Origin of the sequence: Andreesenia angusta, from assembly GCF_001855385.1 — a bacterium.
GTDB lineage: Bacteria > Bacillota > Clostridia > Tissierellales > Gottschalkiaceae > Andreesenia > Andreesenia angusta.
Genome location: NZ_MKIE01000010.1, coordinates 1 through 53,569 on the forward strand (window position 1 = coordinate 1; position 53,569 = coordinate 53,569).

The 53,569-nt window shown below is 44.6% G+C and carries 53 protein-coding genes, 1 pseudogene and 1 riboswitch; of the genes and pseudogenes, 50 read left to right on the forward strand and 4 right to left on the reverse strand.

The window, feature by feature from the left end; translation table 11 throughout:
* Positions 1–216: 216 nt before the first annotated feature.
* Complete coding sequence (locus EUAN_RS09830) at positions 217–1,053, reverse strand: hypothetical protein (RefSeq protein WP_071064161.1); 837 nt, start codon at positions 1,051–1,053, stop codon at positions 217–219.
* Between the two features lie 177 nt (positions 1,054–1,230).
* Between EUAN_RS09830 and EUAN_RS09835 the strand changes: the two genes are divergently transcribed.
* The 27 genes from EUAN_RS09835 (at position 1,231) to EUAN_RS09955 (ending at position 25,466) form a co-directional block, all read left to right on the forward strand.
* Positions 1,231–1,566 carry a hypothetical protein gene (locus tag EUAN_RS09835; protein ID WP_071064162.1) on the forward strand — a complete coding sequence of 112 codons (336 nt, stop codon included), beginning with the start codon at positions 1,231–1,233 and terminating at the stop codon, positions 1,564–1,566.
* A gap of 3 nt (positions 1,567–1,569) precedes the next feature.
* Entirely contained in the window at positions 1,570–2,976 is a 1,407-nt protein-coding gene (locus tag EUAN_RS09840) for an RNA-binding domain-containing protein (RefSeq protein WP_071064163.1), read from the forward strand.
* A gap of 196 nt (positions 2,977–3,172) precedes the next feature.
* Complete coding sequence (locus EUAN_RS09845; RefSeq protein WP_071064164.1) at positions 3,173–3,412, forward strand: hypothetical protein; 240 nt, start codon at positions 3,173–3,175, stop codon at positions 3,410–3,412.
* Between the two features lie 15 nt (positions 3,413–3,427).
* Positions 3,428–3,604, forward strand: a complete 177-nt coding sequence (locus EUAN_RS12275; protein ID WP_084655891.1) for a YjfB family protein — start codon at positions 3,428–3,430, stop codon at positions 3,602–3,604.
* Between the two features lie 43 nt (positions 3,605–3,647).
* Entirely contained in the window at positions 3,648–4,076 is a 429-nt protein-coding gene (locus EUAN_RS09850; protein ID WP_071064165.1) for a nucleotidyltransferase substrate binding protein, read from the forward strand.
* A complete protein-coding gene (locus EUAN_RS09855) occupies positions 4,073–4,387 on the forward strand; it encodes a nucleotidyltransferase domain-containing protein (RefSeq protein ID WP_071064166.1) in 315 nt (104 codons plus the stop codon). Before EUAN_RS09850 ends, EUAN_RS09855 begins: the two co-directional genes overlap by 4 nt.
* A gap of 141 nt (positions 4,388–4,528) precedes the next feature.
* The gene (locus tag EUAN_RS09860; protein ID WP_071064168.1) at positions 4,529–4,882 is read left to right on the forward strand and encodes a hypothetical protein; all 354 of its coding nucleotides are present in this window, start codon (positions 4,529–4,531) and stop codon (positions 4,880–4,882) included.
* A 64-nt stretch (positions 4,883–4,946) separates the two neighbouring features.
* A complete protein-coding gene (locus EUAN_RS09865) occupies positions 4,947–5,564 on the forward strand; it encodes a hypothetical protein (protein ID WP_071064170.1) in 618 nt (205 codons plus the stop codon).
* 86 nt (positions 5,565–5,650) lie between these two features.
* On the forward strand, positions 5,651–6,256 hold the full coding sequence (locus EUAN_RS09870; protein ID WP_071064172.1) for a hypothetical protein: 606 nt from the start codon (positions 5,651–5,653) through the stop codon (positions 6,254–6,256).
* 15 nt (positions 6,257–6,271) lie between these two features.
* Positions 6,272–6,421 carry a rubredoxin-like domain-containing protein gene (locus EUAN_RS12700; RefSeq protein WP_169817378.1) on the forward strand — a complete coding sequence of 50 codons (150 nt, stop codon included), beginning with the start codon at positions 6,272–6,274 and terminating at the stop codon, positions 6,419–6,421.
* Positions 6,422–6,501: 80 nt separating this feature from the next.
* Entirely contained in the window at positions 6,502–7,935 is a 1,434-nt protein-coding gene (locus tag EUAN_RS09875) for a nicotinate phosphoribosyltransferase (RefSeq protein ID WP_071064174.1), read from the forward strand.
* Positions 7,936–8,025: 90 nt separating this feature from the next.
* On the forward strand, positions 8,026–8,388 hold the full coding sequence (locus EUAN_RS09880; protein ID WP_097678078.1) for a CBS domain-containing protein: 363 nt from the start codon (positions 8,026–8,028) through the stop codon (positions 8,386–8,388).
* Positions 8,389–8,411: 23 nt separating this feature from the next.
* On the forward strand, positions 8,412–8,783 hold the full coding sequence (locus EUAN_RS09885) for a flagellar protein FlaG (protein ID WP_084655893.1): 372 nt from the start codon (positions 8,412–8,414) through the stop codon (positions 8,781–8,783).
* 15 nt (positions 8,784–8,798) lie between these two features.
* On the forward strand, positions 8,799–11,384 hold the full coding sequence (gene fliD, locus EUAN_RS09890; RefSeq protein ID WP_071064178.1) for a flagellar filament capping protein FliD: 2,586 nt from the start codon (positions 8,799–8,801) through the stop codon (positions 11,382–11,384).
* Positions 11,385–11,415: 31 nt separating this feature from the next.
* Positions 11,416–11,835, forward strand: coding sequence for a flagellar export chaperone FliS (gene fliS / locus EUAN_RS09895; protein ID WP_071064180.1), 420 nt, complete (start codon positions 11,416–11,418; stop codon positions 11,833–11,835).
* Positions 11,822–12,235, forward strand: coding sequence for a hypothetical protein (locus tag EUAN_RS09900; RefSeq protein WP_071064182.1), 414 nt, complete (start codon positions 11,822–11,824; stop codon positions 12,233–12,235). The genes fliS and EUAN_RS09900 overlap by 14 nt, the downstream gene beginning before the upstream one ends.
* A 127-nt stretch (positions 12,236–12,362) precedes the next feature.
* Positions 12,363–12,896, forward strand: coding sequence for a ribosome hibernation-promoting factor, HPF/YfiA family (gene hpf / locus EUAN_RS09905; RefSeq protein WP_071064184.1), 534 nt, complete (start codon positions 12,363–12,365; stop codon positions 12,894–12,896).
* A gap of 194 nt (positions 12,897–13,090) precedes the next feature.
* Entirely contained in the window at positions 13,091–15,838 is a 2,748-nt protein-coding gene (secA, locus tag EUAN_RS09910; protein ID WP_071064186.1) for a preprotein translocase subunit SecA, read from the forward strand.
* Positions 15,839–15,873: 35 nt separating this feature from the next.
* A protein-coding gene (gene prfB, locus EUAN_RS09915; protein WP_245674487.1) for a peptide chain release factor 2 occupies positions 15,874–16,993 on the forward strand; the annotation gives its coding sequence in 2 pieces (ribosomal slippage) (positions 15,874–15,948 and positions 15,950–16,993; 1,119 coding nt in all).
* A gap of 37 nt (positions 16,994–17,030) precedes the next feature.
* Entirely contained in the window at positions 17,031–19,202 is a 2,172-nt protein-coding gene (locus EUAN_RS09920; protein ID WP_071064188.1) for a Tex family protein, read from the forward strand.
* Positions 19,203–19,222: 20 nt separating this feature from the next.
* Complete coding sequence (locus EUAN_RS09925) at positions 19,223–20,431, forward strand: amidohydrolase (RefSeq protein WP_245674485.1); 1,209 nt, start codon at positions 19,223–19,225, stop codon at positions 20,429–20,431.
* Entirely contained in the window at positions 20,409–21,014 is a 606-nt protein-coding gene (locus tag EUAN_RS09930) for an ECF transporter S component (RefSeq protein ID WP_071064190.1), read from the forward strand. Before EUAN_RS09925 ends, EUAN_RS09930 begins: the two co-directional genes overlap by 23 nt.
* A gap of 4 nt (positions 21,015–21,018) precedes the next feature.
* Positions 21,019–21,477: a tRNA (adenosine(37)-N6)-threonylcarbamoyltransferase complex ATPase subunit type 1 TsaE gene (gene tsaE / locus EUAN_RS09935; RefSeq protein WP_071064191.1), complete on the forward strand. Its 459-nt coding sequence runs from the start codon at positions 21,019–21,021 to the stop codon at positions 21,475–21,477.
* Entirely contained in the window at positions 21,474–22,181 is a 708-nt protein-coding gene (gene tsaB, locus EUAN_RS09940) for a tRNA (adenosine(37)-N6)-threonylcarbamoyltransferase complex dimerization subunit type 1 TsaB (protein ID WP_071064193.1), read from the forward strand. Before tsaE ends, tsaB begins: the two co-directional genes overlap by 4 nt.
* Entirely contained in the window at positions 22,174–22,617 is a 444-nt protein-coding gene (rimI, locus tag EUAN_RS09945) for a ribosomal protein S18-alanine N-acetyltransferase (RefSeq protein ID WP_071064195.1), read from the forward strand. Before tsaB ends, rimI begins: the two co-directional genes overlap by 8 nt.
* Before the next feature lie 383 nt (positions 22,618–23,000).
* The gene (locus EUAN_RS09950) at positions 23,001–24,353 is read left to right on the forward strand and encodes an alanine/glycine:cation symporter family protein (RefSeq protein ID WP_071064197.1); all 1,353 of its coding nucleotides are present in this window, start codon (positions 23,001–23,003) and stop codon (positions 24,351–24,353) included.
* Between the two features lie 162 nt (positions 24,354–24,515).
* Positions 24,516–25,466, forward strand: coding sequence for an oxamate carbamoyltransferase subunit AllH family protein (locus EUAN_RS09955; protein ID WP_071064199.1), 951 nt, complete (start codon positions 24,516–24,518; stop codon positions 25,464–25,466).
* Positions 25,467–25,489: 23 nt separating this feature from the next.
* Here EUAN_RS09955 and rpoN read toward each other — a convergent pair whose 3' ends face one another.
* Entirely contained in the window at positions 25,490–26,821 is a 1,332-nt protein-coding gene (gene rpoN, locus EUAN_RS09960) for an RNA polymerase factor sigma-54 (RefSeq protein ID WP_071064201.1), read from the reverse strand.
* 96 nt (positions 26,822–26,917) lie between these two features.
* Between rpoN and tsaD the strand changes: the two genes are divergently transcribed.
* Both tsaD and EUAN_RS09970 read left to right on the forward strand, forming a co-directional pair.
* Positions 26,918–27,928, forward strand: a complete 1,011-nt coding sequence (tsaD, locus tag EUAN_RS09965) for a tRNA (adenosine(37)-N6)-threonylcarbamoyltransferase complex transferase subunit TsaD (protein ID WP_071064203.1) — start codon at positions 26,918–26,920, stop codon at positions 27,926–27,928.
* An 82-nt stretch (positions 27,929–28,010) separates the two neighbouring features.
* Positions 28,011–29,306 (forward strand): hypothetical protein, encoded by a 1,296-nt coding sequence (locus EUAN_RS09970; RefSeq protein WP_071064204.1) that lies wholly within the window; start codon positions 28,011–28,013, stop codon positions 29,304–29,306.
* Here the strand turns inward: EUAN_RS09970 and EUAN_RS09975 are convergent.
* Positions 29,303–31,213 (reverse strand): ABC-F family ATP-binding cassette domain-containing protein, encoded by a 1,911-nt coding sequence (locus EUAN_RS09975; RefSeq protein WP_071064206.1) that lies wholly within the window; start codon positions 31,211–31,213, stop codon positions 29,303–29,305. The two genes, EUAN_RS09970 and EUAN_RS09975, sit on opposite strands and share 4 nt — an antisense overlap.
* 168 nt (positions 31,214–31,381) lie before the next feature.
* On the opposite strand from EUAN_RS09975, the gene EUAN_RS09980 reads away from it, so the two are divergent.
* The 13 genes from EUAN_RS09980 to guaA all read left to right on the forward strand — a co-directional run bounded on the left by EUAN_RS09980 (position 31,382) and on the right by guaA (position 44,977).
* On the forward strand, positions 31,382–32,032 hold the full coding sequence (locus EUAN_RS09980; RefSeq protein ID WP_071064208.1) for a redox-sensing transcriptional repressor Rex: 651 nt from the start codon (positions 31,382–31,384) through the stop codon (positions 32,030–32,032).
* A 62-nt stretch (positions 32,033–32,094) separates the two neighbouring features.
* The gene (locus tag EUAN_RS09985; RefSeq protein WP_071064210.1) at positions 32,095–34,131 is read left to right on the forward strand and encodes a methyl-accepting chemotaxis protein; all 2,037 of its coding nucleotides are present in this window, start codon (positions 32,095–32,097) and stop codon (positions 34,129–34,131) included.
* A gap of 86 nt (positions 34,132–34,217) precedes the next feature.
* Complete coding sequence (locus EUAN_RS09990; protein ID WP_071064212.1) at positions 34,218–35,036, forward strand: Asp23/Gls24 family envelope stress response protein; 819 nt, start codon at positions 34,218–34,220, stop codon at positions 35,034–35,036.
* Positions 35,037–35,228: 192 nt separating this feature from the next.
* Complete coding sequence (gene gdhA / locus EUAN_RS09995) at positions 35,229–36,581, forward strand: NADP-specific glutamate dehydrogenase (RefSeq protein ID WP_071064214.1); 1,353 nt, start codon at positions 35,229–35,231, stop codon at positions 36,579–36,581.
* A gap of 55 nt (positions 36,582–36,636) precedes the next feature.
* The gene (locus EUAN_RS10000; protein WP_084655895.1) at positions 36,637–37,518 is read left to right on the forward strand and encodes a DNA-3-methyladenine glycosylase family protein; all 882 of its coding nucleotides are present in this window, start codon (positions 36,637–36,639) and stop codon (positions 37,516–37,518) included.
* Positions 37,519–37,530: 12 nt separating this feature from the next.
* On the forward strand, positions 37,531–37,947 hold the full coding sequence (locus EUAN_RS10005; RefSeq protein WP_071064218.1) for a HutP family protein: 417 nt from the start codon (positions 37,531–37,533) through the stop codon (positions 37,945–37,947).
* 144 nt (positions 37,948–38,091) lie between these two features.
* Positions 38,092–39,114 carry an ABC transporter substrate-binding protein gene (locus EUAN_RS10010; RefSeq protein ID WP_071064220.1) on the forward strand — a complete coding sequence of 341 codons (1,023 nt, stop codon included), beginning with the start codon at positions 38,092–38,094 and terminating at the stop codon, positions 39,112–39,114.
* The gene (locus tag EUAN_RS10015; RefSeq protein WP_084655896.1) at positions 39,107–40,006 is read left to right on the forward strand and encodes an ABC transporter permease; all 900 of its coding nucleotides are present in this window, start codon (positions 39,107–39,109) and stop codon (positions 40,004–40,006) included. The genes EUAN_RS10010 and EUAN_RS10015 overlap by 8 nt, the downstream gene beginning before the upstream one ends.
* On the forward strand, positions 40,007–40,798 hold the full coding sequence (locus EUAN_RS10020) for an ABC transporter ATP-binding protein (RefSeq protein WP_071064222.1): 792 nt from the start codon (positions 40,007–40,009) through the stop codon (positions 40,796–40,798).
* Between the two features lie 52 nt (positions 40,799–40,850).
* On the forward strand, positions 40,851–41,549 hold the full coding sequence (locus tag EUAN_RS10025) for a DUF554 domain-containing protein (RefSeq protein ID WP_245674486.1): 699 nt from the start codon (positions 40,851–40,853) through the stop codon (positions 41,547–41,549).
* Between the two features lie 196 nt (positions 41,550–41,745).
* Positions 41,746–42,027 (forward strand): co-chaperone GroES, encoded by a 282-nt coding sequence (locus EUAN_RS10030; RefSeq protein ID WP_071064224.1) that lies wholly within the window; start codon positions 41,746–41,748, stop codon positions 42,025–42,027.
* A 25-nt stretch (positions 42,028–42,052) separates the two neighbouring features.
* Positions 42,053–43,687: a chaperonin GroEL gene (gene groL / locus EUAN_RS10035; protein ID WP_071064226.1), complete on the forward strand. Its 1,635-nt coding sequence runs from the start codon at positions 42,053–42,055 to the stop codon at positions 43,685–43,687.
* A 106-nt stretch (positions 43,688–43,793) separates the two neighbouring features.
* Positions 43,794–43,895: riboswitch (purine riboswitch) on the forward strand.
* A 98-nt stretch (positions 43,896–43,993) separates the two neighbouring features.
* Positions 43,994–44,977, forward strand: coding sequence for a glutamine-hydrolyzing GMP synthase (gene guaA / locus EUAN_RS10040; protein ID WP_483756998.1), 984 nt, complete (start codon positions 43,994–43,996; stop codon positions 44,975–44,977).
* 70 nt (positions 44,978–45,047) lie between these two features.
* On the opposite strand, the gene EUAN_RS10045 is transcribed toward guaA, so the two are convergent.
* Positions 45,048–45,683, reverse strand: a complete 636-nt coding sequence (locus EUAN_RS10045; RefSeq protein ID WP_071064228.1) for a hypothetical protein — start codon at positions 45,681–45,683, stop codon at positions 45,048–45,050.
* Positions 45,684–45,817: 134 nt separating this feature from the next.
* Here EUAN_RS10045 and ndk point away from each other — a divergent pair, with 134 nt between their 5' ends.
* The 8 genes and pseudogenes from ndk to EUAN_RS12445 all read left to right on the forward strand — a co-directional run.
* Positions 45,818–46,240, forward strand: coding sequence for a nucleoside-diphosphate kinase (gene ndk / locus EUAN_RS10050; protein ID WP_071064230.1), 423 nt, complete (start codon positions 45,818–45,820; stop codon positions 46,238–46,240).
* The gene (purC, locus tag EUAN_RS10055; protein ID WP_071064232.1) at positions 46,241–46,957 is read left to right on the forward strand and encodes a phosphoribosylaminoimidazolesuccinocarboxamide synthase; all 717 of its coding nucleotides are present in this window, start codon (positions 46,241–46,243) and stop codon (positions 46,955–46,957) included.
* A gap of 25 nt (positions 46,958–46,982) precedes the next feature.
* The gene (gene purH / locus EUAN_RS10060) at positions 46,983–48,515 is read left to right on the forward strand and encodes a bifunctional phosphoribosylaminoimidazolecarboxamide formyltransferase/IMP cyclohydrolase (protein ID WP_071064234.1); all 1,533 of its coding nucleotides are present in this window, start codon (positions 46,983–46,985) and stop codon (positions 48,513–48,515) included.
* A gap of 40 nt (positions 48,516–48,555) precedes the next feature.
* Entirely contained in the window at positions 48,556–49,251 is a 696-nt protein-coding gene (locus EUAN_RS10065) for a response regulator transcription factor (protein ID WP_071064236.1), read from the forward strand.
* 20 nt (positions 49,252–49,271) lie between these two features.
* A complete protein-coding gene (locus EUAN_RS10070) occupies positions 49,272–50,615 on the forward strand; it encodes a sensor histidine kinase (RefSeq protein WP_169817379.1) in 1,344 nt (447 codons plus the stop codon).
* Between the two features lie 78 nt (positions 50,616–50,693).
* On the forward strand, positions 50,694–51,122 hold the full coding sequence (locus tag EUAN_RS10075; RefSeq protein WP_071064239.1) for a hypothetical protein: 429 nt from the start codon (positions 50,694–50,696) through the stop codon (positions 51,120–51,122).
* Positions 51,123–51,279: 157 nt separating this feature from the next.
* Complete coding sequence (locus EUAN_RS10080; RefSeq protein ID WP_071064241.1) at positions 51,280–53,298, forward strand: methyl-accepting chemotaxis protein; 2,019 nt, start codon at positions 51,280–51,282, stop codon at positions 53,296–53,298.
* 149 nt (positions 53,299–53,447) lie between these two features.
* Positions 53,448–53,569 (forward strand): annotated as a pseudogene (locus EUAN_RS12445) (glutamate formimidoyltransferase); the annotation flags it as partial.

Genomic DNA, 53,569 nt, shown 5'->3' on the forward strand with positions numbered 1-53,569 from the left:
GGGTAGAGATATCCTGATTCTTGAAAGAAGATCGGCTATCAAGAAAGCCACTTATGAAAAAAGAAGACTATATAATGTCGGATAATTAAGCATAAAATTTGCGACATTTATTGACTAACTGAACGATCCATCATGACTCTTCTTAGGACTTTGAATAGCCTTGAAAAGAAGAGTATTAAAGAGAATTATTAAGATTAGATAGGGGGGGATGAGAAACTAAGGCATTTTGCCCTCTTTTTTCATCCTCCTGATTTTGTCCACAAGCCCCCAGTAGCTTCGGCCAAGAGCGTAGGCTATTTCCTTGTCTGTGCAGCCAGATTGCTTCATCGAGATTATAAGCTCTTCATCTTCAGCTGAGTAGGTTTTATCAATAGGGCTGAGAGAAGACTTTGTGATGGATTTGTCTGGGTGCGAGCGCTTAAGGTCTAAAAGCTTAGCCTCTAGTCTGGCTTCTAGGGTTACTTTGTATTTCATGCAGTCGACTTCGTTTACATACGGCTTGACTATTTCTATAAATTTCACGACTTCGCGGGCTTTATTTAGTTCCAAAAGATAGTTTTTTCCGTCAGGATGTTTTTTTAGCTTGAAATCTACTTTGAAGACTTTTTCTATATGGTCAGCTAATAGCTGGTTTTCGTGCTTTGAAAAGCAGAGAGTATATATAGATATCCTGGGGAAAGTGTATATGCTGCTCTTTTTTCTAGAGGTATCCATAACTAGAGTACCATCATCCATATAGAGGCAAGCGAGGCCTACTGGATGGTCTAGAAGGGAGATGTTTTCATCTGTAAGGGTTTTAACTCCATCTACATAGAAAAGATTGTATAGATCTGTAAACTCTTCTCTTGAAGGTGAGTAGACATTTCCATACTTTCCTCTGTCGCTAAATTGAAACCCAAGATTTTTAAGCATTTTGGCTTTCCACTTCCTGTAGCCGTCTTGCTTTTCACATCCATGCTCTCGATATCTTGCGTTTATACTTCGTCCATGTATGGACAGACAGCCGTCGCCTAGCAAGCTTCCAACTAATATGTTTCTCTCGATCTGATTCATATAAAAAACCTCCAAACATATGTTCTGTAATTATTATAACATAAATAGGTGTTAAGTATGTTAATGATATGATTTGGAATGCACACAATTGATTTATATAGAGATTGGAGGATAATTGGAAGTTAGATTCAATGAGTGATATAATACTGTATAGTTTAATTTTTAGGAGGATTCGATATGGGAATAGGAGGACATTCAATTTGCAAGCGATGTGAAAGATTTTTCAAGCAAAACGGACGGGATTTTTGCGACAGATGCCACGGCGTTATGGATGGCGAAGGCAAGTACATAAGAGATTATATAGAGCATAATCCTGGAGCCTCGATTATGGATATGTCGCTGGACTTGAATATATCCATGAAAAACATAAATCTTTTTTTGGAGAACCAGGGGTCGTTTCTGACTATTGTGGGAGAGGAAAAAGAGTTGGCTGAAGAGCTTAAGTCGCCTGTAAACAGCGAAAAAAGCTATAAGTCTGTGGGTATGTACATGACTAGGAGAAGGCGGAGGTAGAAAATGGAACTGACAAAAGAAATCTTAAAAGGTGAGAGTAAAGTTCTAGAGTTTAAAGAAAATATGCCAAATAATGAGTCTATAGCTAAAACTATTATTGCATTCTCTAATACTAGTGGTGGAAAACTCTTGATAGGTGTAAGTGATAAGAGGGAGATTATCGGGATTGATAAGAATTTAGATATATTTGATATTCAAGATAAAGTAGCCTCGATAATATACGATAATTGCTATCCAACTATTATCCCGGAGATATATACATCAAATATTGATGGGAAAATAATAATGGTTATAGAGGTGTTTAGGGGAAACTTGATCCCATATTTTATGAAGAAATATGGGGAAAACGAAGGAGTTTACATAAGAGTCGGAGCAACGAATAGAAAGGCGAGCTTTGAAAATATATTAGACTTAGAAAGACAGAGTAGAAGAATAAGTTTTGATGAGGAAATAAACTATGATGAAGATTTTGGCGATATGGACATAACCCCGGTTGAAAAGAGATTTAGAGATATGGGGAAGACTTTGGATTTAGAAAAGTTAAAGAACTTAAAATTAATTAAAGTAGAGAATGGCAGAGTTTATGCTACAAATGGGCTATCGATAATATTAGGGACGTTTGAGAACTGTATGGTAAAATGCAGTAGGTTTAAGGGAACTAGCATGGATGTATTTTTAGACAAAAAAGAATATATCGGAGACTTGTTTTCTCAAATTGATAAAATCGAGGGATTTATAAAGAGTCATATTAAGCTGAAATCTGAGATTAAAGGGCTTCAAAGAAAGGATATACTTGAAATACCAATTGAAGCTATAAGAGAGGCAATAGTGAATGCTATTGTACATAGAGACTATGCTAATAAGGGTAGGGATGTAAAAGTTGGAATATATGATGATATTTTAAATATAGTTTCTCCAGGAGGATTCCCGAGTACAATAACAGAGGAAGATATAATTAGTGGAAGATCTGAGGTCAGAAATAAAGTTATTGCTAGGGTTTTTAAGGAGTTAAACTATATAGAGCAGTGGGGAAGTGGTATAAATAGGATAAAATCTTCGTGTATAAAGCATGGCTTAAAGGAACCTTTAATTAAGGAGACTGGAGATTTTGTGAGCGTAGAAATATATAGAGAGCTGCCGGGAAGTGCCGATAAAGTGCCGGGAAGTGCCGATAAAGTGCCGGGAAGTGCCGATAAAAATATAGACTTATCAGATCAAGAAGTAAAAGTTTTAAATTATTTGAAAGATAATGCCAAAGTTACGACAAGTCAGACTATGAAACTGTGTAGTGTAAAGGAAAGAAGAGCTAGGATTATATTAAAAGGTATGGTTGAAAAGAGATTACTAAGAGTGGTCGGCAAAGGAAGGGCGACATGTTATACTGTAAATAATTTGGATGGACAAAAATAAAATATATACTGAGTATAAGATGCGGATTAACTACAGTAAGAAGTGGATAAATTGCTAGGTAGTGTATCTAATCTGCCTTAGTCGGTCTGCTAAGTTGAAAGCCATGGTAAATACGGCTGAGGTTTTGGATTGGATATCTAGGATATGTTATAATATAGATATACTGGACGTTGTGTTTCTGAAAGAGGTGGAAGGTATGGATAAGCAGATATTGGAATTATTGCAAAAGATGGATAGTAGGCTAGAAGAACATAGTCAGATACTAAGGGCATTGGATGAAAGAACGGAGCTCATATCAGCGGAAGTAGAGAATTTAAAACATGAAGTGGCTGAAACAAAAGGCGAAGTGAAGTCATTGAGGAAAGATTTAAACGCAGTGGAGCTTATAACTGCAAACAATTGGTCGGATATTGTAAGATTGAAAGCACTAAAATAGAAAGGTGGTGAAAATATGGATATAGCAGCGTTGTCAATGGGACTCAGTCAGATGAAGCTTGCAAACGAAGTTGGCGCTTCTGTAATGAAGTTGGCTATGGATACGGCAAAAGATCAGTCGGCTGAACTTACGAAGATGATGGAAATGTCGGTAAATCCACATATAGGCGGAAGCATAGACATAAAGCTCTAGAGGAAACTCTGGGGCTTTTTTCAAAGGAAAGTAGGTGAAATTTATGGATAAAAGCGATGTTCGCTGGATTCAACGCTTCAGCAACTACCAAAAAGCGCTAAGACAGCTTCAAAGTGCAATGGAGCTAAAGAAGGAAAGAAGTCTTTCGAACTTGGAAAAGCAAGGTGTTATACAGGCATTTGAATATGTTCACGAGCTGGGCTGGAAGACGCTGAAGGACTTTTTGGAGAGTAGAGGAAATACGGATATATATGGCTCCAGGGACGCTGCAAGAGCTGCTTTTTCACTTGGAATAGTGGAGGATGGAGAAGCTTGGATGCAGATGATAAAGAGTTGGAATCTCACAAGCCATACATACGACGAAAGCACTGCGGATGAAATTCTCTCCATGATATCGGATATATACTTCAAAGCTTTTATGGAGCTTGAAGATAAGCTTGAAGAGCTTAAACACGAGGAGCGCGTGCTATGAAGTATGGGTTGTCAGACAGAGTCTTAGAACAAATACTATCCGTACTTCGTAGATATGACAAAGTAGAAAAAGCGGTGATTTACGGGTCGAGAGCCAAAGGAAACTACAGACCAGGGTCTGATATAGATATTACGTTATTTGGAAAGGGCTTGACGATTCTAGACCTGCACAATCTAGAGATAATGCTCGACGAACTGTATTTGCCATATAGCTTTGACTTGTCTATATTTGAAAAGCTTCAGAACGAGGACTTGATTGACCATATAAACAGAGTCGGCAAGGTTATCTTCGATAGAGAAAAGCGAGTTTAAATTAGGTTAATCGTAAATTAGTTAATCATGATTAAGTTAATCGTGATTAACTAATTTTTAAACTTTTAGGTCAAAAGTACTAAAAACTTCCCCCACACCTGCCGATTAAAAGAGTAGATATATTTTGAACGGGGGATTGTGATGAGCTACAGTATATGCAAGAAATGCGAGAGGTTCTTCCCGAAAAACGGAAAGAACTACTGCGACAAATGCTATGACGGCATGAAGTCAGATGGAGATAAGATAAAGGAGTACCTAGAGTTACATCCCCAGGCCTCTATAATGGAGCTTGTGACAGAGCTCAAGGTATCTATGAAGAATATAAACCTGTTTTTGGCGGAAGGCGGGGCTGTAATTTCCACCCAGAAGACTCCAGACCAGTGGTTGAGCCCTAGACAGCAGGAGATGAAGGAAGAGGAAGAGCGGGAGCAAAAACTGTCCAGAAGAAGCTCGGGACGTTCCAGCATGAGAAGCACCAGAAGATCGTGGAGATAATTAAAGATAAGCAACTTGTATGTCGATATAATGGTTAACAGAAAAACATATGGAGGGGATTATTTTGAAAATACAGGGAGCAGGAAACCAATACAGAAACGACCAGGTGGAAATGAAGAAAAAGCTTGAAGAGCAGAAGCAGGCGAAAGGCTTGAATGGGGAAAAAGCTGAGAAATCGCAAGAGGTACTGGTTAAGGATAAGTTTGAAAAATCTGAAGCAGTAGCGGATGTGACTTACAAGAAACCTGAGTACAAGCCGGATGAAAACACAATAGCCAGAATAAAGGCAGAGACGGAGCAGATACACAGTAGCTTAAGAGAGATGGTAAAGCAGCTTCTAGAGCGCCAGGGGCTTACTTTCAAGGATATTGAAACGGCAGAGGCAAACGGAGAAGAGCTTAAGATAGAGATAGACGACGAGACTAGAGTCAAAGCCCAAGAGATGATAGACGAAGGTGGAGCGCTTAGCATAGAGAGCGTGAGCGACAGGCTTGTGGACTTTGCAAAGGCCATATCAGGCGGAGACAAGTCTAAGATAGGCTTGCTTAGAGACGCTATAAACGAAGGCTTCAAGCAGGCGGAAGAGATTTTCGGAGGAACGCTTCCTGAGATTTCACACAAGACGCTTGCAAGGACTATGGAGAAGCTAGATGCTTGGGAGAACGAGCAGGCTGAAGCATAGCTAGCATAAACTCTATTGACGTTTAAACCTCGTTGCGATAATATTGTTTAGAGTAGAAAACAAGATTGCGAGGAACGTGTAAATATATGAAGATCTATATTTTAGATAGAGAGTATGAATTTGAAAACGAAGAGCAGGAGCTAGACGATATACTGAAGACTATATACAGCGAATCCAACAAGAGCGGCAGGCACCTGGCCTATGCTGTCATAGATGGAAGAGATGTATACACAGACTTCAGAGAGTATATAGAGAAGCGGATAGATTCAATAAAGAGCATAAAAGTTGTGACAATGACTTTTCGGGAAATGATCAGGAACAGCATAATCAGCATAAGAGACTATATAGAAGAGGAGAAGGGTAATATTCTCTTTATAGCCAGGCAGTTTGAAGAGGGACCGGATGAAGATGTGATAAAGGACCTTGATGAACTGCTGGAGGGAATGGGCTGGATAATAGAGTATTTCCAGAGAGTGGATTCAACTCAGAACTTGGCCCATGTCATACCGGACTACTATATATGGAACGAGTATGCGCTGGATGTCTACAGACTCGGACAGGTGATAAACGACCTTGAGGAAGTGGTAATGAACGACGACGAAAAAGAGATTGGAGCCAAGATAGTGGACATACTGCCTGTGTTTGAAGATATGCAGGAAAAGCTAGACAGGCTTTATGCAGCTGGAGAATAAGCAAGGGGTGATTAGATGGAAAAACTTAAAAAAGATGAAGTTTGGTACTGTGTTCCATGTGGATATACTACAAAAGAGGAACAGCCACCGATGACTTGTCCGATATGCTATGCATCTTCAGATCAGTTTGTGATAAAGCATCAAGACGAGATAACAGGATATTAAGAGTATGGAGATTTCCATGCTCTTATTTTTTTTGTGCGATTGGGGTATAATGAAAAAAACGATACATAAGGAGATTCAAGATGAAAATAAAGAGAAATTTAAGCATGCTTACAGACTTTTACGAGCTCACCATGGGCAACGGATATTTGAAGAGTGGAATGGCGGACACAGTGGCTTATTTCGACATGTTTTTCAGGAAAATTCCGGACGCTGGAGGCTTTGTGATAAATGCAGGGCTTGAGCAGCTTGTGGAGTACTTTCAAAATCTTTGTTTTGAAGACGAAGACATAGAGTTCTTGAGGTCCAAGGGGATTTTCTCGGAGGAGTTTCTGGACTATCTTAAAAACTTCAAGTTCTCATGCGACGTATGGGCTATACCTGAGGGCACACCTGTATTTCCTCACGAGCCACTGCTTACGATAAGGGGACCTATAATACAGTGCCAGCTTGTGGAGACGATGGTGCTTTTGACTATAAATCACCAGAGCCTTATAGCTACAAAGTCGAACAGGGTTGTAAGGGCAGCGAACGGCCGTGGCGTTATGGAGTTTGGATCTAGAAGGGCGCAGGGCTATGATGGGGCACTTCTTGGGGCCAGAGCTGCCTATATAGGTGGATGCATCGGAACAGCATGTACACTTGCAGAAAAGGAGTACGGGGTGCCTGCTCTTGGAACTATGGCGCACAGCTGGGTGCAGAGTTTTGACACGGAGTACGAGGCCTTCAAGGCTTATGCAGAGACATATCCAGACGGTACGCTTCTACTTGTGGATACATACAACACGCTGAAATCGGGAGTTCCAAACGCCATAAAGATACACAACGAGGTTTTGAAGCCTATGGGGAAGAGCTTGTCTGGAATAAGGATAGACTCTGGGGACCTTGCATATCTCTCAAAGGAGGCCAGAAAGATGCTGGACTCTGCCGGGCTTTTCGACTGCAAGATAGTGGCTTCGAGCTCGCTTGACGAATACCTCATAAGGGACATAATAAGTCAAGGGGCGGAGGTGGATCTTTTCGGGGTGGGAGAAAACCTTATAACTTCCAAGTCATCCCCTGTATTTGGAGGGGTATACAAGATAGTGGCTGTTGAAAAAGAGGGCGAGATAGTGCCTAGAATAAAGCTGAGCGACAACCCGGAAAAGGTGACTACACCTGGATACAAGAGGGTTTACAGGTTCTACGATACAAATTCGGACAAGGCAAGGGGAGACCTTCTTACAATGCCAAATGAGACTATAGATACAAGTAGGGAGTATGTGCTTTTCGACCCTGTTCACACTTGGAAAAAGACTGTGCTTAAGGACTACTACGTGAAAGAACTTCAGGTTCAGGTTTTCAAGGACGGAGAGCTTGTGTACAAGCTGCCGACGCTTCCAGAGATAAAGGAGTACTCTGAAAGGGAAGTTTCAAAGCTCTGGGATGAGATGATGAGATTCGAGTTTCCGCAGAAATACCATGTGGACCTTTCCGAGCAACTTTGGGAACTCAAGATGAATATGCTTCAAAAATAGTTTTTGGGCTATAGAAATACTGGAAAAAAGCCGATAGATATGGCATAAGATATGCGGAGAGGGGAGATAATTTTGAAAGTCAGAGATATTATGAGTTCGCCGGCTATTACGGTGACTTTAGAGGATGCGGCCAAGTATGCGCTTGACCTTATGAAGGAAAAAGACGTGAATGGAACGCCTGTGGTGGATTCAAACGGAAAGCTTGAGGGGATGGTTGTAAAGGCTGACATATACAGGTTTCTTATAGAGCCCGGGCATATAGGCGACTGCCCTATAGACTGGGTTATGAGCAACGATGTAGTGAGCATAGCTCCAGATGAAACTGTCTACTCAGCCAACAGAAAGCTGAGAGACAAGAAGGTGACTTCTGTTCCTGTGGTTGAAGATGGAGTTGTTGTCGGAGTGGTTTCGTTCGAGGATCTACTGGATTATTACTTAGATAGAGAGTGCTAGAATTTAACTTAGGGAGAGTGAGGATGATGAACATAGCTGGTGGAGTGTCTTCAAGTCTTGATACGCCTGGAATAAGACCGATGGAGGCAAAAGAAAGGCCGTTGACTACTCAGGTTGAACAGAGTAAGAGCAGCCAAGAGAGCGAGAATAATCCGAAAGAGGAAAAAGTTGACTTAGAAAGTCTTCAGAGTCTTTTAGGCGGTGTCAACGATAAACTTGAGCCTTATGACACCCAAGTTCAGTTCTCCGTACATGAAAAGACAAAGCAGGTTATGATAAAGGTTGTAAATACAGCTACAAATGAGACTGTCAGGGAGATTCCTTCGGAAAAGCTTATGGATATAATGGCGAACTTGTTAGAAGTAGCAGGTATTTTAGTGGATGTTAAAGCGTAAAGGAGTTGATATATTATGGTAACTAGAATAAGCGGACTTGCGTCCGGTATGGATATAGATTCAATGGTAAAGCAGATGCTAAGTGTAGACAGAATAAAGGTAGACAAGGTTTCACAGAGCAAGCAAAAACTTGAATGGAAGCAGCAGCTTTACAATGATTTGAACAAAGAGATGGCTAATTTTCTTATAAACGCTAGAAAGAATTTGGGGCTTTCGAAAAATACTTCTACAGGAATTACTATAAATACTGGCCTGTCGAGTATAGGCTGGCATAAAACAGCTACAAGCTCGGATGACACGAAAGTCACGGCAACTGTTTTGGGGACAAACTCTTTCTCGGGGACGCATAGCTTGGAAGTTAAGAGCCTTGCTGAGGGAGTTACAGCTACAAGTACAGGTGCTATAGGAAATATAGATAAGAATGCAGCGACAGAGGGCTTGGGTTACTCTGGGACCTTTAAAATAAACGGGAAAGAAGTTACTGTAGAGACAAAAGATACGCTTTCTACGTTGGCCAAAAAGATAAACTCATCTGGTGCTGGAGTAAAGGCCAGCTATGACTCAACTCTGGATAGATTTTTTTTGCAGACGGATGCAGTTGGAGCTAGTGCAGAGCTGAAGATCGAAAGTGATAGCTCTGGTATAATAGCAGACCTTAAACTTGGAGTACAGTCAACTGATCAGACTTCTGTGACTCTGGATGCAAGCAAAGTGTACTCTACAGAAGGAAAAATAAGTGCTACAGGGACAGTAACGAGTGGAGCTATTAGGGGCAGTCAGTCTTATGGTCCAGGATATTCAGGTGAAATAAAAATAGGTGGAGCATCAGTCATACTCGCTAAGAGCGACAGTATGGCAGAGATAGTGCAAAAGATAAACAATGCTGGAGCGAATGTTAAAGCAAGTTATGACTATTCGACAGGGAATTTTTCACTTGAGAACACTAGTGGAGTTGATGTAGATATTGAAGGAAGCACTGCTTATGGAAGTTTTCTTTCTACAATGGGTGGGGTAGATGGAAAGCTGACTATTGGTGCTGCTACTACTAAAACAGAGAGTATATTAAACCCTACGGGATTAGGGTACTCAGGCACAATAAATATAGGTGGTAAAGATATTGTATTGAAAGAGCAGTACAATATGGAGGACATAGTGGACTTGATAAATGTGGAGTCAGGAACTACAAAAGTGACAGCTAGCTATGATTATGTTACTGGGAAGCTATCTTTTAATAACAGCAGTGGGGGGGATATAAGTATCTCTGGAGATGTTCCGAGTGGAGGAGATATTTCTCTTAAGAATATTTTAGGTATAGATTTAGTAGACGCTTTACCAGATAATATAGCTAACGGGACGACTGTCTATAGTGCTACAACTAATCCAGCGGGACTGGGTCATTCAGGAGAGATACAGATAAATGGTAAATTGCCTAAAATTACGATAGAATCGACAGATAGTTTGGATGATATTATTGGCAAAATAAATGGAGTTGATGGAATAACAGCTAACGTAACTGCAGGTGTGGTTTCCATTACCACAGATACAAACGGAATTGGACTGAATTTTACTGGCACCAATATCGGAGGAGCTGCTTTTATAAACTCGCTAGGACTCACTGTGGAAAGCGCATCCGTAGCTGGTACACTATCTGCAAATGGTAGCACTTACACTGGAGTTGACGGACAAGTCGAATACAACGGAATAGCTACCTCTGTAACAAGCAATAACTTCACATTCAACGGAGTAAACTTCACAGCAAAGGACGTAACCGAAGCAGGCAAGCCTGTAACTGTAACAGTAGCTACAGACACTCAAGTCGCTATGGACAAGATAAAGGACTTTGTGGAAGAGTACAATAAGATAGTTGAGAAGATGGGAAGTGTCATAGGAGAGAAGGCAAACAGAAACTACCAGCCACTTACTGAGGAACAAAAAGAAGTAATGACTGAAAAAGAAGTTGAGCTTTGGGAAGAGAGAGCCAAGAAAGGGCTTTTAAGCAGGGATGAAACTATAAACAGGACTCTTTCTAGCCTAAGAGGAAGTTTATATGACAAGCTTAAGAATGCGACTGGAACTTTCAGTCATATTTCAGAGATGGGTATAACTACGGAAAAATACACTTCGGGTTCGGTTGGTGGAAAACTTGCCATAGATGAAGAAAAACTTAGAGCAGCACTTAATTCAGATGCAGATTCTGTGCTTGAGATGCTTTTCAAAGATGGGGAAGCTTCTGATGTGACTTCATCAGGGACTACAAAAGAGGACCCTAGAGGGATATTTACAAGAATAAGCGACAACCTTATAGATGGAATGAAGAACATCATAGATAGATCTGGAACAGGTGATTCAGCTGACCTTTTCAGAAACGTAAAGTCCAATATGCTTATAGATTTTATAACTGGAAACAATATGTCGAAGCAGGGATCTATATCTATGCTGGACAAGGATATGCTGGATATGAGCAAGCAGATTGATAGCTTAAACACTTGGCTATTTAACAGGGAAAACGCCTACTATGCCAGATTTACTGCTATGGAAAAGGCGATGCAACAGGCTTCTGCTCAGAGTGGATGGCTTATGCAACAGACCGGAGGAAACTAAAAAAGTTTTGATTGAAAGGATGAATTTATAGATGGCAATAAACAATCCATATCAGCAGTACAAACAGAACTCCATAAACACAGCTACACCTGCGGAGCTTACTCTTATGCTCTACAATGGAGCTATAAAGTTCTCGCTTATGGCGAAGATGGCTATGGAGGAAAAGAACATTGAAAAGACAAATGAGGCCATACTCAGAGCTCAAGCTATAGTGCAGGAGCTCAACATGACACTCAATATGGACTATGAGATTTCGAAGGAATTTAGGGCGCTCTACACTTTTGTGCTTGAAAAACTATTGGATGCTAATATACAGAAAAAGACTTCAATAATAGACGACGAAGTTATGCCTATACTAGAGGGCATGAGGGACAACTGGAAGCTGGCTATAGAAGAGGCCAAAAAACCGGCCGGGGTCCAGAATGTAGGTAGTGCAAATGCCGGAGTCTAGAGCGCTAGAGCTGCTTGGTGAGAAGTACAAGCACCTTGAGGAGCTGAAGCGGCTTACCGAGCAGGAGCGAGAGCTTGCAGCAAGTGAAAGCGACGAGGATATATTTAAAATAGAGGCTGTTCTTAATCAGAAGAGCCTCTATATCTCTAAGATAGACGATATAGACGATGAGTACAGAGCGCTTGTACCTAGAAAGACAGACGAGATAAAGATGAAGGAAGCGGAGATAAAGTCGATACTTCAGGAGATTCTCTATATAGACCGCGAGAAGACTAGCATAATGGAGCGGAAATTCGTAGAGCTAAAGGGCAGCCTTAAAGGCGTGCGCCAGAATATCCGTGCCAACAAGGCCTACGGATACGAGGAAATCGGCACTATGTTTATAAATGAAAAGAAGTAGCATTTAAATACTTATTAAAAATATGTTTCTAGTGCGTATGGGCTGGGTATCATTCTACTAAGAAAAGTTATTAAGACTTTGAATAAAAAATAGAGATCAGAGAGAGAACTGAAGGGAGTTGTTTTTTATGTTAAATACAATCACAGGTAGAAATATCGAAATAACAGACGCGCTAAGGGACACAATAGACAAGAAGATGTCGAGGCTTGATAAGTATTTCCAAAAGGAGATGGATGCTACAGTAACACTTAATGTAGAGAAGCTTAGACAAATTGTGGAGGTTACAATTCCTTTCTCAGGAAGCATAGTTAGAGCAGAAGAGACAAGTGAGGATATGTACGCATCTATAGACAAGGCTATAGACGTGCTTGAAAGACAGATCAGAAAGCATAAAGAGAAGCTTAAGAACAAGAAGCACACTGACGAGACTATAAGGTTTGAAAATATAACATCTCTTCCGGCAGACGATGTAGAAGAAGAGGGGAAAGTTGTAAAGGTGAAGAAATTCCCTATAAAGCCTATGGATGAAGAAGAAGCTATACTTCAGATGGAGCTTTTAGGACACGCATTCTTCGTATTCCAAAACGGAGAGACTGGAGATACAAACGTAGTTTACAAGAGAAAAGACGGACACTACGGACTAATAGAACCACAAAACTAGAAAATGTAAGGCGACCTAAACGGGTCGCTTTTTTTACGTCTCTATTCTATGGAACTGTTCGTTTGGAGCACATGACTTTGTCTAAGAGTCAAGGTAAGTGCCTAAAGCAAGAGTCTTTTTAGGTTGTGAAAGAGGCTCTATAGTGATAAAATGATAGGATAACAGTGAAAAATCAGAACTCAGGGGTGACAGGATTGAAATTTTTAATAGAAAAGGTATTTGGAAGTTACAGCCAAAGAGAGATAAAGAAGATAGAGCCTATTGTGGACAAGATAGAGTTGCTGGACGGGGAGATAAGCGCTCTTTCTGACTCGGAGCTTAAGGCGAAGACTGCGGAGTTCAAGCAGAGATATACGGACGGAGAGAGTCTTGACGACCTGCTTGTAGAGGCATTTGCAGTTGTAAGGGAGGCCGCTTGGAGGGTGCTTGGGATGAAGCACTACAGAGTTCAGCTTATAGGTGGGGTTGTGCTTCACCAGGGAAGGATAGCGGAGATGAAGACAGGAGAAGGTAAGACGCTTGTGGCGACGCTTCCTGTCTATTTGAACGCGCTTTCAGGCAAGGGAGTCCACGTTGTGACTGTGAATGACTACTTGGCTCACAGGGACATGGAGCTTATGGGAAGGGTATACGGATTTCTAGGCCTTACTACGGGCTGCATACTGAACGACATGAAGAGTCCGGAGAGAAGGGCTGCATATGCGGCAGATATAACTTACGGTACAAACAACGAGTTCGGATTCGACTACCTAAGGGACAACATGGTTATATACAAGAGAGAGATGGTCCAGAGAGACCTTAACTTCGCCATAGTGGACGAGGTGGACAGTATACTTATAGACGAGGCTAGAACGCCGCTTATAATCTCTGGAGCAGGGGACAAGTCTACAGACCTTTATAGGATAGCCGACGCCTTCGTGAAGAAGCTTTCTGGAAGGATAATAGACCCTAAAGAGAAGAAAGACATGCTTTTCGACAGGGAGTACGTTATGGAGACTGTGGACTTCACAGTGGACGAGAAGGCCAAGTCTGTAAACCTGACAGAGGTAGGGGTGGAGAAGGCTGAGAAGTTCTTCTCGGTCGAGAACCTTGCTGACCCTGTAAACATGGAGACTCTTCACCATATAAACCAGGCGCTAAAGGCCAACAATATCATGAAGAGGGATATAGACTATGTTGTAGTTGAAGGCGAGATACTTATAGTGGACGAGTTCACTGGAAGGATAATGTACGGTAGAAGGTACAGCGAGGGACTTCATCAGGCCATAGAGGCCAAGGAAGGGCTTGAAGTTAAGAGGGAGTCTAAGACGCTTGCGACTGTGACTTTCCAGAATTACTTCAGGATGTACAAGAAGCTGTCTGGTATGACAGGTACAGCCAAGACGGAGGAGCAGGAGTTCAGGGACATCTACAAGGTGGACGTAATAGAGATACCTACAAACAAGCCTATAGCGAGACTTGACTACCCGGACGTAGTCTACAAGAACATAGCTGGCAAGATGAAGGCCGTTGTAAAAGAGATAAAGGAAAAGCACGAAAAGGGACAGCCTGTGCTTGTGGGTACTATCTCAATAGAGACTTCGGAGTTCTTAAGCAAGATGCTTAAGCGCGAGGGGATAAAGCACGAGGTGCTAAACGCCAAGTACCACGAGCGTGAGGCGGAGATAATATCTCAGGCCGGTAGATACGCAGCCGTGACTATAGCTACAAACATGGCCGGACGTGGTACCGACATAATGCTTGGAGGAAATGCCGAGTTTATGGCCAAGAGGGAGCTTAAGAAAAACGGGTACTCTGAAGAGGCCATAGCTTCTGTAGATGGAAGCACTGAGACAGACAACGAGGAGATAGTTTCGGCTAGAGCTGAGTACAAGGAGCTTCACGCTAAGTACAAGAAGATGACTTCAGAGGAAAACGCCAAGGTGCTTGAAGCTGGCGGACTCCACATAATAGGTACTGAAAGGCATGAGACTAGGCGTATAGACAACCAGCTTAGAGGGCGTGCCGGACGTCAGGGAGACGTGGGTTCTTCCAAGTTCTTTGTTTCGCTTGAAGATGATTTGATGAGGCTTTTCGGAAGCGAGAGGATACAGGGGCTTATAGAGTCGCTTGGAATGCCGGAGGACGAGCCGCTTGAGCACAAGATGCTTTCAAGGTCTATAGAGAGTGCCCAGAGGAAGATAGAGGGCAACAACTTCAGTATCAGAAAGCACGTGCTTCAGTACGACGACGTAATGAACAAGCAGAGAGAGGTTATATACGAAGAGAGAAGAAAGGTGCTTGAAGGCGAGAACTTGAGAGAGTATATAGATTCTATGGTGGAGAACACCATAAACGGCGCTGTAGACACTTATACGGCCGACGGAAAGTATCCAGAGGAATGGGATCTTGCGGGGCTTGAGAACTATCTGGAGGGAGTGCTTCCGCTTAAGGGAAGGGCTGAGATAGACGATGTGAACAGCCTTACAAAAGAGAGCCTTAAAGAGAAGCTAGTGGCCGCTGCCAAGGAGATATACGACGAGAAAGAGCAGGAGATAGGCGTGGAGACTCTAAGAGAGCTTGAGCGTGTGATACTGCTTAGGGTTGTAGACACAAGATGGATGGACCATATAGACGCCATGGATCAGCTTAAGCAGGGTATAGGGCTTAGAGCTATGGGCCAGGAAGACCCTGTGAGGGCATACCAGGTGGAAGGATTCGACATGTTTGAAGAGATGATAGAGAGCATACAAGAAGAGACTATAAAGAACCTTTACCACCTTGAGAGATCTGACAAGATGGAGAGAGAGAGAGTTGCAGAGCCTGTGATGGCAGTGCATGGAGACGAGGTTTCGGGCGGAAAGACTGTGACTGTGGAAGACAAGGTCGGCAGAAACGATCTATGCCCATGCGGAAGCGGCAAGAAGTACAAGAAATGCTGCGGAGTCGGAGAAAACGAATAGAGAAAAATAGACAAGAGTTTGGAGTGGGAATTTTGATTGTAAATCTAGAGTGCTACAAGGAAAAGCTAGACTTTTTCATAAAGGAACTGCAGGAATTAGGTGAATCCCTTTGACAAGGGATTGCTTGAAACTGAGATAGAGAAGCTGGAGCAGGAGACTATGTCTGAAGGCTTCTGGGACGACTCTTCAAAGGCGCAGGAGACTGTGCAGAAGATGAACGCGTACAAAGAGAAGCTAGACGAGTATCTGGAGCTTGAGTCGCTTGTGGAAGACTCAGAGCTCATACTGGAGCTTTCGGAGAGCTGCGACGACGAGTCGTGCATAGACGAGCTGAAGGACAATCTCAAGAAGCTTGAAAAGCAGGTAGACGAGTTCAGGCTGAAGACTCTCCTTTCGGGGGAGTACGACGCCAACAACGCCATAATGGCGATACACGCCGGAGCGGGGGGGCTGGAGGCACAGGACTGGGCCGAGATGCTGCTTAGGATGTACAAGCGTTGGGCTGAATCTAAGAACTACAGTATAGAGATAATAGACTATATAAAGGACACCGAGGGCGGCATAAAGTCGGTAACTATGATTATAAAGGGCAGAAACGCCTACGGCTATCTGAAGAGCGAGAAAGGGGTCCACAGGCTTGTCAGGATTTCTCCTTTCGACTCTTCGGGAAAGAGGCACACTTCTTTTGCATCTGTGGATATCTCTCCTGAAATAGGGGACGATGTGGACGTGGAGATAAACCCTGTGGATCTTAAGATAGATACCTACAGGGCCAGCGGGGCTGGTGGACAGCATGTAAACACCACTGACTCTGCCATCAGAATAACACATCTTCCTACGGGGATAGTTGTGCAGTGCCAGAACCAGAGGTCTCAGCACAGCAACAAGGCCACGGCCATGAGGATGCTTATCTCAAAGCTTGTTGACCTTAAAGAGGCGGAGCAAAAAGAAAAGATAGAGGATCTTCAGGGTAACTACAACCAGATAGGCTGGGGGTCGCAGATAAGGTCCTATGTTTTCCATCCGTACAGCATGGTGAAGGACCACAGGACTAACGCCGAGGTCGGAAACACGGACAGCGTTATGGACGGGTGTATAGATAAGTTTATAAATGAATATTTAAGCTACAAGGCAAAGCAAAAAGAGAGTCTCTAGTGGGATTCTCTTTTTTAGAGAGAAGAGGGTGGAATAGATGGATATATTAAAGCAACTTCAAGACGAATTCAGGCTAAAGCCTTTTCAGGTCAACAACACGGTGAAGCTTATAGACGAGGGGAATACTATCCCCTTTATAGCTAGGTACAGGAAAGAGCAGACAGGAACGCTTGACGACGTCACGCTTAGGGAGCTTGACGAAAGGCTTTCGTACCTTAGAAACCTGGAGGGCAAGAAAGAGGAGATAAAGAGACATATAGAGGAGCAGGGTTCGCTTACAGAGGAGCTTACGGCAGAGATAGAGAAGGCGACGACTATACAGAGGCTTGAAGACCTATACAGGCCGTACAGGCCAAAGCGAAGGACGAGAGCCACTATGGCCAAGGAAAAAGGTCTAGACTCGCTTGCTGACCTTATATTCTCGCAGTCCGAGACGTGCGGAGACATAGCGGAAATAGCTTCAGGATATATAGACTCGGAAAAAGGCGTATCCAGCGCTGAAGAGGCGCTTGCGGGAGCTATGGACATAATGGCCGAGATGATCTCGGACGACCCAGCCCACAGAGAGGTAATCAGAAAGAAGCTGTACGAGGAGAGCGTACTCGAGACTTCGGAGATACCACTCAAGGACGGGGAAGAGGAGAGCAAAAAGACGGACAGATCTACCTATGAGATGTACTTCAGCTACACCGAGCCTGTAAAGAAGGTTCCAAGCCACAGGGTACTTGCTATAAACAGGGCGGAGGCCGAAAAGGTGATAAAGGTAAAGCTGTCCAGCTTAGAGGAGACTATAGTCCCGCTTTTAAAAGCCAGAATAGTCTCGCAGAGCAAGAGCTTAGGGAGAGAGTATTTAGAGGAGAGCATAGCGGACAGCTACAAGAGGCTTATCTTCCCTTCTGTGGAGAGGGAGATCAGAAACGAGCTTACGGAGTCTGCTGAGGCCCAGGCTATAAAGGTCTTTGGGCTGAATCTTCAGCCGCTTCTACTCCAGGCACCTATAAAGGACAAGGTGGTCATGGGGTTCGACCCTGCCTACAGAACAGGGTGTAAGCTGGCCGTGGTGGACGGAACAGGAAAGCTGCTGGAGTACACCACCATCTACCCTACGCAGCCTCAGAACAAGGTGGCGGAGTCCAAGGCGACGCTTGCATCGCTTGTGGAGAAGCACGGGGTGGACATCATAGCCATAGGAAACGGAACAGGCTCTAGGGAGTCGGAAGCCATAGTCTCGGAGCTTATCACGGAGATGAAGAGAGAGCTATACTACACGATAGTAAACGAGGCTGGGGCTTCTATCTACTCGGCTTCTGCGCTTGGAGCGAAGGAGTACCCTGATGTGGACGTGTCTATAAGGGGAGCCATATCTATAGCGAGAAGACTTCAGGACCCGCTTGCGGAGCTTGTGAAGATAGATCCCAAGCATATAGGTGTAGGGCAGTACCAGCATGACCTCAACCAGTCTAAGCTGGACGAGACGCTTAAGAATGTGGTGGAGGACTCTGTAAACAGCGTAGGAGTGGACTTGAACACGGCCTCTTCGTCGCTCCTTGGGTATGTATCCGGGATAAGCGCATCTGTTGCGAAAAACATCTGCGACTACAGGGAGGAGAATGGAAAGTTTGAAAGCCGCTCCGAGCTGCTGAAGGTCAAGAGGCTCGGGAAGTCCACTTTTGTGCAGTGTGCAGGGTTTCTCAGGATTTCCGGCGGGAAAAACATATTGGACTACACGGGAGTCCATCCAGAGTCGTACGATGCCACGGAGAAGCTGCTTGAAAAGCTCTCTGTGGAGAAGTCTGACTCAGGGCTGAAGTCTGTAGACTGGGAGCCGATTGAGTGCAGGGTTACAGAGCTTGCGTCCGAGCTTGGGATAGGGGAGATCACTCTTTCCGACATAATCTCTGAGCTCAAGAAGCCTGGAAGAGACCCAAGAGAGGACATGCCTGCCCCTGTATTTAGGACAGATGTGCTCAAGATGGAGGACCTAAAGCCCGGGATGGTGCTGACTGGAACTGTGAGGAATGTGGTTGACTTTGGAGCTTTTGTGGATATCGGGGTCAAACAGGACGGACTTGTCCACATATCTCAGCTGTCCGACAGGTATGTGAAAAACCCTATGGACGTGGTCGCTGTAGGTGATAATATAGAGGTGAAGGTGCTGGAAATTGACCTTAAAAAGCAGAGGATAGCGCTTAGTAGAAAGGATATTTAGAGAAAGACGAGGTGAACGAGATGAGCAAGATGCTTATAAAAAACGGGACGCTCTACACTATGGGCGAAAAAGGCATAGTGGAGAAGGGTGATATACTTATAGAAGACGGGATAATAAAAGAGATAGGCGAGAATATAGAGATAGAGGAAGGCGATGTGTTCGACGTCAGCGGGGCTTTTGTAATGCCTGGGATGATAGACGCCCACTGCCATGTGGGGCTTTCTGAGGAAGGCATAAGCAAGTCTGTGGACGACTCTAACGAGATGAACGACCCTGTAACGCCCCAGCTCAGGGTTATAGACGGCATAAATCCGCTTGACATGGGCTTCAGAGATGCATACCAGAACGGGATAACTACTCTTGGAATAGCTCCAGGGTCTGCCAACATAGTGGCGGGACAGTTCGCCGTGATGAAGACCTTTGGAAACAGGGTGGACTACATGGCTATAGACGAGAAAAACGGGATAAAGGTCTCGCTTGGGGAAAACCCTATATCGGTGTACGGAAAGAGCGGCAAGACCCCAGCGACCAGGATGGCTGTAGCTGCCATTCTAAGAGAGACGCTGCTGAAAGCGGAGGAGTACATGGACTTAAAGAGCAGGGCGCTTGACGAGGACAGGGACGAGCCGTCGTTTGACATGAAGTATGAGGCTATGCTTGATGTGATAGACGGAAGCATCCCGCTTAGGATACATGTACACAGGTCTGATGACATATTCACCGCCATCAGGATTGCAAGGGAGTTCAACTTGGACATAGTGCTTGAACACTGCACGGAGGGCCATTTTATAGCCGACCAGCTGGCGGAGGAAGGCTACCCTGTGGTGCTCGGACCTGGACTTACCGACAAGTCCAAGTATGAGCTGAGGAACTTGAGCTTCAAGACGCCGGCTGAGCTTGTGAAGAGAGGCATAAAAGTGGCTATAATGACAGACGCTCCAGAGGTGCCTATAAAGTACCTTCCAATCTGCGCAGGGCTTGCGGTCAAAGAGGGGCTGGATGAATACGAGGCGCTTAAGTGCATAACTATAAACCCCGCCGAGATACTCAGGGTAGACGACAGAGTCGGAAGCCTTGAGGTTGGAAAAGAGGCCGATATAGCTGTGTTCAGCGGAAACCCCATAAGGGATATCTACTCCAAGAACATACTCACTATGATAAACGGAGTCATAGTTCACATAATGGCGCAAAAGGAGGAAGTTCAGGATGAACAAGCGGATAAACAGTAGAATGGGAGTAGACTATATGGTCAAAGTATCTGTGCTTTCAGTGCTTGCGTTTTTGATAATGCTTATAGAGCTGCCGCTTCCATTCACTCCTGAGTTCCTGAAGATAGATTTAAGCGACCTTCCGTCACTTGTGGCTTCGTTCGCCATGGGTCCGGTGGCTGGAATACTGGTTCAGCTTTTAAAGAACATACTGAAGATTGCGCTCAGAGGCACCAACACCCTCTTCGTGGGAGAGCTTGCGAACTTTCTGGTGGGATCCATATACGTAGTTGTGGCGTCACTGATCTACAGGAGAAAGAGGACCAAGGGGTCTGCTGTCAAAGGTCTTGTGCTGGCTACGCTTCTTATGTCTGTATTCGCTTCAGCCGCCAACTACTTTGTGCTGCTGCCGTTCTACGCCAAGGTCTACGGCGTGCCTCTAGAGGCCTATGTTGACATGGCCAAGAGCGTAAATGCCTATGTTGTAGACCTCAGAAGCTTTATTGTGTTTGGAATATTCCCTTTCAACTTTGTAAAGGGTGTGCTTATAGCTATAGTCGGGTATCCTGTCTACACAAGACTCAGGATGGCCATAGAGAGGTGATGGTATGAAAAAGCTAGAGATAAACTCGCTCTCCGAGATGGAGGACTTTGGGTACAGACTTGGGTGTCTGCTGAAGGGTGGAGAGGTTATAACGCTGAACGGCGACCTTGGAGCCGGAAAGACAAGCCTTACAAAGGCCATAGCCAGAGGGCTTGGGATAGAGGAACATATAACAAGCCCTACTTTCACGATAGTGAACGAGTACGAGGGAAGGCTGAAGCTCTACCACTTCGACGTCTACAGGCTGGAATCGCCTGAGGAGATGTACGACCTGGGCTACGAGGAGTACTTCTACTCAGACGGCGTGTCTGTGGTGGAGTGGGCCGAGATAGTCTACAGCGTGCTGCCTGAGGAAAAGCTGGAGATATATATATACAGAGGAGATGGGGATGAGGAGAGACAACTGAAGTTTGTACCTGTAGGAAGCAGGTATGAAAAGCTTGTAGAGGAGTTGATTAGATGATAGTACTTGGAATAGACAGCTCTACCACTGTGGCTACTGTCGCCCTTTCTAGCAGAGAGAAGCTGCTTGGTGAGTACAGCATAGACGACAAGAACACCCATTCCCAGAAGCTTATGGTGATGGTGGACAGTCTGCTTGAGCAGATGGAGATGGACATAGCAGACGTGGATTTCTTTGCTGTATCTAAGGGGCCTGGATCGTTTACGGGACTTAGGATAGGCGTTGCGACTGCGAAGTCGTTCGCCTATGCGCTTGACAAGAAAATAGTTGGGATTTCATCGCTCAAGGTGATTGCAGAGAATCATATTCACTTTAGCGGTACGGTAGTTCCCATGATGGACGCCAGAAACAAGAGGGTGTTTGCGTCGGCCTACAGCGGAGACGGCAGAGTGCTTGAAGAGGCTCTGGCTGAGGAGGCTTTTGGCCTTTCAGAGCTCTTTGAAAAGCTGGAGGCGATGGACGGAGACATCTTGTTTGCTGGAGACGGCAGCGTATCATACAGGGCCGAGATAGAGGAGAGGTTTGGAGATAGGGCGGTATTTGCAGAAAAGCATCTCAACACGCCTAGGGCCTCTGCACTCTGTAATCTTGCCTATGAAGCGCACGACAGAGGTGAGTTTGAGAGCTGCTTTGAAATGAAGCCGGAGTACCTCAGGGAGTCTCAGGCTGAACAGCAGAGAAAGTCGAGGGTTCAAAATGGATAGAACAGCTGTGAGAGATATGGAAGAGAGGGACCTTGAGAGAGTGGCGGAGATAGAGGCTCTCTCTTTTTCTTCGCCCTGGAGCATTGAAGCCTTCAGAAAGGAGCTTAGAGAAAACAGTCTAGCTGTATATCTCGTCTGTGAAATAGACGGAGAGCTGGCGGGATATATGGGCATGTGGAAAGTTGTGGACGAAGGTCACGTGACCAATGTAGCTGTTGATCCGAAGTTCAGAGGAATGGGTGTAGGAAACGAATTGCTCTCTGAAATGGTGATCAGGGCCAGAGAGAGCAATCTTGTGTCTATGACGCTGGAAGTCAGAGTGTCCAACGTCCAGGCCATCGGCCTCTACAAAAAGCACGGCTTTAAGGACGTTGGAACTAGACCTAAATACTACGACAACGGCGAAGACGCGATCATAATGTGGAAGACTTTATAGAAGAGTAACAAAAAGATATAAAAGTTAACAGAATGCAATATAGGTTAATGAAATATCAATGGTTAAACATGACTTTACATATCATTAATATACGAAAAAGTCAATATGTAAAATATACAAAAAAACGATAAAATGGTGAAAATAATTAGACCTGAAATAGAAAAAATAAATAAAAAAGAAGTTTTAGATAAATAATACCGGGGTAAATATGTCTTAAGATCTAAAACAATCCTTGCACAATACAAATAATTACGTTGACTTATATCAAAATACGTTAACAAACTGTCAATAGGAGGTGGGTCCCGAGTTGTGTTGTCGAGGGAAGTTATAAATTTTAAATACGAAAATCATTTTGAAAATAAGAAAACAGGGGGGTTTTAAAGATGATGGATGTAGTGCATAAGATCAATAGCCTTATGTGGGGGCCGATACTCATACCACTGCTAGTTGGAACAGGAATTTTCTATACTATAAGACTTAAATTTGTCCAGAGCATGACGGGCAAGGCGTATAAAGAGGTTTTCGGTGGAGCTTTAAAGAAAAGCGGCAAGGCTGACGAAGAGGGGATGAGTTCGTTCCAGGCGCTGGCTACAGCGATAGCTGCACAGGTTGGAACGGGTAATCTGGCTGGAGTTGCAACGGCACTTGCGGCAGGAGGACCAGGAGCTATATTCTGGATGTGGGTCAGTGCGTTCTTTGGAATGGCTACAAACTACGGAGAGGCCGTTCTAGGACAGCTTTACAAGACCAAGGTAGACGGACAGATAACTGGTGGACCTGCTTATTACATAAGCCAGGGTATAAAGAACAGATATTTGGCAGGATTCTTTGCGGTAGCAATCATATTGGCGCTTGGGTTTATGGGGAATATGGTTCAAGCGAACTCGATAGTGGATGTAAGTAAAAACGTGGTGGATGTATCACCGATAATAATAGGAATAATAGTTGCAGTTATAGTAGGTGGAATACTTGTAGGCGGAATTTCTGGAATAGCTTCTTTTACAGAGAAAGTGGTTCCTTTTATGGCAGTACTCTATATAGTTGGAGGACTTGCAGTTATATTTATGAATGCTGAAAACATAATACCATCGCTAAGAGATATATTTGTAGGTGCATTCGATCCTCAGGCGCTTGGCGGAGGACTGCTTGGAATAACTGTCATGAACGTAATAAGATACGGAGTTGCCAGAGGTCTTTTCTCTAACGAGGCAGGTATGGGTTCTACACCTCATGCGCATGCCGTTGCCAAAGTTGACCATCCTGGAGAGCAGGGGCTAGTGGCACTTGTAGGAGTTACTTTTGACACTATGATAATCTGTACACTTACAGCTCTTATAATACTGACTTCTGGAGCTATGGACAGTGGAGCTTCTGGAGCGGCCCTTACTCAGATAGGGTTTGAGAGGTCGTTTGGACATGCAGGAACAGTATTTGTAGCTGTGGCGCTATTCTTCTTTGCGCTGACTACAATAGTGGGCTGGTATTACTTCGGAGAAGGTAATATAAGATACCTTTTCGGTAAAAGAGGGGTTCTTCCTTACAAGATACTTGTGCTTGTGATGATAATATTCGGATCTACTCTTGACGTGGCTATGGTTTGGGAGCTTGCTGACATGTTCAATGGCTTTATGATCTTCCCTAACCTCGTGGCACTTCTGATACTTTCACCTAAAGTAGTGGAGGCACTCGAAGAATACAAGAACGTGGAACGACTAAAAGTTCAAAAACAGAAATAAATCAAAGGGAGCGAACGCTCCCTTTATTTTATTTGGATTGAAATCGGTTTCCCGCTCGATCCCTAGATTACAACGTTTTCCCGGGCAAACCCGTCTTGACTTTTTCTTCTAGATATAGAATACTTGTATTTAAGAATAAACAAGAGAGTTGGGGGAAATTGCATGAAACCTAGGTATATTGACTACAGCTTAAAGCAGTACATAGATATAAAGGGAATGGCGAGGGGAAGAGTTGCGGAGATTTCGAGCGACGTGTTCACGGTTTTGGCAGACGGCAATCTGATATACTTCGTAAAAGACGAGCAGTACCTAAGCCCCCTGTCGATAGTGGTGGAAGAGCCTGAAAACTTTAAGGTCAAGGGGATTTCTATAAACGACGATGTGACTTTCGAATCTGGCAGAGTGGCTATAGGCGACAAGCTGGAGATGGCTATTTCAGATGTTGAAGTTATAAATATTAAATTTGAGGACTTCACAGGGACTGGAGACGAGTGTGTCTTAGGGCGCAATTTGAAGGTCATAGAGGACTGCATCTACTCTAACGGAAAGCACGAGGGGATAGCGCCTGTAGTATTTGAGATAGGTGAGTATGTAGGAGGCTACAAGAACTACTTGGACATAAAGATCCACAACAACCTGTACACATCCTTGATATTTGAGAAGATGATAAAATTTATGGACAAGATGTCGTCTGGGGAGATAGATGGAATATGGAATTACTCTGGGGAGATAGTGGGACTTGGCCCTGGGATAACTCCTTCTTCCAATGACTTTCTGTGTGGGCTTATGAACACGCTTATCTACGGCGGGAGATTTTTTGGGCTGAGCACACCGAAGGTACACAGGTTCAATGAAGAGTTGCTGCTGGGGCTAGAGTGCAAAAGAGACAGGATAAGCCACTATATAATGAAGTCGAGCATATACGGCAAGACCCAGAAGATTGTGGCCGAAGTTGTTTCAGGTGCTTTTTCACTGGAAGATGAAGAGGACTACAGGTCCAAGCTTAAGGCACTTATAAACTTCGGGGACATAACGGGAACTGACATGCTCTGCGGAATATACATGGGGTACAGGACGCTACAGAGTGAAAATTTCAGAGAAAAGCTGGTTTAAAGGGCATACAGTTGTATGCCCTTTTATTTGTGTATTTTTCTAAGTGAGGAGGTCTTTATGTTAAGCTCTTCCCTGTACTTTGAGACTGTACGCCTGGCTGTTTTGAAGCCTTCTGAGTTCAGTATCTCGGCTAGCTTCTGGTCGCTGTAGGGCTTTTTGGGGTCTTCGCTAGAAACAAGCTCGGCCAACCGTGATTTTAGCGATGAAGAGGAGTCGCCTGAAGGCGATCTCTTGCTTGAGAAAAAGAACTTGAGCGGGAAAACACCGGCAGGGGAGTGCACATACTTCCCTTTGACTGCTCTGCTCACGGTTGATTCGTGAATGCCAAGTTTCTCGGACACGTCTTTCATATTCAGAGGCAAGAGCTCTGATCTGCCTTGCAGGAAATCACTTTGAAAGAGCGCTATAGACTCTGTCACGGCTATAAGCGTGCTCTTTCTCTGCTCGATGCTCTTTAAGAGGAAGACTGCACGGTTGAGTTTTTCTGTGAGGTATACCTTGGACTTTGGATCAGAGTCGGATTCTAGGAGCTTTTTATAGTAGCTGTTTATGGAGAGCTTTGGAGATAGCGATTCCGGTATTTTGGCTTTCGGGAGATCGTCTTCGAACTCTATATATACGTCTGGGACTATGAACTCTGTACTGATATGGCTTGCATGCTCGTACTGAAGACCTGGTTTAGGATCCAGTGAGCGGAGAAACTGTATAAGACTGTCGAGTTTTTGCAGCGACACACCGAGGGATTTAGACACAAGCTTCATCCTGTTTTCCGCCACGTCGGCTAGGTGGTCGTATATGATGCGCCTTAGAACCGCAGAGTCGCCGTGAGATTCGGCCTGAAGCCATAGGCACTCCTCTAAGTTTCTTGCGCCTACGCCCTTGGGGTCAAGCGACTGAACGGCTTTAAGTGACGAGATGAGAAGTTCGACCGGGATATGAAAATGCTCTGAAAGCTCATCTAAGTCTGTGCACAAGTATCCTTTTTCGTCAAGATTCCCTATTATTATCTTGCACGACTTTAGCTCCCGCTCTGAAATGTCCAGAAAAGGAAGTTGAGAGAGTAGGTGCTCCGAGAGCGTAGGCGTGTACGAGATAGAAGGCTCTGTAATCTCGTCGTCTTTTTCGAAAGACATCTTCATCTCGTTCAAGCTTTTGAAGTAAGACGAGAAGTCTTCGGCCGACATAACAGGCTCGCCTTCGCTTTGCAGCAGAGGGTTCTGCTCCAGCTCGTCTGCGATATGCTCTAGGAGTTCGACTTGGCTTAGCTGTAGCAGCTTCAGCTGCTGCATCACAAGAGGAGAGAGCTTTAAATGCTGATTTAGTTTTGGGTTTAAAGATATAGATTGATTAATCATAAAATTCCACGCCCAATCTTAAATTAAATATGTATAATATAATTATACCACCATAAGGGGTATTTAAGCAGACAGGACTAGAAGGGAGATTTTAATTTGAAGGAAAATATATATACACTTGCGATAGAGAGCTCTTGCGACGAGACCTCTGTGGCTGTGCTGGAAAACGGGAGATCAGTGCTTTCGAACATAATATCATCTCAGATAGAGGACCACAAGCTATACGGCGGAGTCGTGCCGGAGATTGCCTCTAGGAAGCATATAGAGAATATAAACTCGGTAATAGACAGGGCTCTTGTGGAGAGCGGAATGAAGCTAGACGAGATGGACTGCATAGGCGTGACTTACGGGCCGGGGCTTGTGGGAGCTCTGCTTGTGGGGATCTCTACAGCCAAGGCTATTTCATACGCTAAGAAGATACCTCTTGTGCCTGTGAACCACATAGAGGGTCATATATACGCCAATTTCATTGAAGATGTGGAGCTTGAGCCTCCGTTCACCTGCCTTATAGTTTCGGGTGGTCATACACATCTGGCCAACATACTTGACTATGGAGAGTACGAATTCCTAGGCCAGACAAGAGACGACGCTGCCGGAGAGGCTTTCGACAAGGTGGCTAGAACGCTGGGGCTAGGATACCCTGGGGGGCCGCTTATAGACAAGCTGGCGAGCGAGGGAGACCCTTTCAGCATAGAGTTTCCAAGGGCGAATCTAGACGGAAAGTACGACTTCAGCTTCAGCGGACTTAAGTCGGCCGTGCTGAACTATATAAACAAGGAAAAGCAAAAGGGAAACGAGCTCAACATCCCGGACATAGCCGCATCTTTTCAGCAGGCTGTTGTGGAAGTGCTGGTGGAGAAATCCATCGAGGCTGCAAAAGAGAGCGGGATGGACAAGATAGTCGTGGCTGGAGGCGTTGCAGCCAACGAAGGGCTTAGAAATCTGATGTCTAAAAGGGCGGCGGAAGAAGGGCTTGAAACAAGATTCCCTTCAAAGATACTCTGCACAGACAATGCAGCTATGATAGGTTGTCTAGCTTATTATAACTACAAGAGAGGCATCAGGGGAGATATGAAGCTGAACGCGGTCCCTAATTTAAAACTCTAAGTTCACTCTTTTGTAACACAGTGATTTACGAAAGCGAATATAATGTCTATGTAGTTAAATTGAGAAAAGGGAGAGTGGCTTAATGAATAGGTCTAGAAAGCTCCTGCTTTTAGGAATAGGGATAATGCTCTTGATCCTGTTTATAAATCGGGTTCACAGAGAGAAGTTTAAGATACTTTCGACTGACTTGGAGGATGTCGATAAATTAAAGTCAGAGATAGCAAAGCAGCTTCCGGACAGCGCCGAGATATCGGCTCCAGAGGAAGACGAGCTTTTTCAGCTTATGCACTTCAAGGATTCTGCCGGAGTGGAGAGGGTGCTGATACCCTACAAAAAAAACAGCAGCAACAAGCCGCTGAACCTGATGGTGCTTGAAAAAAGCGGGAACTACTGGGTTGAAGAGGAGCGGATTCCCCTTGTAGGAGAGGATTTCGACAAGATAGTTGTGGAAGACATAACGGGAAACGGGTCTGACGAGATAATGGTAGGGATTAAAATCGGAAAAAGCTCCACAAAAGGCCTGGACGTCTACGAGTTCAAAGACGGTAGCTTGGAGAAGCTGCTGAACGACAACTACGAAGATCTCTTTGTGGCCGACTTCGACTCGGACAGCATAGGCGAGCTGATACTGCTTAAGAGCAATTCCAAGGAAAAGAACACAGAGATAAACTACTATGAGTATAGGGATGGAAAGCTTGCGACTATAGACTCTGTGGTGCTTGAGGAGATGGAGTTCAAGGTGGACCTGAAGCTAGAGCAGATAAACCCCGACAAGAAAGGGCTTATAGCAGAGCTTGAGACAGACGACAAGAAAGGTGTCTTAAGCGTGTTCAAAGTAGAGGGTGACAATCTGGAAAGGCTGAACTTGCTTGGAAAGAAGTCGATAGAGAACCCTTTCTTCGTGGCGTCTAGGGACATAGACAAGGACGGGGTGTTTGAGTTTCCAATACTCAAACTGAGCCCAGGGCTGGAAAAAGAGGACAGTTCGACCTGGATAACGGAGTGGTATGGGCTGAACGAAGACTACAGTCAGCTTAAGCTGGTAAAGAGGGAGTATACGGACGAAGCCAACTTTGCACTAGACTTTTTTGAAGACTGGAATGAAGATATAGTCATAAGGCGGATTTCTGACAGAGATGGAAAACTGGAGAAAGTGGAGTTTACAAGAACGACTCCAGGAGAAGTTGAAGAGAAGCTCTTTGGCATATCTATATACAGCTTGGACAGCTGGGAAGACATGACTAAAGAGAGCAGGGAGAGTGAAGAGATAATAACGAAGTCCCAGGGAAGGGTGTACGTGCTTGAATCCGAGGACGGCGAGTATGATTTGGAAAGCATAAAGTCCAGATTTAGAGTTCTGGACTTGAAAGAAGACTAGGATTCTGTAAGCAGAATCCAGTCCTCGTATTTTTGCTCCAAGAGTGTTTTTTGCTCTTGGAGCTCTTTGTTTATTTCAAGGCTTAGCTCGTGGTTTGAGTAGACTTCCGGCTCGCAGAGCCTTGCTTCTAGACTAGAGACGATTTCTTCAACTGAAGAGATGTCCTGTTCTAGATTTTTCAGCCTCTTTTTCTCTTGCCTTTCGAGCTTTTCGGCCTCTCTGTCTTTTTTCTTAAGGGCCTTCGACTGTGTCTTGTTGATCTGCTCTGGTGTTTCAGCATCTGGAGATGTCTCCAGAGACTTTTTCTCTAGATAGTAATTGTAGTCTCCGAGGTATTCATTGACGCCTTCTGGGGTCATCTCCAGAATCTTGCTCGAGATCTTGTTCAGGAAATACCTGTCGTGTGAAATAACCAGCACCGTTCCGTCGTAGTCCATTATGGCGTCTTCTAGGACTTCCTTAGAGTCCAAGTCGAGATGGTTAGTGGGCTCGTCCATAAGTAGGAAGTTCGACTTAGAGAGCATGAGCTTGAGCAAAGAAAGCCTGCTTCGCTCGCCACCGCTTAGGAGTGATATCTCTTTTAGGATATCGTCTCCTACAAACAGGAATCTGGCCAGCAAGCTCCTTATCTCTGTCTGGGTCAGCTTCGGGTTTTCGTTCCATATCTCGTCTAGGACTGTAGACTCTTCGCTTAAATTAGACTGTTCCTGGTCGAAATAACCTATGTGCACGTTGTGCCCTATAGCTACGTTCCCGGAGTCAGGCGCTGAAAGTCCCTGTATTACCTTGAACAAGGAGGTTTTGCCCACTCCGTTCGGGCCTATTAGCCCGGCGTGGTCGCCTTTATAAAGCCTCAAAGAGACTTCTCTGAAAATGTTCTTTTCGCCGTAGGAGAGGCTGAGCTTTTCTGCGTTCAGCACGTCGTCTCCGCTTTGGACAGACGGCTCGAAGCGAATCTTAGACCTGGCGTTTTCTCCTGGAGGGGCTTCAAGCCTCTCTATCTTGTCTAGCTTTTTCTGCCTGGACATGGCCATGTTCCTGGTGGAAGCCCTTGCCTTGTTTTTTTCCACGAACTCCTTTAGCTCTGAAATCTCCTTCTGCTGAATTTCAAATTGCTTCTTCATAAGCTCGATGTCTTTTTTACGCTTTTTCACAAACTGCGTGTAGTTTCCATTATAGGTATTTAGCTTCCCGCCTTCTAGGTGGAATATCCTAGATACAGTGCTGTCCAAAAAGTATCTGTCGTGAGATATGAGTATGATTGTGCCTTTGTAGTCTTTTATATACTTCTCAAGCCAACTGATGGCCTCTATGTCGAGGTGGTTTGTAGGCTCGTCTAGAAGGAGTATCTGCGGATTTTCAAGCAGTATCTTTCCGAGCGCCACTCTGGCTTTCTGACCCCCGCTGAGCGAAGAAATCGGAGTTGAAAGCTGATCTTCCGAGAAGCCAAGTCCCTTCAGCACTCCCTTCACTTCGCTTTTGAAACCGTATCCGTTCATAGCCTGAAACTTGTCGCTTAGATTGGCATAAGAGGACATCAGCTTTTCGAGCGCATTGGAATGCCCTAGGCTTCCCTCTTCGCTTATTCGCTGCTCGAGTTCCCTGAGGTCCTGCTCCATATCGGAGAGGTGAGAGAAGACCGAGAGCAGCTCCTCGTATATCGTATTTTCGCTTTGTACAGAAGTCTGCTGCCTGAGTATTCCAACTTTGCAGTCTTTAGGCATGTAGATTGTGCCTGAGTCGGCAGACAGCTCTCCTGTGAGTATGTTGAAGAGAGTGGACTTTCCGGCTCCGTTCAGTCCGACGAGCCCCACTTTTTCGTTTTGGTTTATTGAGAAGCTTACGTCGTCTAGAATATTGTCGACCAAGTAAGCCTTGGTTAAACTGTTGCAAGATAGAACTATCAAGTTATACACATCCTTTTAAATTTCTAGCTTAATTGTACCAAAAAAAGCTTGGATATAAAACATGTAGCTTCTAATGTATACTTATGTCTTGTCACTGTAACGATTGACATAATTTTAACTTTATCATAGAATAGACTGTATAATTTAAAAGGAAAAGTGGGTGAAGACATGGCGAAGCATGGTAAAGTTTCTATGGCGGTTGTGAGGAGGCTTCCTAAGTATCACAGGTATTTAGGCGAACTTATGGAAAATGACATAAAGAGAATTTCTTCATATGAACTGAGCAAACTTACGGGATTTACAGCATCGCAAATAAGGCAGGATTTTAACAATTTTGGAGGATTCGGTCAGCAAGGATATGGATACAACGTGGAGGAGCTATACAATCAGTTGGGGAACATACTGGGGCTTGACAAAGGATACAACACTATAATAATAGGGGCTGGGAATCTGGGGCAGGCCATAGCCAACTACAGGAATTTCGACAACAGAGGTTTTAGGCTTATAGGCATATTCGAGAAGAACCCTAGGTACATGGGTCTTAAGATAAGGGATATACCTATAATGGATATAGATGAGCTTGAAGGCTTCTCAAAAGATCACAAGGTGGACATAGCTGTAATAACTACCCCGAAAGAGGCGGCTCAGGAGATAGCCGACAGGGTAATAGCGCTTGGGGTTGAAGCTATATGGAACTTCGCACCAGTGGACATAAAGGTACCAGAGGGGATAGTGGTAGAAAATGTTCATCTGAGCGAAAGCCTGCTTGCGCTTTCGTTTTTGATAAAGGAAAGCAAGCGAGAATCTGAAAATGTTTAAAGTTTGTTAGAATAGGTATAATATAGTTATAGGAAAATTAAATAATGAGGAGGCATAGGTGATTGAGGGAGAAGACTAAATCAAACAAGAGACTTGGGGGTCGTCTTGGCGGGATGGGCCTTAAGAACAAGATAATCAGCATGCTGATCGTATTTATAGTGATACCTGTATTACTTGTAGGGGGAAGCGCCTACTTAAAGTCCAAGGACATAATAAGAGCGCAGCAGACGAACACAGGTGTCATTGTAAGGTCGCAGGCTGAGAACTATATGAAGATGTACTTTGAAGGGGTTGAAAAGGAGCTTAATCTGATTGGCTCTATGTCTAATGTGGGAAATGTCATGGAGGACCCCGAGGTTATGAAGAACCTTGAGAAAGCTTTCAAAAACTTGAATGAAAACAATGAGCATCTGCTGAGCTTATTTGTGGGGACTACAGACAACAAGATGACTTTCATACCCTATGCTGAAGTTTCGGCGGACTTCAAAGTTGCAGAGAGGCCGTGGTACAAGCAGATAGAGAATCAGAAAGAGATAAAGTGGTCAGAGCCATATGTGGACGAGAGCACTGGAGAGATGGTCATAACGGCCGCCTACCCTATATACAAGGAAGGGGTGTTCATAGGTGGGCTTGGAGCGGACATATCCCTTATGGGGCTTTCTGAGGACTTGGCTGCGATAGACTTGGGAGAAGGTGGAGGAATATCGCTGATGTCAGAAGACGGCACCATATTCGCACATCCTGTAAAAGAGCTTATAGGCAAGAAGAGCTCGTCTCAGAAGCTTATAGAAGGACTTCAGAATGGAGAAAGCGCCCTAGAGGACTCGTTCGTGGGAAAAGACACTGGGGAGCTTATCAGGAAGGACTATATGATTTCAGCTGAGCAGTTTGGTGGCGCCAGGCTTGTGACAGAGATGAGCAAGGGGAATGTGGAAGCTGAAGCCAAGAAGATACTTCTCTACGCCGGATTTGTTGGACTTCTCACGGTGGCATTCGGAATACTTATAGCCTACCTCTTTGGAAGGCGTATAACCAAGAACATATACAAGCTGATGGACCAGGTGGCGGAGATAGAGTCTGGAAACCTAAAGCGTCTCGAATCCATAGTCTCGGGGGACGAGATAGGAAAGCTTGGATCTGGATTTGAAGCCATGGTTGAAAAGCTGAGAAACCTTGTGGAGCATATAAAATCTGTTTCAAGCGAAGTCACAGAGTCGTCTGGAAAGCTCGCTTATACGGCGAACGAGACAAGGGTGTCTTCTGAGGACGTGACAAGGACGGTCGAGGAAATCGCAAACGGAGCGTCAGATCAGGCAGGAGACGCCGAGAAAGCAGTTGGAGAAGTCTCCATGCTTTCGGAAAAGCTTCAGTACTTGAGCAAAGAGTCTGAAGAGGTGCTGGACTTCACTAGAAACATAGTGAAAACAAGTGCTGAGAGTAAGAATGTAGTTGAAGAGCTTAAGCACAAGGCTGAGGAGAACAAGGAGAGCACAGAGAACATAGAAGAGATAATAATAGGGCTTGATGAAAAGGTGAACTCTGTTGGAGAGATACTGGAAACTATAGACTCCATAACAGAGCAGACCAATCTGCTTGCGCTCAACGCCTCGATAGAGGCTGCAAGGGCCGGCGAACATGGGAAGGGGTTTGCCGTGGTTGCCGAGGAGATCAGGAAGCTTGCGCAGAGCTCTAGGGACTCGTCTGACGAGATAAAGGGCATAATCCAAGGTGTCCAGAGCGAGAGCAAGAGGACTGTGGACACTATGGAGTCTGTAAAGGCCATAAACGACTCGCAAAACGAGTCTGTCATAATGGTCGACAAGTCCTTCGAGACTATAAACAGCCTTATAGCAGAAGTGAATGAAAAGATATCTAATATGGCAGAGTACTTCGAGGAGATGGATCAGCTTAGGGAGAGCGTGGTATCTTCTATGGAGAATATATCAGCAGTTTCAGAGGAGACGGCAGCAGCTGCCGAAGAGGTCACTGCTTCTATGGTTCAACAGAACGAGCTTGTAGAAGAGGTATCCAAGGCTTCAAGCGATCTAAGCAGCCTTGCAGAGAGGTTGAACCAGGAGATAAATACATTCACTGTGTAAAAAGCAGGATTCAAGACAGGAGATAGAGCTCTCCTGTCTTTTTTTGTGGTAAACTGTATATAATACTGCGAGAAGGTGGAGACAAGATGGAGATTACTGCATTTGTGGGCAAGAGTGGAACCGGGAAAAGCTTCAAGTCGATAGGCGTTGCAAGAGAGCTTGGAATAGAGTATATAGTGGACGACGGGATACTTATAAAGGGGAACAAGCTTCTGGCGGGGAAGTCTGCTAAGAGCGAAGGCTCCAAGATAAGAGCTGTAAAGAGAGCACTTTTTATGGACGAAGAGCATAGGGAAGAGGTAAGGTCAGCTATCTTGAGTGAAAATCCAGAGCGGATTCTCATAATAGGTACTTCGGACAATATGGTGGAGAAGATAGCTAGGGCGTTGGAGCTTGGAGAGATAGACGAGAGAATATATATAGAGGGCGTTTCAACTAAAGAGGAGATAGAGACTGCCAGAAAGCACAGGCGAGAAGAGGGCAAGCACGTCATCCCCCTTCCCACCTTCGAGATAAAGAAGGACTTCTCTGGATACTTTATGGATACTCTGAAAGTTATGAGGATGAAAAGTTACGGGCAAGAGGTGTACGAAAAGACCGTTGTAAGGCCGAGCTTCAGCTACCTTGGGAGCTACACCATATCGGACAAGGTCATAAGAGAGATAGTCAAGCATATAGCGTCCAAGGTTGAAGGGATTGAGAGAGCATACAGGGTATATACAGAAAACTACAGAGAAGGAATTGTCATATCGGTAGATATATTCATTTTAAACGGGTACAATATACTTGAGACCTCGACTTTCCTTCAAAAGGAAGTTTCAAAGGTTGTAGAATCAATGACCTCCATAAACATACTTAAAGTCAACGTGAATATAGTCAAAATTAAGATTAAAAATTCACAATAAAGAATAAATATATAAAAATCTGAATCGTTCGCACTCGGGGTTTTTGGAAATGACACAGTATTATTAGTGGTTTGTTGGAAAAAGGAGAGGCTCGATCGGTGAAATTTTTTGAAAAAACTGAATAAAAATTAATTGATTTTTGAAAAAAATAACACTATAATATAAAATAAAACTAGAGGAGGAATCAGCAATATGAAAAATCATATTCAAGAAGTCTTTGACATTGTAAAGAACAGAAATCCACATGAGAGTGAATTCCTACAGGCAGTAGAGGAAGTGCTTTTCTCGCTAGAGCCAGTTTTAGAGAAAAACCCAGAGTATCTAAATGCCAGCTTGCTTGAGAGAATATGCGAGCCAGAGAGAGCTATAATGTTCAAGGTGCCTTGGGAAGACGACAACGGCAAAGTTCAAGTTAACCGTGGATACAGAGTTCAGTTCAACGGGTCTATAGGGCCTTACAAAGGAGGACTTAGATTCCACCCTACAGTTAACCTGAGCATCCTGAAGTTCCTTGGATTCGAGCAGATATTCAAAAACTCGCTTACAGGTCTCCCAATAGGCGGAGGAAAGGGAGGATCTGACTTCGACCCTAGAGGAAAGTCGGACGCAGAGATCAGAAGATTCTGCGAGAGCTTTATGTCTGAGCTTTTCAAGCACATAGGGCCAGACACAGACGTTCCAGCTGGAGATATAGGAGTTGGAGGAAGAGAGATAGGATACCTATACGGACACTACAGAAGACTTAGAGGAGCTTTCGAAAACGGAGTTCTTACAGGAAAGGGAATCTCTTACGGAGGAAGCCTTGTAAGACCTGAAGCTACAGGATACGGAGCTACTTACTTCGCTCAAGAGATGCTGAAGCACAATGGAGAAGAGCTTAAGGGCAAGAGAGTCGCTGTTTCAGGATTCGGAAACGTTGCATGGGGAGTTGCCAAAAAGGTAGACCAGCTAGGAGGAAAAGTTGTAACTCTTTCTGGACCAGACGGATATATCTACGACCCATCTGGAGTTAACGGAGAGAAGATAGACTACCTTATAGAGATGAGAAACTCGGGAAGAGACAGAGTTCAGGACTATGCAGACAAGTTCGGAGTGTTCGGAGTTGAGTTCTTCCCAGGAGAGAAGCCATGGGGAACTGCAGTAGATATAGCTATGCCATGTGCTACTCAGAACGAGATCGGAATAGAAGAAGCTAGAAAGCTAGTTGCAAACGGAGTCAAGTACGTTGTAGAGGGAGCGAACATGCCTACAAATATAGAGGCGCTTAAGTTCCTACAGCAGAAAGGTGTTCACATAGGCCCAGGAAAAGCTGCGAATGCAGGTGGAGTTGCCACTTCGGCGCTTGAGATGAGCCAGAACAGCATGAGACTTTCTTGGTCTGAAGAAGAAGTAGACAAGAAGCTTCACGAGATAATGATAAATATACACGACAACGCTAGAAAGGCTGCCGGAGACTACGGATTCGGATACAACCTTGTAGCAGGGGCTAATATAGCTGGATTCCTGAAAGTGGCAGAGGCTATGCACGCACAGGGAATATACTAAAACAAAAGAAGGGGACGGTCAGCCGTCCCTTTATTTTTATATAGGGGGTATTTTTTTGAACTACAAGCTGAGTGAAACAGAAAACGGTGTAATACTTGGAGGAGTCTCTGACTTTGAACCTGTACATATATTTGAATGTGGACAGTGCTTCAGGTGGAACAGAGAGGACGACGGGTCCTATACAGGGGTTGCCTATGGAAGAGTCATAAATGTGGCAAAAGAAGGTGACAGAGTGGTGCTTTCCAACACGGACAGAGCGGAGTTTGAAGCTGTTTGGAAAGGCTATTTTGACCTGGAGAGAGACTACTCCGAGATAAAGAGGAGAGTCTCTGTAGATGAAGTGATGGAAAAATCGGTCGAGTTTGGAAACGGGATAAGGATACTTGCGCAGGAGCCTTGGGAGATGCTCGTATCGTTTATAATCTCGGCCAGGAACTCAATCCCGAATATAAAGAAGACGATAGAGAAGCTGTCGAAGGCTTTCGGGGAGAAGATAGGTGAGTACAACGGCAAGGAGTACTACGCATTTCCAAGGCCTGAAGACCTTTCGGGGTTGTCTGAGGGAGACATAAGGCAGTACGGCACTTCCTTCAGGACAAAGTATATAATGGACTCTGCTGAGAGAGTGTTGCAGTTAGGCGGGATAGACGCTCTCAAAGACGAGCCGACAGATACGGCTAGAGAGCAGCTTATGGAGTTTGCAGGAGTGGGACCTAAAGTGTCTGACTGTATACTGCTGTTCGGGCTATCGAAATACGATGTGTTTCCGGTAGACGTATGGGTGCAGAGAGTTATGGATGAGTACTACACAAAGGGCGCGTACAAGAACTTGAACAAGGTGAGGGAGTACGGGCTTGAGATGTTTGGAGAATATGCCGGATTCGGGCAGCAGTACTTGTTTTACTATGCTAGAGAAAACGGAGTAGGAAAGAAGTAGAGGGGTGATTCTATGAAAGATTTAGGACTTGAAGTTGCAAAAGCGGCTATAACGGTGGCCATGTCTTCTAGCAGAGAAGAGGAGGCTGAGTGCATAGAGCGTTTCAGGAGCCAGGGGATAAAGTCGGCCGGGGTAGACATAGGGGGAAACCTCATAGACTCAATACCTAAGATAATAGAGAGGGCTGTAGTGGCCTCTAGGAGGAGTGGAATAACTACAGAGTGCTTTGCCCATGACGGGGCTGTGGCAGGAGCGGCGAGAGAGGCGGTAGTTCAAGTCTATCCAAAGGCGAACGGACTGAACGTAGGAGGCAAACTCTCCATAGCCAGGCTAGGAGGGCATCTGACTGTCTGTATTTTTGTGAACGTAGGTCTGCTGCATCTGAACGAGGTCGTGGTTGGAATGGGGCATAGGTCCATATCGGACTAAATATTAAGTTTTCTTAAAAAATGTTTAATTTGCTAAATAACTCTTTTGGATTATAGTATAATTGATTTGATCGCCCACTTAAACGGCTAGTGGAGCGCAGTAGAATGGTAGTTTGGAAATAAATGTTGAGAGGAGCATGGTAAAATGGCAAGTAAATTGAGAAAAAAATTATTGTCGCTTGGACTAGTTATGACTCTTGGAGTAGGAGTGCTTGCAGGTTGTTCAGGTGGAGGAGAAGAGAGCGAGGCTGAAAAGACTGGCTCTGGAGACAAATACAAAATCGGTATATCTCAGATAATGGAGCATACAGCTCTTGACTCTGCTAGGGCTGGGTTTGAAAAAGCGCTAGAGGAAAATGGATACAAAGACAAGGTAGAGATAGACTACCAAAACGCTCAGGGAGACCAGTCTGTAAACGACACAATAGCTCAGAACTTCGTGTCTCAGGGCAAAGACCTTATGCTTGGAATAGCGACACCATCAGCGCAGTCGCTTTACAACGCTTCAAAAGAGATACCTATACTTATAACGGCGGTGACTGATCCGGTGGATGCAGGCCTTGTAAAGAGCCTTGAAAAGCCTGAGACAAATGTGTCTGGAACTACAGACAGCATGGACATAGGAGTGCAATTCAAGCTTCTAAAGACACTTTATCCAGAAGCCAAGAAGGTCGGAATACTTTACAACACAGCTGAGGCAAACTCGGAAGTTCAGGTAAGGGATGCTGAAGCTAGGGCAGGCGAGTTCGGCCTTGAGATAGTCAAAGCTGGAGTTACTGGAACAAACGACGTTTCACAGGTGCTTGACTCTATAATAGACGAGATAGACGCTGTTTATGTGCCGACAGACAATGTGGTGGTTTCTTCGCTTCCACTTATATACGCTAAGACTATGGAGAAGAAGATGCCTATAATAGCTTCGGAAAGCGGGCAGGTTGAAAACGGAGCGCTTGCAACAGAGGGGCTTGACTACGAAAAGCTTGGATACCAGACAGGACTTATGGCCATCAGGATACTAGAGGGAGAAAAGCCTTCAGAGATGCCAGTTGAGTCGCTTAAGGAGACTACACTAACTGTAAATGAAGACACACTTAAAAAGCTGGGACTGGAGCTTCCTAAAGAGCTTGCAGACAGAGCTGTGATGATAGGAAGTGGCAGTGGTGAGTAGTTTTTGGCTTGGAATCCTAGAACAGGGCCTTATATACGGCATAATGGTTCTAGGGGTTTATATAACCTATAGAATACTGGACTTTCCAGACCTTTCAGTTGATGGCAGCTTCCCTTTGGGAGCTGCTGTCACAGCTTATTGCCTTGTAAACGGGGTGGACCCTTACTTGGCGCTTCTTTACGCCACGCTAGCAGGCGCGGCTGCAGGTGCAGTTACGGGAATACTTCATGTAAAGCTTGGAATTTCCAACCTGCTCTCCGGTATACTCGTGATGACGGGGCTTTACTCTATAAACCTAAAGGTGATGGGAAGGCCAAATATACCGCTTTTTAACGTGGAGACCATATTTTCAAGTGGAGTTTCACCGCTTATCGTGATTGCGATAGTGGCCATAGGATCTAAGTTCGTGCTGGACTGGTACTTTTCAACCAAGGCCGGATTTATGCTAAAGGCAACTGGAGACAATCCACAGCTAGTTACTACGCTTGGTGTAGACATAGGGAAGATGAAGATAGTAGGAGTAATGATCTCAAATGCCATAGTTGCGCTTTCTGGTTCTGTGCTGGCTCAAAGGCAGACTTACTCAGATGCCCAGATGGGAGTGGGAATTGTGGTAATGGGCCTTGCGTCTATAATAGTTGGAGAATCGCTTTTCAGAAAGATTGGCTTTGTCAAAGCGACTACAGCTGTGATTGTAGGATCCATAATATACAGAGCGGCGATAGCGGCTGCACTCAGGACAAATCTAGAGCCTACGGATCTTAAGCTTGTGACGGCTATAATAGTAATCATATTCCTTGGGATAAACAACAAGGGAAGCATAGTTAAAAACTGGGCTTTAGGTATTTTCAGCAAAGACGGCTCTTTGGCTTCGGAAAAGGAGGTGGGGTAGATGCTTTCGGTAAAGAATCTGCAAAAGACCTTTAACAGGGGGACTGTGAACCAGAACACCATCTACAGAGGTCTTTCTCTAGATGTGGACGAGGGAGATTTCATAACCATAATAGGAAGTAACGGCGCTGGAAAATCTACTCTGCTAAATGTAATCTCCGGGGTTATACCGCTTGACGCTGGAAGGATAGTGCTTGACGGAGTAGATATAACCAGATACCCAGAGTACAAGAGAACTAGGGATATAGCCAGGGTGTTCCAAAACCCGTCTTTCGGAGTTGCGCCTTCCATGACTATACTGGAGAACATGTCTATGGCGTACAACAAGGGAAAGACCTACGGGCTTGGAAGGGCAGTAAACAAGAAAAACATAGATGTATTCAAGGAGATGCTCTCGGGGCTTGAGCTTGGGCTAGAGAATAAGCTGCACGACAAGGTCGGTCTGCTTTCGGGAGGACAGAGACAGTCGCTCTCGCTTATAATGGCGACTATGCTTCATCCAAAACTGCTCTTGCTAGACGAGCATACGGCGGCCCTCGACCCTAAGACATCTGCCAAGATAATAGACATCACAAACGAGCTTGTGACAGAGAACAAGATAACCACTATGATGGTTACACACGATCTAAACCACGTCACAAGCCTTGGAAACAGGGTTATAATGATGCACTCTGGAGAGGTAATACTGGACATAAGAGGCAAGGAGAAGAAGGAGCTGACTATAGAGAAGCTCTTGAACCACTTCGACAATGCCCATGTAATGCTCTCCGACAGAACTCTGCTTTCGACATAGAAAATAAATTATTTTTATAATAGAGCGTCACCTTCAAGGGGCGCTTTTTATAATGGAAAGGGAGATAGCGATGATGACAGGAAATATAGCCAATATGGCAGCCATAATAATAGGGACGGCTGTGGGCATGCTGTTTAAGAAACTGATAAAGCCCTCGTACAGCGAGACAATAATGGCCGGAATGGGGATAGTGGCCCTTGTGATGGGGATAATGAATGTGATGGAGACCCAGAATCTGCTGGTTTCAGTCGTAAGCATAGTGTTTGGAAGCTTCGTGGGAGAAGTTGCACAGATAGACAAGAAGATAGAGTCTTTCGGAAGTTATATAGGAAGCAAGTTCCAATCAGAAGGCGAGAACAGTTTTGCAAAGGGGTTTGTAAGCGCATCTCTTATCTACTGCATAGGGGCGATGGCTATACTTGGTTCGATAGAGAGCGGCCTTAAGGGGACTCACAGCATACTCTACACCAAATCTGTTATGGACGGTGTAACGGCCATAGTTTTCACATCTACGCTAGGCATAGGAGTCGGATTTTCCGCCATCTCTGTATTTGTATACCAGGGAGCCATAATACTGCTTGCTGGGCAGCTGGGATCTTTTTTCACAGAGCCCCTTATAGCGGAACTCACCGCTGTCGGAGGAATAATGATAGTGGCCATAGGGCTTAACATACTGGAGCTTAAAAAGATAAAGGTGGCAAATATGCTGCCGGCGCTACTCGGGCCGGTGATTTATTTTATGGTGAAATAGTAAAAAAACTTGAGAAAAACAGAGTATCGTGGGTATAAATGAACTTGGATACAAATAAAACTTGAAAAAAGCCGGAAATAATTTAAAAAAAAGCTTGATTCATCTGACCGTATTGAGTAACATTAGAGATGTCGGGATTAGCACTCTGTAGAGTTGAGTGCTAACAAAATGAAAAAACATATAGGGAGGGTTTAAATTGAGTATAAGACCACTAGGAGACAGAGTAGTTATAAAAAAAGCGATAGCAGAAGAAAAGACTAAAAGTGGAATAGTACTGCCAGGTTCGGCTAAAGAGAAGCCACAGATGGCGGAAGTAGTGGCTATAGGATCTGGAGTTGAGAACGACGAGAAGACTAAGGGCCAGCTGAGCGTTGGAGACAAGGTGCTTTTCTCTCAATATGCCGGTTCAGAAGTGAAGATGGACGGAGAAGAGTACACTGTACTTAAGATAGCGGATATACTTGCAGTTATAGAGTAAAAACAAAAAAATAGGGGTGATATAAATGGCTAAAGACATAAAATTCGGAGAAGACGCACGTCGTGCGATGGAAAGAGGTATAAACAAACTAGCAGACACTGTGAAAGTTACACTGGGACCTAAGGGTAGAAATGTGGCGCTAGACAAGAAATTCGGAGCTCCGCTTATAACTAACGACGGAGTTACTATAGCTAGGGAGATAGAGCTAGAAGACGCTTTTGAAAACATGGGAGCGCAACTAGTGAAGGAAGTCTCTACAAAGACAAACGACGTGGCCGGAGACGGAACTACTACAGCTACGCTTCTTGCTCAGGCTATAATAAGAGAAGGACTTAAAAACGTGGCGGCAGGGGCAAACCCAATGATACTCAGAAAGGGTATATCTAAGGCGGTAGACGCAGTTGTAGACGAGATAAAGGCGCTTTCTAAGACTGTAGACAGCAAGGAGTCTATAGCTCAGGTTGCGGCGATTTCGGCTGCCGACTCTGAGATAGGGACACTTATAGCTGAAGCTATGGACAAAGTTGGAAAAGACGGGGTCATAACTGTAGAGGAGTCTAAGTCTATGGGAACTACGCTAGACGTGGTTGAAGGTATGCAGTTTGACAGAGGATACCTATCACCTTATATGGTGAGCGACACTGAGAAGATGGTTTCGGAGCTTGACAACCCTTATATCCTTATAACAGACAAGAAGATAAACAACATCCAGGACGTGCTTCCAGTGCTAGAGGAGATAGTTCAGCAAGGAAAGTCACTGCTTATAATAGCTGACGATGTGGAAGGAGAGGCGCTTGCAACTCTAGTTGTGAACAAGCTTAGAGGGACTTTCAACTGCGTGGCTGTAAAGGCTCCAGGATTTGGAGACAGAAGAAAAGAGATGCTTAGAGATATAGCTGTGCTTACAGGCGGAGAAGTGATATCTGAAGAGCTTGGATACGACATAAAGGAAGCCAACATAAACATGCTTGGTAGAGCTCAAAGCGTTAAGATAGACAAGGAAAACACTGTTATAGTAAATGGAGCAGGCTCGGAGTCTGACATCCAGGACAGAATCAACCAGATAAAGGTTCAGCTTGAATCTACTACTTCTGAGTTTGACTCAGAGAAGCTTCAAGAGAGACTTGCAAAGCTTTCAGGCGGAGTGGCGGTTATCCAAGTAGGGGCTGCTACGGAGACTGAGCTTAAAGAGAGAAAGCTTAGAATAGAGGACGCACTGGCTGCTACTAGAGCCGCTGTGGAAGAGGGAATAGTTTCAGGTGGAGGAACAGCGCTTCTAAACGCTGTGCCAGCTGTAGAGAAACTTCTGGAAAACCTAGAAGGCGACGAGAAGACGGGAGCAGCTATAATCTACAAGGCGCTTGAAGAGCCGGTTAGACAGATAGCGGAGAACGCAGGTCTTGAAGGGTCTATAATAGTTGAAAAAGTTAAGTCGAGCGAAGCCGGAGTGGGATTTGACGCACTTAACGAAAAGTATGTGAATATGATAGAGGCGGGAATAGTGGACCCTACTAAGGTAACTAGATCGGCGCTTCAGAATGCGGCATCTGTTGCGGCCATGGTGCTTACGACAGAATCTGCTGTAACTGACATAAAAGAAGAGAACGAAGGAATGGGTGGAATGCCAGGAGGAATGGGCGGAATGCCACCTATGATGTAATAGCTTGAAAGTGTGGGAAATTCAGTATTTCCCGCACTTTTTCTTTTTAAAAAAATTCATGGTGTATTGACATGAGTACACTTTTTAGTATACAATCTATGTATTAAAAGAATACTTGATTTCAACTCATATATACCCTGTGATATGGACGGGGAGTCTCTACCGAACAGCCGTTAACTGTTTGACTATGAGTGGACCAGGCGTTGCGTGTTTGATGGCCAATGCACTTCCACTCGGAGGTGCTTTTTTTATGCATTTTCCGAGGTCGAGAGGTTCATATACATTCAAAGGAGGAAATGACTGAAGATGAATAAGGACATACGTAGTAAAATTGAGGAAAATTGGAACGCGGAAGAGTTCGCTAAGGAAACTATAGAGGCTATAAAAGAGCAGATCGGCGACGGAAAAGCGATATGCGCTCTTTCAGGAGGAGTAGACTCATCTGTATCGGCTGTGCTAGTTCACAAGGCGATAGGATCTAATTTGACTTGCATATTTGTAGACCATGGTCTTATGAGAAAAGACGAGGGAGACCAGGTAGAGGAAATATTCAAGAATACCTTTGATATGAATCTTATAAGAGTAAACGCGCAAGAGAGATTCCTAGGAAAGCTTGCTGGAGTTAAGGACCCAGAGCAGAAGAGAAAGATAATCGGAGAAGAGTTCATAAGAGTGTTTGAAGAAGAGAAGGCCAAAATAGGCAAGATAGACTTCCTTGTTCAGGGAACTATTTATCCAGATATAGTTGAGAGTATGACAGACAGCGGAGAAGTTATAAAGAGCCATCACAATGTTGGAGGACTTCCAGAAGATGTTGACTTTGAGCTTGTAGAGCCTGTAAAAGCGCTTTACAAATACGAGGTAAGAGAAGTTGGAAGAGTGCTAGGAATAGCAGACAAGCTTGTAGACAGACAGCCTTTCCCAGGTCCAGGACTTGGAGTTAGAGTTGTTGGAGATATAACAAAAGAAAAACTGGATATACTGAGAGAAGCAGACTGGATATTCAGAGAAGAGATAGAGGCAGCAGGACTCAACAAGGAAATATGGCAGTACTTTGCCACTATACTTGACATAAAGAGTGTTGGAATGACAAACGAGAAGAGAACTTATGGATACCCTGTAGTGCTTAGAGCTATATACACTAAAGACGCCATGACAGCTGAGTTTGCAAAGATTCCTCACGAGTTGCTAGACAAGATTGCAAAGAGAATAGTTCACGAAGTTGAAGAAATAAACAGAGTGCTTTACGACGTGACTTCTAAGCCACCAGCAACTATAGAGTTTGAGTAAAATTTAATCAGGAAGCTTGACTTTTTAGTCATATATATAAAGGTGTCGAATTATATCGACACCTACTTTTTTATATTTTTTTGGGATCTACTATGAAGTAGGAAGGATAGTCTGTGCTTGAATTTAGGTTGTGAACGGCGAAAAAGTACAGTGTTTCAGACTTTGGAATCTCGGGAGACTTGATTTTTTGGAGACCTCTTTTTTCAAGCAGGAAAACATCCGAGCTTTGGGGAAAGTTTGCATCTATTGAACCGGATGAAAGCTCTGTCAGGAAGTAGATAGAGAAAGCTTGATCGGCTTCGAGGTTTTCAAGCAGCGATTCGGCACTCTCTAGAAGCGATAGGTCAAAGAGCTTTTTTTCTTCAGCGACGTATTCATCTAGCTTTATTTTGAATATATCTGACTTTGAGTCATAAGACGCGTTGTGAGATTTTCCGCTTTCTGTGTCCACTACCTCTAGAGACAGATTCGAAATAGACCCGTCTCTGTCGGCTGTAAGCTCAAACCTATTCAGCATAGGAGACTTAAGTTTTCCAGCGGAAGATATGTAATCGAACAGCTCCACAAGGCTGATCTCGTCATAGCGGGACTCCGAGATATGCGACTTTGGATCGAAAGGCTCTTTGCTTTTTCTGTCGCCAGAGCAAGAAGCTAGTACGAGCAAAGCAGAAAAAACTAGGAATATGTATCTGTACTTGGCTTTCAAAGTGAATCCCCCCAGTTGATTTTGGCATAAAACTATAACTTTAATTATACAATACGGTCTAAGCTAAAGACAGTTTAAAATTATGAATTTTTTAGCGACTAAATGGGTATATATATTCTTAATGATTAATAATTATGGAGAAGGTGATTGACTTGGAAAGAACACTTGTGATTGTAAAGCCTGACGGCGTCGAGCGAGGGCTTGTCGGAGATATAATCTCGAGATACGAAAGAAAGAACTTGAAAATAACCTACTGTAATATGACTAGGGCAGATGAGGGAATACTGGCTAAGCACTACAGCGAGCACGTTGGAAAGGACTTCTACAACAGGCTTATAGACTACATGCAGCGTGGAGACATAGTTGTGATGGTGCTAGAAGGGGAGAACGCGATAGATGCAGTCAGAAAGATAAACGGAAAGACAAACCCGATAGAGGCTGAGAACGGAAGTATAAGAGGCGACTATGCCTTTATAAAAGAGGAAAACTTGGTTCACGCTTCGGATTCTAAGGAATCTGCAGAAAGGGAAATAAAGATTTGGACAGGAGAGGTTTAGATGAAGAGATTAGATATATATATAGAGGGAAAGACCAAGATAATATACAATACAGAGGACCCAGACAAGGCAATAATGAGGTACAAAGACGACATAACTGCCTTTAACGGAGCGAAGAAGGACGTATTTGAGGAAAAAGGGAGAATAAACAACAAGATATCTGCGAAGATATTCAACTACCTAGAGAGCAAAGGGAATATAAGGACTCACTTTGTGTACCGCTTAGACGATGAGCATGTGCTTGTAGAGAAGACAGAGATGATCCCTGTAGAGATAATAGTCAGAAACAGGGCTGCGGGGGCGCTTTTGAAAAAGGCCGAGTTCGTGGAAGAAGGGGATGAGCTTTCGACTCCTATACTTGAATTTCATATAAAGGACGACGAAAACAAGGATCCTGAGGTGAGCGCTGAGCATCTAGTCGAGCAGAGAATTTTAAGCGAAAACGAAGTAGAGAATATAAAGAGGATCTCGAACAAGGTGAACAATATGCTCAAGCTCTACTTTGAAGAGATAGGGCTGGACATAATAGACTTCAAGCTGGAGTTTGGAAGAAAAGGTCAGGAGCTGCTGCTTGCGGACGAGATAACTCCAGACACTTGCAGGCTTTGGGATATGAACACAGGAGAAAAGTACGACAAGGACATCTTTAGAGAAGGAAACGGGGATGTGCTTTTAGGATACAGGGAAGTACTTAAGAGGATGGAGAGCAAAAAATAAGACTATTTAAAGGAGTGGCTTAAGGTTGAAGAGAGCTTTGATAAGTGTTTCAGACAAGACAGGCGTTGTGGACTTTGCCAGAGGACTGGCAGATATGGGATGGGAGCTGATTTCTACAGGGGGGACTTACAAGGAACTTCTAAAGGAAGGCGTAGACGTAGTGGAAGTCTCAAGTGTGACGGGATTCCCGGAGGCTTTTGACGGAAGAGTCAAGACGCTCCACCCTGCTGTGCACGGGGGGATTCTATACAGAAGAGACAATGACGACGACGTCAAAACTATAGCTGAAATGAATATCGGGAGCATAGACATGGTGGTCGTAAACCTATATCCTTTCAAGGAGGTCTACGAGCGGGAAGGCTCGACGACTGAGGATATAATAGAGAACATAGACATAGGAGGCCCAACGCTTGTAAGGGCTGCGAGCAAGAACTACAGGCATGTCACGATAGTGGTGGAGCCGGAAGACTACTCAAGAGTGCTAGGCGAGCTTAGAGCGAGCGGGGAAACTTCTCTAGACACAAGGGTCGAGATGGCCAAGAAGGCATTTTCCCATACTGCATACTATGACTCCATGATAGCGTCTTATTTCAACGAGGTGACAGGAGACAAGTTTCCTGAAAGACTGCTAGTGCCTTACAGCAAGAAGTCTGACCTTAGGTACGGGGAAAACCCTCACCAGGAAGGAGCACTGTATGTAGAGTCGCTGGGGAAACCTTCGGGAATGGCTTCACTGGTCCAGCATAACGGGAAAGAACTTTCCTACAACAACATAAACGACCTGAATGAAGGGCTTGACCTTGTAAGGGAGTTCGAAGAGCCTACAGCTGTTGCCATAAAGCATGGGAATCCATGCGGTGTTGCAAGCGACAAGAGCTTAGAGGCTGCTTTTGCAAAGGCATACGAGTCTGACAGCCAGTCTATATACGGCGGGATAGTTATATTCAACAGAGAAGTAGGCGCAGAGCTTGCGGAAACTCTATCCAAGATATTTCTAGAAGTCATAGTGGCGCCTTCCTACTCAGAGGAAGCGCTTCGCATACTCTCTCAAAAGCCGAACGTGAGAGTGCTGGAACAACCTGAGGCATCAAAGCCTCTGACAAGCTCTCGAAACCTCAAGAGCGTATCAGGCGGGCTGCTGGTGCAAGACAAGGACACGCAGCTGCTTGGAGAAAAGCTTATATGTGTGACCGAGGCCAAGCCTGATAAATCCACAGAAGAGGACCTCTTGTTTGCGTGGAAGGTGGTAAAGGCCACAAAATCAAATGCCGTAGTTGTGGCGAAAAACAAGACTACAGTTGCTGTGGGGCCTGGACAGGTGAGCAGGATATGGGCGCTTGAAAATGCCGTAAAACAAGGCAGAGAAGGGGTTCAGGGAGCTGTGCTTGCATCGGATGCCTTCTTTCCTTTTGGGGACTGCGTAGAGCTTGCGGCCAAGTCGGGGATAGTCTCTATAATCCAGCCTGGCGGAGCAAAAAAAGACAGCGAGTCTATAGAGCTCGCCGACAAGCACGGCATATCCATGGTATTTACAGGGATAAGACATTTCAAACACTGATTTATAGGGCGGATATAATCCGCCCTTTTTTAGATAAGGGGTGATAGACTTGAAGATACTTTTAGTGGAAGACGAATCGAAGCTTTCTGAAGTTGTGAAGTCGTTTCTGGAAGCAGAAAACTATGAAGTTGCCCAGGCCTACGATGGGATAGAGGCAGTCGAGCTGTTTGAAAGAGAGGAAGTGCAGCTTGTGATACTCGACCTAATGCTTCCGAAGCTCTCAGGGGAGGAAGTCTGCAGAAAGATAAGAAGCCAGTCAAACGTACCCATAATAATGGTGACTGCAAAGGTGGAAGAGGAAGAGCGAATAGAAGGGCTGTCCATAGGGGCCGATGACTATGTAATAAAGCCGTTTAGCGTGAAAGAGCTTGTGCAGAGAGTGAAGACGCTTCTCAGAAGAAGCTACAGCGACGGACCCAAGGCTGAGAAGTACAGCTTTAACGACGGAGACTTGGAGATAGACCTGAGCGCAGGGATAGTGCTTAAAGACGGAATTGACGCAGGACTCACTGGGAGCGAACTAAAGGTGCTGAAGACCTTCCTGGCCAATTTGGGGAGTATACTCAGCAGAGACCAGCTAATAGAGAAGTCCTTCGGATACGACTATGACGGAAACGACAGGACTGTGGATGCTCATATAAAGAATATAAGGCATAAAATAGAGGACAATCCCAAGGAGCCTGAGTATATACTGACCGTGTACGGCATGGGGTACAGGTTCGGTGTGAAGAGATGAGGCGGAGCATATTTGCGAAATTGACAATCAGCTTTTTCTTTTTCTCTGCGCTTATAATAGGCTTTATGTGGCTGACTTCAAGTGCTGTGCTTGACAGGGAGTTCCAGTCCTACCTTTCGGAAGTGAAAACATCGGAGGTAGAGGAGGCTTTCGAGGAGATAGCGGAGATGTATAGTTCAGAAGATGGTTTCTCTACAGAGGAGCTGAGGGATATAAGGCGGATTTCCAACAGGAGAGGCTATTCCATAGATATAGTGGATCAGGACGGAGAGTCTCTTGTGAGTGATAGCGGCGAAAAAGGCGGGTTTCAAGGGGGAAAACTGCTAGATGGAGAGTTAAAAGAGATGGAGTTTCCCCTTGAGATGGAAGGCGGAAGCGGAACTGTGACTATAGGGTTCAAAGACGGACTTGGCTTGAAAGCTGAAGACCTGGTGTTTAAAAGCGCTATGAGAAAATCGCTTGGATTTGCAGGCGTATTTCTCCTGCTGCTCTCAATCGTGATAAGCTATTTTTTTTCAAGGAAAATATCAAGCCCGATAAGAAAGGTAAAGCTTGTGGCTGAGCGCATAAAAGAGGGCGAGTGGTCTCACAAATACCTAAGCTCTAAGTCTGACCCCAAAGAGATATACGAGCTTTCAGAGGCTATAGACCAAATGGCGATGACTTTGAAAGCTCAGGAAGATATGAGGAAGAAACTTGTATCAGATATGGCCCATGAGCTGAGAACGCCCATAGCTGTGCTGAAAAGTCATCTCGAAGCCATGATAGAGGGGGTTTGGGAAGTCAGCACGGAGCGTCTGCAAGACCTTTATGTGGAGGTTGACATGGTGAATGAACTTGTAAATAGGCTCAAGGATATACATACGCTAGAGGGTGGAAGTCAGACTCTGAACCTTGAAGTGGTGAGCTTGCCGGAAGAGCTGTGGTCTGTAGTGAATCCGCTGACTCCGATGTTTGCAGAAAAAGGGCTTGAGATTGGAGTTAAAGCAGATAAAACTTTTAGAGTAAAACTGGACAAAAGTAAGTTCAAGCAGATAATGTACAATTTGATTCTGAATGCATACAAGTATTCGGAAGTCGGTGCAAAGGTGAGGGTAGAAGCCTTGGAGACTGAGCTTGGTCTGGAACTGAGCGTATCAGACACTGGAATCGGGATATCTAGCGAAGACCTTCCGCTTGTGTTTGAGAGGTTTTACAGAGGTGAAAAGTCCAGAAACAAAGACTACGGCGGAACGGGGCTTGGGCTCACTATAGTAAAGGCTCTTGTGGAAGCTCATGGATGGAGCATCTCGGCAGAGAGCGAAATTGGAGTGGGCAGCAAATTCACCATAGCTATTCCTCGAAAAAGTTTTGAAAATTCATAATCTCTTCAAATTCTTTTTCTATAATTAAGTTGTAGCAAAGAACACCAAAGTCAATTTAAACTAGAGGAGGAATTTAAAATGAAAAAGAAAATAGTTGGAATAGCACTTACGGCGGTTATGGCGCTTGGAGGTATGTCGGCTTTTGCATCAGAGGATGCACCAGCCCAGCAGAATACTCAAGCCAGAGCAGAGCAAGGAGCTAAAAGAGGGCAAGGCAAGATGGCTAGATCAGGCGGACAGTGCACAGGAGAAAACGCAGGGGCGAATAGAGCTTCGAGACTTGAAAGCATAGTGAAGGCTCTGGAGTCTGCGGGAAAATCTGATATAGCTGCGAAGCTACAAGCAGAGGAGTTTGGCACTGTGAGAGAGGCCATAGAGTCGCTTACAGAGGAGGAAAACCTTGCAGTCAGAGAAGTCATGAGAGAACTCAAACTAAACGGAAACGGAAATGCTTCAGGAAATAGAATGGCTAAGCGCGACGGATCTATGGGTCTTTGCGAGCAGTAAGGCATAGTAGTCGATAAAAAACATAAGAGCGCAGGAAACTTTGTTTCCTGCGCTCTTATGTTTTTTTTAGGGAAATTCCAATAAATATGAATAATATCAGGATAAGGTGGTAAATATTACTCTATGATACAAAATAATAGGAGGAATAGGAAAGAATATGAAAAGCATTAGAGGCAAGTTGATATTATCTACATTTTTAAGCATCGCAGCATGTATAGCTGTGGCCATGGTGTTTTCTTGGAAGTACACCGAGAGAATAGTGAGAGAGGACTTTGCAAAGAGCACGTCTAGGGAAGTGGAGAAGATAGACGACAGCATAGCGCTGTTCTTCGAGGAGATGTCCAAGGACCTGGACATGATTGCGGAAAATCCAACGGTGAAACTCGTGGACGGGACCGTAAAAACTTACATAGATATGGAGTCGGAAAGCGAGGTTTCCAGTCCGGCTTCTAGAGAGGGAATTGAAAGCCAGATATACTCTGTCTACGACGTATTTGCAAAGAACAGGGAAAACATATCGGACGTATTCTTAGGTACAGAGCAAGGAGGGTATATCCAGTATGCTGAAGGAAGCATATCGAAAGGGTACGACCCTAGAGAAAGGCCTTGGTACACACAGGCCATGGAGAACCCAGGAGAGGTTGTCAGGACGAGCGCATACTACTGGGAGGCGGCAGATGCCGTAAACGTAAGCTTGGCTAAGACAGTTGAAAACGCCGGAGGGGCTGTAGTAGGAGTCCAGGCCATGGACATAAGCCTTGGAAGCCTTACAGATATGATAAAAGACATAAAGATAGGCAGCGAAGGATACTTGATAATGGTCGAGAACGACGGGACTATACTTTCAAACCCCAGAAATCCAGAGACCAATTTCAAGAACATAGACGAATTAGATATAGAGGGAATGGGAACGAGCGAGTTTGAGTTCACTCAAGATGGAGAAGACTTTCTGGGACTTAGCTATGACTCGGATAAAACTGGCTGGAAGTTTATATCTGTAATTCCCAAAGGGGAGCTATCTGGGAAGGTTAAAGCTTTCAGCGTGATTGTAATCTTGCTTGGAGCGGTGAGCATACTGGTAGCGCTTTTGACTATAACTGTGGTAGCTTCAAGGATAACGAGGCCTATAAAGGAGATAACGGAATTTATAGGCAGAGTGGAAGACGGGGACTTCACTGAAAAAGTGGAGGTCAAAGGCAAAGATGAAGTATCGAGGCTTGGAAGTGGCATAAACAATATGATTGAAAAGATACGAAACCTTATAGAGGAATCCAAGTCGGTCTCGGAGAATGTATCGAAGTCGGCCGAATCCATAGGTTTTATGTCTAACCAGCTGGACAATACAGCTGACGAGATGGTGGAAGCCATATCTCAAGTGGCCAACAACCTAGGAGATCAAGGCAGACAGACAGAGCATATAGTCAACGCGATCGACGGATTTACAGAGGACATAGAGGCTATGTCCAGAAATATGACTGAAAAAGCTCACACGATAAGCGAGATGTCGAAAAAAGGACTTGAAATAGTGGACAGCTTAGACAACACCACTGAAGAGACAAGGGTTTCCTCTAGAAGGCTTGCTGACACCACTGAGAGCTTGAGCAAGAAGTCCATAAGCATAGGGGAGATAGTGGGGCTAATAGACAAAGTCACAGAGCAGACGAGCTTACTGTCGCTGAACGCCTCTATAGAGGCCGCTAGAGCTGGCGAAGCGGGAAGAGGATTTGCTGTAGTCGCATCAGAGATATCCAAGCTAGCCGAGGAGTCCAAGTCGTCCACAGCTGAGATAGAGAAGATAATAAGCGAAATACAGAGAGAGATAAACAGCTCTGTAGAGTCGATAGAGAGGTCGAATTCGCTTGTGGAAAACAGCGTTGGGATAGTCTCGGAGACAAAGGACATATTTGGCGAGATGTTCGACACCATGTCTGAAATGGAAGCGGAAGTGGCTAGGATAAGCCAGATAGTAAAGGACATGACGGTGGAAAAAGAGGAGATAGCCAGAAGTCTTGAAATGTCGGCGCAAGCTGCAGAGCAGACAGCTGCACTGTCCGAGGAGGTGACTGCATCCACTGAGGAGCAGTCGGCTTCTATACACACCATGACTCAGTATGTAGACAAGCTTGAGTTGCTTTCAAGGGAACTGCTTGAGAGTATAAACAAGTTCAAGGTTTAAATTTAGAGCGAGGGGGCGTATTGCTGAGCCCCCTCTACAACTGGAATGTATACGAAAATGAGCGTACAAAAGCTTTTGCATAAATATATATTTATGGTATAATGACTTTGAAAGAAAATAAAAGAATACATAAAGGGAGGAATAAATAAATGGCAGATCAAAAGAAGTATATCCTAGCTGTACCTAACTTCAGTGATGGAAGAAGAGAAGACGTTATAGAAGCTGTAACAGGAGAACTAAAAGGAATCGAAGGAGTTAAGCTTGTAAGCGT

Coding starts and splice junctions, on each gene's coding strand:
- EUAN_RS09850 (WP_071064165.1), top strand. CDS start 3,648: ATGGATAAAAGCGATGTTCGCTGGATTCAACGCTTCAGCAACTACCAA.
- EUAN_RS09840 (WP_071064163.1), top strand. CDS start 1,570: ATGGAACTGACAAAAGAAATCTTAAAAGGTGAGAGTAAAGTTCTAGAG.
- purC (WP_071064232.1), top strand. CDS start 46,241: ATGAAGAGATTAGATATATATATAGAGGGAAAGACCAAGATAATATAC.
- EUAN_RS09980 (WP_071064208.1), top strand. CDS start 31,382: ATGGCGAAGCATGGTAAAGTTTCTATGGCGGTTGTGAGGAGGCTTCCT.
- EUAN_RS10075 (WP_071064239.1), top strand. CDS start 50,694: ATGAAAAAGAAAATAGTTGGAATAGCACTTACGGCGGTTATGGCGCTT.
- EUAN_RS10020 (WP_071064222.1), top strand. CDS start 40,007: ATGCTTTCGGTAAAGAATCTGCAAAAGACCTTTAACAGGGGGACTGTG.
- EUAN_RS09970 (WP_071064204.1), top strand. CDS start 28,011: ATGAATAGGTCTAGAAAGCTCCTGCTTTTAGGAATAGGGATAATGCTC.
- EUAN_RS10080 (WP_071064241.1), top strand. CDS start 51,280: ATGAAAAGCATTAGAGGCAAGTTGATATTATCTACATTTTTAAGCATC.
- EUAN_RS10010 (WP_071064220.1), top strand. CDS start 38,092: ATGGCAAGTAAATTGAGAAAAAAATTATTGTCGCTTGGACTAGTTATG.
- EUAN_RS12275 (WP_084655891.1), top strand. CDS start 3,428: ATGGATATAGCAGCGTTGTCAATGGGACTCAGTCAGATGAAGCTTGCA.
- EUAN_RS09900 (WP_071064182.1), top strand. CDS start 11,822: ATGCCGGAGTCTAGAGCGCTAGAGCTGCTTGGTGAGAAGTACAAGCAC.
- EUAN_RS09920 (WP_071064188.1), top strand. CDS start 17,031: ATGGATATATTAAAGCAACTTCAAGACGAATTCAGGCTAAAGCCTTTT.
- rimI (WP_071064195.1), top strand. CDS start 22,174: ATGGATAGAACAGCTGTGAGAGATATGGAAGAGAGGGACCTTGAGAGA.
- guaA (WP_483756998.1), top strand. CDS start 43,994: ATGAATAAGGACATACGTAGTAAAATTGAGGAAAATTGGAACGCGGAA.
- EUAN_RS09925 (WP_245674485.1), top strand. CDS start 19,223: ATGAGCAAGATGCTTATAAAAAACGGGACGCTCTACACTATGGGCGAA.
- EUAN_RS09930 (WP_071064190.1), top strand. CDS start 20,409: ATGAACAAGCGGATAAACAGTAGAATGGGAGTAGACTATATGGTCAAA.
- EUAN_RS09870 (WP_071064172.1), top strand. CDS start 5,651: ATGAAGATCTATATTTTAGATAGAGAGTATGAATTTGAAAACGAAGAG.
- hpf (WP_071064184.1), top strand. CDS start 12,363: ATGTTAAATACAATCACAGGTAGAAATATCGAAATAACAGACGCGCTA.
- EUAN_RS10005 (WP_071064218.1), top strand. CDS start 37,531: ATGAAAGATTTAGGACTTGAAGTTGCAAAAGCGGCTATAACGGTGGCC.
- EUAN_RS09855 (WP_071064166.1), top strand. CDS start 4,073: ATGAAGTATGGGTTGTCAGACAGAGTCTTAGAACAAATACTATCCGTA.
- EUAN_RS09830 (WP_071064161.1), bottom strand. CDS start 1,053: ATGAATCAGATCGAGAGAAACATATTAGTTGGAAGCTTGCTAGGCGAC.
- rpoN (WP_071064201.1), bottom strand. CDS start 26,821: ATGATTAATCAATCTATATCTTTAAACCCAAAACTAAATCAGCATTTA.
- tsaB (WP_071064193.1), top strand. CDS start 21,474: ATGATAGTACTTGGAATAGACAGCTCTACCACTGTGGCTACTGTCGCC.
- EUAN_RS09955 (WP_071064199.1), top strand. CDS start 24,516: ATGAAACCTAGGTATATTGACTACAGCTTAAAGCAGTACATAGATATA.
- ndk (WP_071064230.1), top strand. CDS start 45,818: ATGGAGAAGGTGATTGACTTGGAAAGAACACTTGTGATTGTAAAGCCT.
- EUAN_RS09880 (WP_097678078.1), top strand. CDS start 8,026: ATGAGTTCGCCGGCTATTACGGTGACTTTAGAGGATGCGGCCAAGTAT.
- EUAN_RS09950 (WP_071064197.1), top strand. CDS start 23,001: ATGATGGATGTAGTGCATAAGATCAATAGCCTTATGTGGGGGCCGATA.
- EUAN_RS09845 (WP_071064164.1), top strand. CDS start 3,173: ATGGATAAGCAGATATTGGAATTATTGCAAAAGATGGATAGTAGGCTA.
- tsaE (WP_071064191.1), top strand. CDS start 21,019: ATGAAAAAGCTAGAGATAAACTCGCTCTCCGAGATGGAGGACTTTGGG.
- fliD (WP_071064178.1), top strand. CDS start 8,799: ATGGTAACTAGAATAAGCGGACTTGCGTCCGGTATGGATATAGATTCA.
- EUAN_RS10025 (WP_245674486.1), top strand. CDS start 40,851: ATGGAAAGGGAGATAGCGATGATGACAGGAAATATAGCCAATATGGCA.
- gdhA (WP_071064214.1), top strand. CDS start 35,229: ATGAAAAATCATATTCAAGAAGTCTTTGACATTGTAAAGAACAGAAAT.
- EUAN_RS09860 (WP_071064168.1), top strand. CDS start 4,529: ATGAGCTACAGTATATGCAAGAAATGCGAGAGGTTCTTCCCGAAAAAC.
- EUAN_RS09835 (WP_071064162.1), top strand. CDS start 1,231: ATGGGAATAGGAGGACATTCAATTTGCAAGCGATGTGAAAGATTTTTC.
- EUAN_RS09990 (WP_071064212.1), top strand. CDS start 34,218: ATGGAGATTACTGCATTTGTGGGCAAGAGTGGAACCGGGAAAAGCTTC.
- fliS (WP_071064180.1), top strand. CDS start 11,416: ATGGCAATAAACAATCCATATCAGCAGTACAAACAGAACTCCATAAAC.
- EUAN_RS12700 (WP_169817378.1), top strand. CDS start 6,272: ATGGAAAAACTTAAAAAAGATGAAGTTTGGTACTGTGTTCCATGTGGA.
- EUAN_RS09885 (WP_084655893.1), top strand. CDS start 8,412: ATGATGAACATAGCTGGTGGAGTGTCTTCAAGTCTTGATACGCCTGGA.
- EUAN_RS09875 (WP_071064174.1), top strand. CDS start 6,502: ATGAAAATAAAGAGAAATTTAAGCATGCTTACAGACTTTTACGAGCTC.
- groL (WP_071064226.1), top strand. CDS start 42,053: ATGGCTAAAGACATAAAATTCGGAGAAGACGCACGTCGTGCGATGGAA.